This is a genomic window from Salinivibrio sp. EAGSL, from assembly GCF_013366455.1.
GTDB lineage: Bacteria > Pseudomonadota > Gammaproteobacteria > Enterobacterales > Vibrionaceae > Salinivibrio > Salinivibrio costicola.
Genome location: NZ_JABWMG010000005.1, coordinates 1 through 57671 on the forward strand (window position 1 = coordinate 1; position 57671 = coordinate 57671).

Consider the following 57671-nt stretch of genomic DNA (forward strand, 5'->3'; position numbering starts at 1 on the left):
AATCTGGTCAGCCATCCGGTCAACGTGTTCATAAACCATTCAAATTCACCGTCGCGCTAAATAAAGCCGTCCCGCTGCTTTATAACGCACTGTCTTCGGGCGAGAAAATGTCGACAGTAGAGCTGAAATGGTACCGTACCTCAATTGAAGGTAAGCAAGAAAACTTCTTTACCACCAAATTAGAAAGCGCCTCTATCGTGGATATCCATTGTGAAATGCCACACTGCCAAGATCCGGCGAAGTCAGACTTCACTCAGAACCTGACCGTGTCGATGTCTTATCGCAAAATTACCTGGGACCACGTCAACGCAGGTACTTCAGGCTCTGATGACTGGCGCAAGCCGGTTGAAGCTTAATTGCTATTGCTAGGTTGCGTCGGCTTTGTGCCGGCGCTTCACCATTTGTTTAGCAGCGTTCGTTTTCCAGAGAGCGTTGCTAGACAAGTGTTCACTGTTGCGGGAACAAGATTCGGGAGACATCATGGCGAAATTACGTTTTGAATTTAGCGTCGAAGGCCTAGAGCCAGACACGTTTGTGGTCAGAGAATATCAGGGCAACGAGTCCCTCTCTGCTGCGGCGTTCGACCAGCAAGCTTGCAACGGGTTTCGTTATTCGATTGCATTGGCAAGTCGCGATCATTCCCTAACCCCTGACCAATTAGTGGATTGCCAAGCCACGCTTGCTCTCTATCGCAACGGGCAATGTGAGCGTCGTATTCGCGGTATCATTCGTCAATTTTCCCAAGGGGATATTGGTCATCATCACACTTATTATGATGTTGAATTAGTGGCTGAAATTGAGCGTCTATCACTACGGCAAAATAGTCGTGTATTCCAACATCAGACGGTTCCCCAAGTTATTTCGATCTTGTTGCAAGAAATGCGTATTACGGATGTCGGTTTTGGGCTGACAAAAGAATATGCAGAGCGTGAATTTTGTGTTCAATACCGAGAAACGGATCTCACCTTTTTTCATCGTATTGCCGCAGAAGAGGGGTTGATGTATTGCTTTGTTTGGAAAGAGGACAAGCAGCTTTTATATATCACTGACTCGCCCTTTTCGCTTCCCGCCCTTAAACAGCCGATTGTGCATAACGCTCAGGCTGCAGGTGTCGTCGATGAGCCTTATATTCGTGCCATCGAAAAGCACACTCGGATAATCCCGTCATCACTGGAGATGAAGGATTATAGCTTTAAAAAGCCGAATTATAGCTTCTTACAGCAAGTGAATATGTCCGACATTGACCATCAGCGCCAAGACTACGATGTTTATGATTTTCCAGGTCGATATAAAGACGATACGCAAGGTAAACATTTAACCCAGATACGCCAAGAATTTCTGGCACGTGACAAAGTCACGGCGACTGGGGAAAGTAATCATTTTCTTGTGCAGGCGGGTCATGCATTTGAAATGCAAGATCATCTCGACCGTACCATGAATCAAAAGTGGCAAGTAGTGCGCGCTCAGCATTACGGCACCCAACCTCAAGCAGTTGAAGAAGAAGGCGGCACTGGCGCCACTACCTATCATAATCGGTTTACGGTGATCCCGGCCTCTATCCCTTGGCGGGCCACTCCACACCCTAAGCTACAGGTGGACGGCCCTTTAATAGGGGTTGTGGTTGGGCCTGAAGGCGAAGAAATTTTCTGTGACGAATATGGCCGAGTAAAAGTTCATTTCCCTTGGGATCGTTACTCGAGTGGAAACGATAAAAGTAGCTGCTGGATACGGGTGTCTCAAGGTTGGGCGGGGAGCCAATACGGCATGATGGCGATTCCACGTATTGGCCATGAGGTGATTGTGTCGTTTTTACATGGTGACCCCGACCAACCGATCATCACTGGCCGGACCTATCACGCGACCAATGTATCCCCTTATACATTGCCGGCCCATAAAACCAAGACGGTTTGGCGCAGTGAAAGCCACCAAGGCGAGGGCTACAACGAGCTCACGTTTGAAGATCAATCGGGCAGTGAGCAAGTGTATTTGCATGCTCAGCGTGATTGGCAATCAGGCGTGGAAAATGATGTCGTTACGCAGGTGCGGCATAATGAGCATCAAAAAGTGGACCATGATTCTTTGTCGGCTGTTATGAGTAACCAGCATGTGACGGTCGATAAGCAATCACGAACACGAGTGAAAAAAGATGCCACAATTGCCGTTTCTGGAGGGATACATGAAAAAATCGATAACCGCTTCGCCGCAACGGCGGGACGTGAGGTGCATCTAAAAGCAGGCGCAAATGTCGTGCTTGATGCAGGTACGGAGGTTACGGTAACCGCCGGTGGGAGCGTAATGAAGGTTGATGCGGCCGGGGTGCACCTTATTGGTCCAGCGATCAATTTAAACGCTGGCGGAAGTCCTGGTAGTGGCTCTGGGTACCAAGGACAGCCAGCGAAATCGCCACGCTCAGTGAACAAACCTTGATCGTTTAATGCAAACTAAGAAATTTGAGGAAAGATATGCCCAAAGCAGCACTTGTTGGCCATGTGGGAACCGCGCATGATGGATTTCCACCTACACCGATTGTGGCGGGGTCGTCAACAGTAAAAGTTGACGGGATACCCGTAGTTCGTAAAGGTGATCCTCTGGCACCGCATAGTAAACCGAAACACCCGCCTCATGGGCGAGCGGTAAATGCGGGTTCCGGTAGCGTTATGATTGATGGAAAACCAGCCGCTCGTATTGGTGATGCAGTGAGTTGTGGCGGTGTGATTGTAGGAGGTTCAAGTGTCAACATTGGTTAATACCCCGTCAATGCTTAAAGCAAGCGTGTATGCATGCCTAGTCATGCTAAGTGGACAAGTACATGCCGAACAAGTTGAAGTTGAAGCCACACCTTTTGTGCAACTAGAGCCGGTTGAAAAAATCGCGGATGACTATGATATCCAGGCGATGACGCCAGAGGCAATATTTGAGCATGGACGTTTGTCTCGCGCTCAGTTCCATTACCAACGAGCTGAAAAATATCTACGTGCAGCGGCGGATCAAGGTATTGTTCCTGCCGCTTATTTATACGCTGTGCTCGTCAGTGATGATGGTAATAAGCTCGATTATTCGCCGGTTGCGCAGCAGTATCTCACGCAGGCCGCAAAGGCGGATTATATTCCAGCCATGAAATTACTGGTTGAAAAAGGCCATTGGTTATCGGCAAATCATCGTACTATTTGGCGCTATAAGTATGAAGAAGCACTAGCAGCTTGGTATGAAAAAGCACCTAAAGACGCAGCATTCAGTCTGTATCAGTACATTTATCCAACAGACAAAAAGAAAGCTGAGCAGTATTTAGAAGAGGCGATTGCGGCGAATGATGTTGATGCCTTGTTACATAAAGCATCGCAAATAGAACTGGCTGAGCGCGGCTTTTATCTTTTCCCCAGCTCTCGCCTTGATGCGGCCGCTGAAGTAAAAAAACAGATTGCCAATGCGGGTGGGATCCCCGGTACTAAGAGTTTATATCGTGATTTTATCCGTCGAGGGGAAAGCCATAAAGCGGTGGCGTGGCGCGAAAAAGCGATTGAACAAGGGGATCTTATGTCTCTTGCTGCCCTGGGGCGTCTGTACACCACAAACTACATGCCTGAAGACGCTGAGTATACTGATGGGCTCGTTTATCTTTCTGCCTACTTGGATGTGGTTGGTCAAGGACGGTTCGTGACTTTGAGAGAGCAGGCAATGGAGCAGTTTGAGCTCGCGTCTTCGCGAGTATCAAATGACGTCATTGAAAAGGTAGAACAAAGAGCGGCTGAATTGCGTAGGACACACATGTTCTTTCATTATGATCGCTACTGGCAAAAAACGGCTTTAAAGAAAGAACCCGCAACTAAGCCAGTGAGTTAATTGCGAGCGAGCGTTGTTTCTACTTTCTGAGCGGCCACATCACCGAGGCATTGATACATCGGTTCGATGTTGGTCGTTTCTTTATACGTCTCTCAGTTGTACCTCTCAATTATACCGTTAGACTAAACATCTCTGCCATCGACATCGCAATATTGTTATCGTAATACGCCGCCTCGTTAATAAAGTGCGGATACGCAGTGTACTTTCCTTCCCAAGCGACTTCGCGACCGTCAAAGCACATGAATAAAGGATCGCCAGGTACTATCGGCTCAAAGTCTTTGTCTTGCACGTTTTGGTGCACCATACCGATGCGCTCTCCTTGTGCATTTTGGGGTAGATGTAAGGTTTCTTTATAGCGATAAGCCGTTACTTGCGCGGGTAGCTCTGGCACCTTGTCGATATTAAAGAGATGCACAAAATCGAGAATATGCGTCGTCATTTCTTGCATGGATTCCATTACATCATGGCGTAATACGGATTGCGGTTGAGGACCAACCTCAACAATGACGCCTTGCTTCGCCACTGAGCATAAAAAAGCGTGTTGAAGCGGCTCGAGATGATCTTCTACTAAAATAATGGCATCGGGCATACGCTCACTGATATAGGCAGCAAGCTGTTTATTGAATGTGTCTAATGCGAGCAAAATGAGCGTAGGCCCCATGTTGCTGGTGGTGTTGTGTAAATCGATGATGAAATCGACGCGAGGATCGCCTTTAGGACCTAGCTGTTGATTGAGGACTTTTGCGCGACTTTGCTCGTAGTTTGTTAAGGTGAGATCGGCGAGCCCTTGAGGATCGAATTGTCGATTTAAGTCACAATCGAGATAACGTTTGTTTGCATGATAAGCCGACGGATTCGCGAACACATGCTCCGTTGAAAAACTATCCCGAGTCGTAACAGATGTATTGGTTTGCCACTGTTTTAGTGCGTAAATCCCGCTAAACTCATTGCCATGGGTGCCACCGACGATGGCCACTTGACTGAAGCGACTCATGAGAACTCCTTGTGTTGAATGGAAAAACATCCGCTTATGTCGTGGTGCTAGCTTAGCATCGATACTTGTAGAGATTAATAGAATAATTTTTCTTTTATATTGGTTTTTTATTCAAAGGTTAAGAGAGGAAAAGTGTTCAGGCAATCTTTGCGTCAGTTCACACTTCAGCAGCATTGAACCGGTTAGGCTGAGATAAAAACAAAAGAGAGGTAAGGCATGAGTAATAAGTTTCCTGACAATTTCTTATGGGGTGGCGCGGTTGCCGCGCATCAGGTAGAGGGTGGATGGAACTGTGATGGTAAAGGCGTGAGTATCGTTGATGTGCTTACCAAAGGTGAGCACGGCGTGCCGCGTAAGATTACCGAGCAAGTCCAGGCTGAAGAAACGTATCCCAACCATCAAGCGGTTGATTTTTACCATCGTTACCGCGACGACATTGCGATGTTCGCAGAGATGGGATTTAAATGCTTTCGGACGTCGATTGCGTGGTCCCGTATTTTCCCAAATGGGGATGAAGCGACCCCTAACGAAGCGGGACTGGCGTTTTATGATGGATTGATTGATTGCTTGTTAGAGCATGATATCGAGCCTGTCATTACATTGTCGCACTTTGAGATGCCGCACCACCTTGTCAGTGAATATGGTGGCTGGGCAAATCGAGCGGTCGTGGATCACTTCGTTCGTTTTTGTGAAGCCGTATTAACGCGCTACCGTGACAAAGTCACCTATTGGATTACCTTCAACGAGATCAATAACCAGCTTAACTGGGATTATCCGTTATTTGGTTATTGTAATTCGGGGGTGGTGTTTACCGAGCACGACCACCCTGAGCAAACCTTGTATCAAGTGCTACATCACCAATTTGTGGCCAGTGCCAAAGTGGTCGCACTGGGGCATGTGATTAATCCTGAATTTAGCATTGGCAGCATGATCCACATGATGCCTTTGTATCCTGCGACGTGCCATCCGGATGACATGTTAGCATCACAGCAAGCGATGCGAGATAAATACCTGTGCAGTGATGTACAGATAAGGGGTCATTACCCTCACTACATTTGGCCTCAATGGGCAAGCAAAGGAATTAAGGTGGTGATGCACGATGATGATGCGCAGATCTTAAAAAATGGTCAGGCGGATTTTTTGGCAATCAGTTACTACATGACCAATATTGTCGATGCTAATCCGCCAGAACAAGATGAAAATGCCTTGTTCAGCGCTAGTCGATTGAATCCACATTTGCCGGCGTCGGATTGGGGCTGGCAGATCGATCCGAAAGGGCTACGTTATGCACTTTCAGAGTTGTACGAACGCTATGAATTGCCCATTTTTGTGGTTGAAAATGGTCTAGGGGCGGTGGATATTCCCGATCAAACCGGCGCAATCAACGATGATTATCGTATCGACTATTTGTCGCAACACATTGAAGCGCTTGAAGAGGCGATTTCACTCGATGGTGTGGATGTGATGGGATACACGCCTTGGGGATGTATTGATTGTGTATCTTTCACCACCGGAGAATACCGCAAGCGGTATGGGTTCATTTATGTTGATCGTCATGACGATGGCAGTGGTGACTTTTCTCGCTCCCGTAAAAAAAGCTTTGACTGGTATAAACAGGTCATTGCCAACAATGGCTTGGCGGGCTAGAGGATAGGCTAAAAGGGACGCGTTCGGCGTCCCTTTTGCTTTTATCGCTATACGACCGCTAGGATGAAGATGACGGTTTACACGTTAGGTTGATAATCAAATTCAATCACTTCGCCGTATTCAATGCCTTGTTCACGATAACCCACGATCGCCTCTATCACATTAAAATGTGCGACGACGGCAATGGTTGAATACTCGTGATACATGTCGAGCACAGCGCTCACGCGACGGTGCAAAGCTGTTGCGGATTCATAACCGGCGTTAGTAACCTCATTACCGTTGGCAAACAGCTCTCTATACTCAATCCAGCGACGATCGCGTTCAGAAAGAGGAATATAGCTCCCCTTTATATCCGCTTGCCATTCGCGTAAATCGTGCTCAACAAACAGATCTTTTTGCAGCTGTCGGTTGAGAATTTCTGCTGTTTGCAGGGCGCGCGTATAGGGCGACGACAATATAATATCCGCTTGTTGTAAGGCAGAGTGACTGGCCAAGGCCTGGATGTCTGGAATACACGCACGTTGTAGTGGCGCATAATCTTTTTCTAACTGACTCATCTGACGAGCATCTGCCAAAGCGTAATCGGTTTTTCCATGGCGGACAAAGACGACTTTCATCGGACTTCCTTCTCTAGCGTCGATCATGGCTATCAGCTTGCGGACATGTTTAGCAAGTGACATCCATTTGGACCAACGGTTGCTACAACCTCATTTGACATTGGGTTGTAGCATACCGTCATGATGCTGTCATGAAACGCCAGAAGGATAAAGGACATGACGTGAGCGAGCTCGCTATTTTTGATGATGGCGGTCAAGTATATTAATACGATTCCGTCCTTCCTCTTTCGCTTGATACAGACGTTGGTCTGCCATTTCTAGCAGATAAGAGTCAGTGGTTTCATCGGTCGGTTGCAAAATGATCCCGCCAATGCTCACTGTAATCGTCTTGCCATCTGGGTTTTTCGCATGGGTGAGGCCAAGTGCCGCAATGTCATCATGAATCGCATCAGCTAATGCATGAAGCTGAGAGGCGTAGTGGGTTGAAAGCGTGATAGCAAACTCTTCTCCTCCAAACCTTGCAACCGAGCCTTGAAAGGCTTGGGTTTGCTTGAGCAGTACCCGCGCAATCTTAGTGAGTACATCATCGCCTTTTAGATGCCCATACTCATCGTTGTACGCTTTGAAGTGATCGACATCGATCATCATTACCGCAACAGGTAAGTCATTCTCAATACCATGACGGATATGGCTCTTTAGCTCACGTTTAAAGGGGCGGCGTGTGCTCAGGCGAGTGAGGTCATCTGTCTCTGCCTGTACTTTCAGTTTTTCGTTGGCTGCGATCAGTTCTTCTTGCAACTGTTCCATAGCAAAGTGGTTGCGCTCTCGAATCATGACTTCACTAATCGCCGTCGCAAAGCGCTTCAATAGTAACGTTTTGTTGTTATCCCAGATAAACGGTAATTGACGATTCGCCACCGTGATCATCCCAAAGCTCTTGCGGCCGTCGGTTAGTGGAAAAGCGGCAAAAGAGAGAATATGTCGTTGACGCAACCACGATCGTTCATTCATGGCATCATCGCCCAGCTGGCCAACGTGAGGGACCACCAATGTATCGGTATCTGCAAGCCAGCGTTTGATCATGTGCATGTCACTTAAATCCACTGTTTTTGGTGCAAAGTCGGCCTCTCCTGGCCAATAACAGCGACGTTCAGCGCGGTTCGAATCAAAGGCATACCAGCCGATGGCCTCTACTCCTAATAGTGACGCCATTTGCGGGAAAATAAGCTCAACGTCCTCGGTGATATGTTGAGAGTCAGCGCGTAGAAATTGAATCGAGATATCAGCCAATAATGAGCTCGCATTCGACTGCCAATTCAGTGCTTTTGTGCGTTGTTCTACTTGTTCTTCGAGCAACGTTTGATGTTGGCGTAGCTCGCGTTCTGTGATGCGTTTTTGTAATAAATCGTCTTTGATTCGGGACTGGAGCGAATTGATTGAACGAGAAACTTTACCAATCTCATCATTACGTTGAATTAATTGAATCGGCACACTACTTTGGCTGATTCTATCGGCTTGGTAATAGTCTAAAGTCGTTGCAAGTTGCTTGAGTGGCCGAGAGCAAAGCCGATTTAGCACCCAGAGAATCAACAATGAAATCATCAATGTTTCGGTAAAATGAACGGCAGCAATAGGCACGGTACTACTCAATGCTTCACGCTTTACCTCGCTGTGATCAAGAACGATATTCAGAGTACCAATATTATTACCTTGAACACTCAGCAGTGCTTGGTGGTTGGCGTCACAATGACGACTGGTGTGATTAACTTCGGTAACCGTCGTGCCATCAAAACCTGTGACGTCGACCCGACAGACGGTGGGCGTCATCGCTAACCCTTTGACACTGCGGCGTACGAGTTCTAAATCAACAATCCATAATGCATGGCTAATGACCCGAGCTGAATTTTGGCTGCGGCTTTCCACCAGTTGCGTTGTGGTTGTTAGTGCTCGCTGATAGTTGATATACATTTGCGTCAGGGTCGTCCCAATAGCAAAGAGCAAACTAATGGCGAGCACGATAAAGGCGACGCGAGTTTGAAGACCACGTAAGTTAATAGCGCGTTTTGTCACTTAGTTATCCATATCCGTTGAATGAGGCGTACATCGGCTTTCGGTCCGTCGAGCCATTTTTAAAAATGGAATCTCGTGCCAAGCTTGTTTGCGCAACTGTGTAAAAAAGCGTGAATCGGGTGTAATTAAACGAAAAAGTGCATTATTGCATCTTTTTGGTGTTGGTAAGCCGCTATCGTGCGCATAAATATGGCTTAATGCAAGACCGGCTGCGGTGAAATGCCCACCTCCCAGTGCTGAAATAGTACCAGCCTCACGTAAAGCGAGCACCTTTTCTGATGTGTTGACTGTGGCAAAGAAGATATCCTCGCCTGGTGTCTTTCCTGCTTGCTTCGCGGCTTTCATTGCGCCAAATGCCATGTGGTCATTGGCCGTCCACACGTAACGTACATCCGGGTAGCGTTGCAACAAGGTGTGCATCTGCTCTTGGCTAATGGACTCATCCCATTGACCATGGACAATCTGACGCAAAGTAATATTTGGTTGTTCATCAAAAAAACGTTGACCCCCCGCTTCGCGTTGAACGGAGGCTGGCGTGGTGAGATCGCCCGAAATCATGACAGCGTCGCCAGACTCATTGTTACCTGCGTTTACCATTGCCTTCGCGATCGTATGACCAATGGCCTCGTTATCCGGAATGATGCTAGCTAGGAGATATTCTTGCCAATGCGTATCTTTTTCTATGGACATTTTTGTCTGTTCATCTATATCGTTTAAGATGACCTGAACGTAAATGGGATAATCGCGTAACATCGGTAGCAGATCATCCGCGGCTAATTTCTCATTAACGATGATGACATAATCGGGACGAGTCGGTTTATTTAAAGTGGCAGAGAGAATTTGGCGCATTGCAAAGTGATTACGATCTGCATGTCGAATGGTAAGGTCAAGATTCAACGCCTTGGCAGCAGCCTTGGCGTAATCGTCTACATCCTGCCAAAAGCTCTCATTGGCAAAGCCTGGATTGATAAAAAGTACTCTCGCCTGTTGTTGCGTCGTCGCGTAGGCAAGCGTATTGAAGAGCATGGCCACAGACGCAATCATCCATACCAACAGTGTGTTTTTCATTCTTATTACCAATCCTCGTATGTTTTTTCCCTTTTAGATATGATAGCGCATCTGTATAGGATTGATTGCGATGAAATCTTACAACAATAAAAAGACGTTTAGGCGCCATTTCCCAATGGATTTTTATGGCGACGGTGAAGGATGGCGTTTTGCTGTGCGTGCCGAATCTCCTGGCCAAGTTTTAGCGGCTAAATGCTGGGTTGCTTGTTTGAGTGTTCGCCGTCGAGCCTTTCGTATTGTTGATTTAGCTGTCGATAGCTTTAATTATGTGGATGGTGTGTTTGACGCGGCAGGATTGACTGGTATTGAGTTGGGGACAAACATGCGTATTCGGCGTCAGGGGCAAGTGGTTACGGTCGATGCATTGAACAACCGGTATGGTGCTTTGTGGACCCACCGCGAGGCGTCTATCCCATCGGTATGTATCAAGCCTGCTAACAAGATCGCAATCTCTTAGTCTCCCGCTGCTCGATAAGGCTATTCAGTGTCATACTGAAAAGAAAAGGCGGCAGCGTATGGTTTTTCTCGTCATAACAGCACTTACCGTTTTAGGTGGCGTGCTGGCAGGTGAACACTTTCATTCCTATCTTTTAGGCTTTGGCGTCGCTAGTACTGCCGTGGGAGTTTGTTATTGGATCACCTTTCGTAGCACGCATTATCCGCAGTTTGCTTTATTTTTGTTGTTGCTCGGTGTGGCGGCCAAAATGACAGTGACTGCGGCGGGTGTACTCCTCGGGTTAAAGCACTCGCTTATGACCTCTCCGTTTGTGTTTTCTTTGTCTTATCTTTTCTTTTTGTTTGCGTCGACCTATTGCTACTTTCGTTACCGCGAATATTGGTTAACACGTTTTCGACATAAAGATTTACAATGATTGACTCTAGTGCCGCTATCAAGCAAATAAATCATAGAGTTGGGGGGATGTGTGGATAAACTGGCGGATGATCTTCATCAAAAGCTATTTAACGAGGAAGACGCGCGGGCGTGTAAAGACATTGATGGCAGTGCGTGTCGCGAAGTACCGGGGAATTTTTTTCGTATTATCCTCAGCCAAGGGCTAACTAAAATCGGCGACGCGGTATCTAACCCAAAAATCGTATTACCAGCGCTGTTAACCGCTGTGGGTGCCCCCTTGGCCTTGGTTGGGCTGCTTGTGCCGATTCGAGAGGCGGGGTCGTTAGTGCCTCAGTTAGGTATTGCCGGTTATGTCCGCCAATTTGCGGTACGTAAGTGGGCATGGGTGGCCGGCTCTGTTATTCAAGGGGCTTGTATCCTGGCAATGGCCATCGCAGCGTTGCTTTTAACTGGTCAAGTGGCTGGCTGGAGCATTGTTGGCTTGCTGGTGATCTTTAGTTTGGCGCGAGGCCTGTGCTCGGTGGCATCGAAAGATGTTTTGGGTAAAACCATTCCTAAACCCCAGCGGGGACGCTTGAATGGCTGGTCGTCAAGCTTGGCGGGTGCGGTCACGATTGCAGCGGGTGTGGGTTTATTTAGTGTTTCTGATCAGCAACATGTTTGGGTGTACTGTGCGCTACTAGCATTCGGTGCTGCGCTCTGGTGGGTGGCAGCGGCGCTCTACAGCCAGGTGGATGAATACGAAGGGGCCACTGAAGGCGGTGCCAATGCGCTGACGCATGCGCTTTCTAAACTACGCTTACTGGTGGATGATAGACGGCTGCGCCATTTTGTGATCACGCGCTCCCTGTTACTGTGTTCGGCCTTATCCGCGCCCTATTATGTGTTGTTAGCCAGTCAGCATAGCCAAGCGTTGGCGATCACCACCGCAAGTTTTGTCGCAATTAGCGGCGTTGCGAGCCTCATTTCTGCACCTTTTTGGGGACTTTTTGCCGATCATTCTAGCCGCCAAGTGATGATGATCGCCGCCGTGGTCACGGCGGTACTGGGGCTGGTGGTGGTCAGTATTAGTCAGTGGTACCCCACGCTTTTCTCATTGGCGTGGGTGTTGCCTGGCGTCTATTTTGTCCTGACCATTGCTCACGAGGGCGTGCGTCTTGGGCGTAAAACCTACATTGTGAATATGGCCGAAGGTAATCGGCGCACTGATTATGTTTCAGTCAGCAATACACTCATTGGTCTCGTTTTGTTATTGATGGGCGCGGCTACTGCGTGGCTTAGTCAATGGGGGATCATGGTCGTCATTTCGGTATTGTCCGTTTTTGGTTTACTCGGCGCATTAATGGCGCGCGCGCTGCCTGAAGTAGAACGCTAAGCCGACGGCGGAACAGAAAAAAGGCGCTGAATCCGTCAGCGCCTTTTTTGATTGGCTCTAATCCTTAGACTTTAAATTGGCTAATTAGGCGTTTGAGCTCGTCACCGGAGTGGTTCAAGTCTGATGCTGTGTGCGCAGAGTCATTGCTGGCACTGAGTAATTGGCTCACAATATCTCGGATAGAAATCAAATTGCGGTGGATATCCTCGGTGACTGTGGTTTGCTCCGCGGCCGCAGACGCAATATGGGTGGTCATGTCATTGATTTGGGTGATCGCATTGCTCACCGAATCAATGCCGCTGCCAATTTCGTTGGATGCCTCTGAGGTTTGCTGGCAGGTGTCATTGCTTTGTTTCATGCCCTCGACGGCCTGATTCACATAAGACTGCAGCTCGTCTAACATCTCTCGAATTTCGTGAGTGCTTTTTTGCGTGCGACTCGCGAGGGTTCTCACCTCATCGGCTACCACTGCGAAGCCTCGTCCTTGTTCACCGGCCCGTGCCGCTTCAATCGCCGCATTCAAGGCCAATAGATTGGTTTGTTCGGCAATATCGCCAATCACAGACAGCACGCCGGTGATTTTATGCGACTGCTCGTTGAGCGAATCAACGTTGTTACTCGATGTATTCATTTGCTCCACCAGTGTTTTCATGGAGTTAATGGAAAACTCGACTTTGTCTTGTGCCTGACGTGCATCACCGGTGGCGGCACTGGTGGCATCTGCAACTTGTGTGGCACTTTGAGAGACCTCTTGTGCGGCAGAGCTCATTTCGGTCACCGCCGTGACCACTTGCTCGGTCTCGTTATCGTGCGTTTGTAATTGGCTAGCAAACTGTGCGGCTTGGCTGTCTATATCACGAGCGGACTGGCTGACTTTTTCCGTGACTTCGACGACGCTGCGGATGGTGGTTTGCAGCTTGTCGATAAAGCGATTAAATGCATTGCCCAGCAAAGCTATCTCGTCGTGCCCTTTAACCGTTAGACGTTGGGTCAGGTCGCCATCGCCGTCGGCAATATCATTGAGGTTGTCCAGCATGTCTTTCACTGGCGTTGACATCCGTTGGGCAACAAACGCAACCGCAACAAAGGTAACAATCAGAATAATAATCCCGGCAATGACCATTCGTGCAGTTTGTGCCGCTAATGCTTCCTCTGCGTTTTCACGGAACTCGGCAACGCGTGCCTCAATGTCGTCAATATACGCCCCTGTGCCCAACATCCATTGGCCGTTATTGACCATATTGGCATAGCCAATCTTTTCAATCAGTTCATCGGTGCCCGGTTTTTGATAGAGGTAGGTGAAGGTGCCATCGCCACTTTGCGCTGCTTCGAGTAGACCCACAATAATTTTGTTGCCTTTGGGATCAGTAAGATTGATCAAGGACCGGCCTTCTAGCTCTGGCTTTAAGGCATGGAATACGTTGTTGCCTTGTTTATCGTAGATGTAAAAGTAGCCAGCCTTACCAAAGGTCACTTCGCGCAGTGCGTCTTTGACATTTTGTGTAGCATCGCCGCCCGCTTGCTGTGCGTTTTTTACCACAGTCGCGGCAATTTCGGTGGCTTCGCGAAGTTGCATTTTTCGCTCATCAATCAGCTTGGTTCGAAAAGTGATAATGTTCTCTTCGACCAGCTCACGCTCGTAATAAGTAGTGATAAACAATGTGATGAGAATGGATAATACCAAAGGTACAATGGCAAGCACTAAAAGCTTCCCGCGCAGCATTAACTTCAACATACCAGATACCTTGTGTTATTTGTGATTTCGAGTTTGCTAAAGTATGGAAGACATTTTGCCCGTTTGCCGCGCAAAAAGCCCTTTATTTGATATGGGTTGGCAAATGTCTTGTAATGCTTAATGGCTGTCTAACTTATTGCTCAAGCTTATTTTCACTAACCATATGAATTGAAAAAAAATTTATACTATAAAAACCGTAAGGTAGAGCAAAGTCAGTGAAATCGAGGGAATGATGAAACTAAACGCAGACATGGGTGAGAGCTTTGGTGCGTGGACGATGGGAATGGATAGCGCGCTGATGCCATGGATTGATATGGCCAATATCGCGTGTGGCTTTCATGCCTCTGATCCTGATGTAATGGCGGCCACGGTCGCACTCGCAGTAAAGCACAATGTGAGTATTGGTGCTCATCCCGGCTACGCCGATAAGCAGGGCTTTGGCCGTCGTCATATTGATCATACCCCAGCACAACTTAGTCACCTCGTTCGCTATCAAATCGGCGCATTACAAGGGATCTGTGCACGCTTTAATGCGAGCCTTGATTATGTGAAGCCCCATGGTGCGCTGTATAACACCATGATGGTGGACAATGGTTGCTTTGAGGCGGTATTGGCTGCGGTGGCTGATACGCTGCCTAATACACCTTTAATGGTGCTGGCACTGCCAGATAACCGTCGGCATCGCCAGCTTGCCCAACAAGCCGGTGTGCCGCTGATTTTTGAGGCCTTTGCCGATAGAGCCTATCTGGCGTCAGGGCAATTGGCGCCGCGCGATTTACCGGGCGCTGTGTTAGATGACGCCAACGCGATGATTGCGCAGGTGTTGCAGTTATCTCAACATGGCACGGTGACAACCCTTGAGGGACAAACGCTCTCTCTGTCGCCGGATACGGTGTGTGTGCATGGAGATAATCCACAATCGGTCGAGGCGATAAAACAACTCAGAAAGGCCTTAACACCATGACACTCAAGGTTGAGCAGGTCAGTGAAACCACGGTGATGATCCGGTTGGGTAATGAGATCGATCTTGCCTTAGTCCCACAGTTATCTACGCTGTGTGAGCGAATCCAGCAACACTTTGGCCGTGGTGTGGTTGAGTTAATTCCCGCCTACACCAGCGTTCTGGTGGAAGTGAATGTTCGCTTACTCTCGCCAGAAACGTTGAAAACGTGGGTGATGAATCAAGGCGATTCACTGCGAGTCACCCGTGACTCAGGGAGTGGAAAACACGTGACGTTGCCGGTGTATTATCATCCCTCGGTTGGGCCCGATCTGGCTGCGGTCGCCGAGTTTGCTGGCGTGAGTGAGCAAGAGGTGATTGCGCGACACAGCCAACAAACTTACACCGTCTGTGCGATTGGTTTCGCGCCCGGCTTTGCCTTTCTTGCGTCGGTGGATGAGACAATAGCCATGCCCCGTCATACCACGCCTCGTCATCAGATCCCCGCTGGCAGTGTGGGCATTGCACAACAGCAAACTGCGGTGTATCCGGCTACATCTCCTGCTGGTTGGCAAATTATTGGCAATTGTCCCAAGGTATTATTCAATCCCCGTCAATCGCCCATGATGCCGTTTGATGTAGGTGATACCGTCCGTTTTGAGCCAATGTCAGAGTGTGATTACCGCGCGGCAGGAGGTCAATGGTGGCAGGATTAACGGTGATCGACCCCGGGGTATTGAGCTTGGTGCAAGACACAGGGCGTTATGGGGTGGGCCAGCTTGGCTTAAGCCAAGGCGGGCCGGTCGATTGCCACGCATTTGCTTGGGCGAATTATTTACTCGATAACCCCGCAAAGACGCCGCTTGTCGAGATAACCATGGGTCAAGCACGTTTTCGTGCTGACCACGCGATGTCGATTGCCATCACCGGCGCAGACATGCAACCTTGTATTAATGGTCAGCGCGTGGGTATGTGGCAGACGTTAACGCTAAATACGGGTGATGAACTGCGTTTACGCTACGCGCGCCGCGGCTTGCGCGCCTATCTCTCGGTGCGTGGCGGGTGGGCGGTAGATGGCGCATTTGGCAGCGCAGCGACGGTGATGCGCAATCAACTCGGCGGCCTTCATTCCGGATTAGGTGAACAGGCGGGAGGGATGGCGCTCGCGAAAGGGGATGTGTTGCCTTGTCGACCGCATGCGCTGTTGCCAAAGGTGCGCGGTGTGCCGACACGTTTTATTCCTGACTACAATGCCCTGACCCCACTGGCGCTTGTGCCGGGGTATCAATTTGATAGCTTCAGCGCCGAGGCGCTAACGGCATTTTTTGATGGCGAATATACGGTCGATCAGCACAGTGATCGTATGGGCGTGCGGCTCAATGGACCAAGCGTCGTGAGCAAGCAACCGGGTATTGTTTCCGAAGGCATTGCGCTCGGGGCCGTGCAAGTGCCCCCTGACGGTCAGCCGATTGTACTACTTAACGACCGGCAAACACTCGGTGGTTATCCTAAGCTTGGCTGTTTAACCCGTGCCAGCTTAAGCATGTTGGCGCAAACGCGACCCGGCCAGACCGTGTGTTTTTATCCGGCGCGGCTGGCGGATGCATCGGCGCAATGGCAGACGTTTGTGCAGTTTTTTGACTGGCTGTATTCCGAAGAAAAACGGAAAGATGAGCCTCTCGAAAACAGAGGCTCGTGAAGGGGAGTCACGCGCAAACAACGGACTAGCGGAAACGGCTAATTTGCTCGAGGGCTTTTTCCATTTGCGCAAAGTCAGGTGACGCGTTTTCTATAGGTCGGTTGGTGTTATCCATGTATTGATATTGCCCCCCCGCACCCACTTCTAAAATGGTGTCGTCGGTGACCAACGCATAGCCGCTGTAGTTTGACGATAACACCCAATCTTGACCGGGGTTTGGTGCAAGTAAGTCATGACCAATCGCGTAGCTGGCCGGATCGGACGTTACGCCTAAATAATGCTTCATCAGGGTGGGCGCAACATCTTGGTGGCTGGTTAGCTGCTTGCCGGTATCGATCTGCTTTGCATCGATGCCGGGGCCGACCATCGCGAAAGGCACATGAATTTGTGGGTCAGTAAAGTTACTGTTATGTCCCCAAAAATTCAGTTGATTGTCATTCATTTCTTGGCCGTGATCGCCAGTGAGCACAATCAAGGTATTATCGAACTCCCCGCTTTGTTTTAGCTCCTCAATGACCTTGGCCACCAAGCTATCAACGTAGCGCACGCTGGTCTTGTAGCGATTGAAAAACGGTGTCGGATCGGTCTCGTTATTTAGCTTGAGATAGTTAATTTCGTCCAACATCGGTTGATATTTGGGGGTAAAGTCTGCAGGGAAATCATAGCCATGTGGCGCATCGTAAAATAAAAACGAGAAGGTGGGACGGTTGGCCTCACGCTGCTGGTGCCAACGGATCCAATCTTGAGTGAGATCTGCGTCTAGCTCGGCGGGAGAATCGCCCTCAGAGCCATTACGTAAATCGGACACCTTGGTAAACACGGTTTGGTTGAATTCCGGTTTTTCCAATTGCGCGGCGGTAAATATACCCAGTTGATAATCGAGACCCTGCAGGCGGTCCATCAGTACCGGTGATTGTTGATTGGCAAGAAAGCTGTGCCAATAGGTGCCGGGCATGCCATAAAACAGACCAAAAATGCCGGTACGGGTGGCGTTCCCCGTCGCAAGGTGATGTGAATAGGTACGGCCATTTTGTGCCAACGCCCAAAGGTTAGGGGTGTTGTCAGCATTGAAGGTATCCGCACGCCATGAGTCAACCACCAAAAACATGATATTCACCGGCTGCGCAACCTCAGTCGTACTTAGCGGCGAAAGGGGATAGTTAAGGTCGGCTTCGCGATCCACATCCATCGCCTTTTGGCGCGCTAGAGCTTGTTCATCAATCCAGCCATTTTTACGCATCATACTGTTAGCGGTGGCCGGATAAAAAAGCGGCAAATAACGTTTCACCGTTGTCACGGGCTGATACGCATAGGCTGCGGCCCAAATATGAATCCCGTGGGTGGCGAGCAAGGTAAGAAACGTGAGCAGCGCAAATTTTTTGCCGATTTTCTGTTGGGAAGAAAAACGTGTCCGTGACAATGCAGCCAGTAGCCACCATTGCGCAGCGACACAGGCAAGCACGCCACCTACTACCATCAGCCAAGTAATCAACGGGAAGCTGACAATCTGTCCGGCGAGGATCAGATCCAGCACCATGGCATTGATATGGAATCGGTACTGGGCAAAGACGATGGTATCAATGAAAAGGGTGATCACACCCACTGAGGCTATCAAGGCAAGCAATGGTTGGCGCACCTTGGTTGGCAGCAGTAACAGCGGGAGTGTTACCAAGCCAACAATGGCGGCAAGTAAGGCCATCTGGCTAAAGGTACTGACCACGATAAAAGTGATGCCAAGTGGGTCAGTAGGAAAGCTAGGTAGAAACGCAAAGTAGCGGCTGGCTATTGCCATCAATACAAGGGCGTTAATGGCAATAAACCAGCTATGGGTTTGAAGTCGCGATTTAAAAGACATGGTTTCTTATCACAGTTGAGTTAATCAATTGGCAACGTAACGGGCGCGTTGCCAGGTTGTATGACGACGTGTTTTATCGAATAAGTGGGACACCAAAGTGATGCCATAAAATGGTAAGCCAGACCACACCTGCTAAAAGTAAACTGACAAACACCGCCGCAGAGCCGATGTCCTTGGCTCTACCACTGAGTTCATGGCGCTCTACACCCACTCTGTCGACCACGGCTTCAATGGCGGAGTTAAGTAGTTCGACGATAATCACTAACACAATGACGCTGAACATCATCAAGGATTCCGTCAGTGGTAATTGCAGCCAGAGCAATACGACTAGCGCCGCAGCCAATAATACAACTTCTTGACGGATCGCGGCTTCATGGTGATATGCCGCTTTTAATCCAGCCCAAGAATAGCCAGTGGCTTTAATGATACGTATCAGTCCTCGTGGCTTTTCTGAGGGGGATGTATTAGCGCCCATAAATACATTCTCGTAACAATTTGATCGATAGACTGGCATTTTACATTTAACCGAACCAACTGCATAATCGGCGCGATAACTTAATTGGAATTTGTTATGCCTCTGTTTACTCACGCCCCACGCTCCCTGTGTTTTTTACGCCTCTCTGCGATTGGCGATGTTTGTCATGCGGTCGCGGCGATTCAAGCCGTGCAGCGCCATTGGCCGCAGACGCAGATCACTTGGGTGGTTGGTAAAGTTGAAGCACAGCTTTTAGCTGGGCTTGATGGGGTGGAGCTGGTGGTGTTTGATAAAAAAGCGGGATTAGCAGGCATGCGTCACGTCTGGCGGCAGCTGAAAGGGCGCCGGTTTGATGCGTTAGTGCATATGCAGCTTGCTTTACGCGCGAGCTTATTGACTGTGGGGATCGCCGCGCGCCACCGCGTGGGGTTTCATCGTCATCGAGCGAAAGAGGGACAGTGGCTGTTTACCAATAAACGGATCCCCGACACCCAATCTTGCCATGTGTTAGATAGCTTTTTCGCCTTCACTCAATATTTGGGCGTGCCGGTTATGCCGCCGCAGTGGCAACTACCACTTTTTGAAGACGATCATGCCTTTGCTAAAGCGCAACTGGGTGACAAGCCTACTGTCGTGATCAGTCCAGCCGCGAGTAAAGATGAGCGCAACTGGCTACCAGAGCGCTACGCTGAATTTGCCGACTACGCAGTCGGTAAAGGGTATCAGGTGGCACTTTGTGGTTCGCCGGCGGCGCGTGAAAAAACGCTGGCCGCCTGCATTATCGCTGCTGCTAACGCACCACTGGTTAACTTGGTGGGACAAACAAGCCTTAAGCAATTAGCTGCTGTGCTCGCACGCGCCGATGCGGTGCTGGCTCCCGATTCTGGCCCCGCACACATGGCAACCACACAAGGCACGCCTGTCTTAGGCCTTTATGGCCATAGCAACCCGAAGCGGACCGGCCCTTATAACAATCTCGCGGATGTGGTCAGTGTTTATGAAACCTTTGCTGAACAGCAACATGGCAAGTCCGTTGATCAATTGGCATGGAGCACGCGGGTGAAAGGCGATCACGTGATGGCTGCCATTGATACACAGCAGGTGATCGACGCATTTGAAACCATGATGGCGAAGCAATAGAAAAAGGCCCCGTAGGGCCTTTTGTGTATCGATGCCAGTATTAGCTGGCGAGCTGGCGGAGCACGTAGTGAAGAATGCCGCCATGGCGGTAGTAATCCCACTCAACCGCGGTATCGATGCGGACATTGACGTTAAACTCAATGGTTTTATCATCCCGCATGGCACGCACTTTGAGGGTGGACGGTTCGCCGCTAACCTCGTCAAAGTCGAATGCTTCCGTGCCATTTAAGCCAAGCGATTCAACGGAGTCACCGTCTTTAAACTGCAACGGAAGCACACCAAAGCCAACCAAGTTAGAACGGTGAATACGTTCAAAACTTTCAGCAATGACGGCTTTAATGCCTAATAGGTTAGTGCCTTTTGCAGCCCAGTCACGACTTGATCCCGTGCCGTACTCTTTACCCGCAAGCACTACAAGTGGTGTCCCCTCGGCTTGATAGCGCTGAGCCGCTTCATAGATACTCATTTGCTCATTGGTGGGCAAATAGGTAGTCATACCGCCTTCGGTGCCCGGCGCCATTTGGTTTTTTAAACGTACGTTGGCAAAGGTACCGCGCACCATGACTTCGTGGTTACCGCGGCGCGAGCCATAGCTGTTGAAATCCTTCGGCTCTACACCTTTAGATTTCAAGTATTCGCCCGCGGGGCTATCTGGCTTAATTGCGCCGGCGGGTGAGATATGGTCAGTAGTAATAGAGTCACCGACTTTGACCACACAGCGCGCCCCCTTGATAGGTTTTATCTCAGGAAGTGCCATGGTCATGCCGTCAAAGTACGTTGGCTTTTTAACGTAGGTTGAATCGGGCCATGAATAGATCTCATCTTGTGGCACTGGTAATTGTTGCCATGCCTCGGTCCCTGCAAACACATCTGCGTATTTGTTTTTATAAAGCCCGTCGGTCATTGCTGCTTGAATGGTGTCTGCCACTTCTTTTGGCGTTGGCCATATATCATTAAGGTAGACGGGCTTGCCTTGTTGATCGTTTCCTAGCGGCTCTTTGAGAACATCAATATTCATATTGCCCGCCAGTGCGTAGGCAACGACTAGTGGTGGTGAGGCTAGATAGTTAGCTTTCACATCTTGATGAATACGGCCTTCGAAATTCCGGTTGCCCGATAGCACGCTAGTGGCTAGTAAATCCGCGGAACGAATGGCTTCTGCAATTGGTTCAGGCAATGGTCCTGAGTTACCAATGCAGGTGGTACAGCCAAAGCCAACGATATTAAAGCCAAGCGCGGCAAGCGGCTCGAGCAGGCCGACGTTTTCTAAATAAGCCGGCACTACTTGTGAGCCCGGGGCGAATGATGTCTTAACCCAAGGCTTAGTATTTAAGCCTAAATCTCGCGCTTTTTGTGCCACTAATCCGGCTGCCACCAGAACGGCAGGGTTCGAGGTGTTGGTGCAAGAGGTGATCGCAGCAATCACAACCGCGCCGTGCTCAAGGTTGAATGTTTCTCCTTTGTATTCGACCTCCACTTTGCCCTGTTCGCGTAGGCTTGGGTTGTCCACGGCTGTTTGCCCGCCTTCGCTGGCAAAGCTTGCAATCACATTATTCGCCGCTGCTTGCTCTTTTTCTAACAGCTGATCAAACTGACTTTTTGCCTCGGTTAAGGCGATGCGATCTTGTGGCCGTTTCGGACCGGCAAGACTTGGCACCACATCGCCAAGGTCAAGTTGCAAGGTATCGCTGTAATCTGCCACCGGTGCATCATCATCGCGCCACAAGCCCTGTGCTTTGGCATAGGTTTCGACCAGGGTAATTTGATCCTCGGTACGGCCTGTCAGGCGCATATAACTGAGCGTTTCTTCATCAATCGGGAAAATGCCGCATGTTGCGCCATACTCTGGTGCCATATTGGCAATGGTCGCGCGGTCAGCCAACGGCAGCTTCGCAAGGCCCGGGCCATAAAATTCAACAAACTTACCCACCACACCACGTTCACGCAGCATTTGGGTGACGGTGAGTACTAGGTCAGTGGCAGTAGCTGACGCGGGCAATTCGCCTTTTAGTTCAAAGCCGACCACTTCAGGGATCAACATAGTAATAGGCTGCCCAAGCATTGCGGCTTCGGCCTCAATACCGCCAACCCCCCAGCCAAGCACACCGAGCCCGTTAATCATGGTGGTGTGAGAATCTGTACCAACCAGTGTGTCTGGCATGGCTAACTTGTTGCCACCTTTTTCTTCGACGAGTACGCCGGGAGCGAGATATTCGAGATTGACTTGGTGCACGATCCCAGTACCTGGAGGCACGACACGGAAGTTAGAGAATGCTTGTTGGCCCCAACGTAAAAATTGGTAACGCTCGCCGTTACGCTGGAACTCAATCTCGGTATTTTTCTGGAGAGAATCAACATGGCCGTAGTCGTCCACCATAACGGAGTGGTCAATGACCAGGTCAACCGCGCCGAGTGGGTTGATTTTGGCCGGATCACCGTTTAAGTCGCGCATGGCAGCACGCATAGCGGCTAAGTCAACCACGGCAGGCACGCCGGTGAAATCTTGAAGGACAACGCGCGCCGGAGTGAAATTGACCTGATCTTGTCCGGCGTGGTCGGCTTGCCACTGACAAAGCGTACGAATGTCATCCGCAGAGACATTCTTACCGTCTTCTTTACGTAGTAAGTTTTCTAACAGCACTTTTAAACAGTAGGGTAAGCGACTGATATCGAATGGCTCGGGCAATGCATCAAGTCGATAATAATCATAGCTCTCACCGTTGACGTGTAGGGTACGCCGGGTGTTGAAGCTGTCTTGGCTTTTGGAATCAGGTGTATTGCTCACGGGTGCCTCCCCTGGTCGGTTATTGTGAGTAAAAGAAACGGTCATCATGCGTTGCAGGCAACAGTCTCTCTTGGGGATTGCTTATTTTACCTTCATTATTGTAAATGGGGTTTTGTTGAAGTTAAAGGTTCGTTATCACGATACGGTCGATGGTTCTCATTGATCAATCCTTTTGTTTCACAACGTGCGCAAATAGCGCACTCAATGAGAGTATAGAAGGCTCTGCATCAGCGGGCGCTTCCGCTAAAAAGGGCTTATTTGGTATCAATGAACCATACTGATTTATTCTAAATGGCAACTTTTCGTGACAGTAATTAGTCATTCTGCCTATGGAAAATATCGCTATTTTCATCTTTGTTAGCCATTAATGCTAATGTTTTGGAAATGTTAATCATGCATCTGGAGCGTTTCAATCGCTTAACGTTTTTAACTAGTCTAAAATGCTATTTAGGGCTTTTTTGGTCGATAAATCTAGGGGTAAAACTGGAAATAGTAGGGGATTTAATTGATTATTCCATGTAGCGCATTTGTTAAATTTTTTGTCTGACAATTGCATTGCATCACTGTGTGCTTCGGCATGACAAAAGGAGACAGCCATGAATACCTCAACCCTACTCATGCAGCTTAATCAGTTAGATGATCATCATATCAAGCAACTGCAACCTTCATTTAACCGGTTACCTGGCACTTCGCATGCGGATGGTGGATTTCGCCTGCGTCGTTACTCGATCGTTCATGTCTTTGACGGCGGGGTTGAAAAGCTGCCGCCACGACCATTTATGCAAACTTCTGATATCAATGAATTCCAAGGTGATGTGGCACGGACGTTTGAAGATATCGAGCCCGAGACAGTACAAACGCCAGGGTTTCATGCGATGTGCCGAACCTTTCGCGACCTCTATCAACTTAGTGATGATAATGATATCGAAATCCACCAGATTCGTATTCAGGCGGATAATCAATCTGTGCAGGTCGCCCCAGAAGGCGTTCACCAAGACGGCTTTGATCATATCGCCATTGTGAGCATTGGCCGCGATAATATTGATGGCGGTGATTTTCAGGTGTTTCGTCACAAAACTAGCGCACCACTCTTTAGTCTCCCATTGATGCCGGGTGAAATGGCGGCCCTCGATGATCGTGCCCTTTGGCATTATGCTGAACCGATTACTCCCGTTAATCATGCGCAATCAGGCACGATGGATGTATTTGTACTCACAGCAACAAGGAAGTAACGATGATACCGGCAGTTTTTTCTCCCCATGCAGTACGAGGCTATTTTCCTGCATTGACGCAAACTATTGACGGCCAATCCGTTGCTTTTTTTGATGGGCCAGGGGGGGCGCAAGTACCGCAATCTGTACTGGATGCCATGGTGACTTATCTGGGGCACTATAATGCGAACTTGGGGGGACAATTTTTTTCTGGGCATCACACCACCGCAATGATGCAACAGGCACGTGATAGCGCCGCTGCTTTTGTCAATGCGCCATCATCGGACTGTATGGTCTTTGGCCCGAATATGACAACGTTGACGTTTTCGTTAAGTCGCGCAATCAGCCGTGATTGGCAAGCTGGTGATGAGGTGATTGTCTCGGCACTCGATCATTATTCTAATGTCTCTAGCTGGCAGCAGGCCGCACACGATAAAGGGGCGACTGTTAAGCAGGTGCGAGTGGATGAATCCAATTATTCGATCGATATGACGCACCTTGTCAGTCTTATTACGGACAAAACCAAACTGATTGCGGTGACGCTGGCCTCAAATACCACTGGTAGTTTGGTGGATGTAGCAAACGTGGTAGAGATGGCAAGAAAGGTTGGTGCCAAAGTCTATGTCGATGCTGTCCATTACGCTCCGCATTATTTGGTCGATGTACAAGCATTAGGCTGTGACTTTCTTGCCTGTTCGGCGTACAAGTTTTTTGGCCCACATCTGGGTTTTGTATATGTGGCGCCTGAGTGGGTACAGACGTTGAAACCTTACAAAGTCGAGCCAGCCACAAACCAAGGTCCCGGTCGATTTGAAACAGGTACTCAGAGTTTTGAGGCGATTGCCGGATTTATTGCGGTGGTGGAATATCTCGCGCAGTGGGGCGATCCTGATTGTTCACTAAGAGAAAGATTGGCACAAAGCTATCGCCAGTATCAGGCGCATGAACAGCAGTTATCCGCCCATTTTATTGACCTGATGCAGGCCTATCCCAATGTTCACATTTATGGGATCACGGATGATGACCAGTTGGCTTATAGAACCCCAACCTTTGCGATCCGGATTGAAGGCGTCACGCCCGCGGATGTGGCGCAAGCGCTAGGGAAGCAACATTTTTGCGTGTGGAATGGCCACTTTTATGCCCAAGGTTTGTGCGAACAGCTTGATATTTTAGACAAAGGCGGTGTGATCCGTATCGGTATGATGCATTACAACACCGTTGATGAAATTGACCGGCTACACCAAGCCTTATTGCCATTTATTAGCGATTAAGGTTAATCAACCTCTCAAGCGGCCAAAAGAGCCGCTTTTTTTAGTTAAAATTGGCCTCGATTGAAATTTAAGTGTGAATTTATTCACAATGCAACCTTGAAACGTTAGCTCGCTCATAGGCGAATGCCTATCCGTACGTTATGATCACCACTGTTAGCACTGCCCAAGAAGCTGTTCAGAAAGAAATCATTTAAAAAGAAACCAATAATAATTAAGGCGAGACCCATGACTGAAGAACAAAACGCCTTTTGGCATCAATATCTTGCGACTCTTCCCTCTGACCAACGGCCAGCCGATGATCAAGTAGTGGTGGACACCTTAAGTCATCACACGGTGAGAGCGAATGAAGTCGCGACATTAGTGAGCCTAAACAAAAAGAAAGCGCATTGCCGGTTGCGCAGCTCTTTGGAAGAGAAAAATGCGGTGATCCCTCAAAAAGGACATTATAAGATCGTCCTTAATGGTCACCAGCGACCCGTGTGTATCGTCAAAACCACACAGGTGAGTTATTGCCCGTTTAACCAAGTTAACGCCGAATTTGCGGCACGTGAAGGCGAGGGAGATGGCTCTTACCAATGTTGGCACGAAGCGCATTGGGGTTACTTCTCCCAGTACGCCAAAACACACGGCCTGCATTTTGATGAGCACTCGGATGTGGTGCTTGAAGAGTTTGAGAAAGTCTATCCACTCTAAAAATCAAAGCCGCGTAGAGCGGCTTTTTTAATGGTGATTCATCTTCATGTAAGTCCGAGGTGACTCTCCCAGCATGGTTCTGAAAAATGTGATAAACGCACTGTCACTGGCAAAGTGTAATCGATGGGCGATATCACCTTGCTTTTTTCCCGCGGCGAGTAGCTCTATCGCTTTAATGATCCGCCATTGTTGTCGCCATTGCTGATAGCTCATCCCCGTTTCTTTCTTAAACAAACGCGTGATCGTTTTTTCAGAGGCGCCGCATCGTGTTGCTGCTTCTTTTAACGGTGGGAGTACATCCATTTCGAGGAGCGGCGATAAACGATAATCCGCCGGCAAAGGCAACGTCATTGTTTCTTCTTTAGCGCTTGTCAGCTCATCGATACATACAGCGAGAAGGTTGGCTGGTGCGCCACATTGCCAATCCGTCGTAAACGAAGAAAGAGCAATACGCTCCAGAACTTCTGTTAGTAATGGTGTTGTCGTCAGGATCATTAACTGAGTAGGTAATTGGGTGATTACCCTTTGGTCAAAATAGATCGAGCGGTAGCCTACCGTGTGTTGCATCTCAACCCTATGCTTGCATTGGCCCGGAATCCAGGCAACTCGAGTGGGAGGCAAGATACTGACTGAGTTCGCGAGGGTTATCCGCATACAGCCATGCTGACTAAAGAGTAATTGGCCTTTTTGGTGATAGTGAAAGCCTGAGTCGTGCGAGGTTAAGTCAGCACCAATCCCCAGCACCGAATTATCGAGCATATCAGGATCAAAGTTATCGTCGCTGTTGAGCCATGCCATTACAAATTGTCTTATTTTATAAACTTATTGTCTTTTATATTATAATAGACAAGGTGCTGATGTTGGTAGTCTAAGACCTCATTGTTTTCTTCAGAGGTCATTATGCAAACACGGACTTTTAGCCTGACTTTAGCTATGGCTTTAATGATGTTTCCGCAAATTGCAGAAACGATTTACAGCCCGGCGCTCCCCGAACTTGCTTTACACTTTTCGGTTACTCCCGATATCGCTTCGCAAACCTTATCTAGCTACTTTGTTGCTTTTGCATTTGGCGTTGTTTTTTGGGGGAGAGCTTGTGATGTTATAGGTCGTCGGCTGAGTATGCTCGCTGGTTTGGGGGTCTATGCGATGGCATGCTTGCTTGCCGTGTTTAGTTCTGATTTTAGCCTTGTTTTGATAGCCAGAGTCATGGCGGCTTTTGGTGCCGCGGTTGGGTCAGTTGGTACGCAAACGATGATTAGAGATTGCTATAGTCGTACCCAATTGGCGCGAATGTTCGCAGTGATGGGGATTGCCATTGCACTGAGCCCTGCGATTGGCGTGTTGGCTGGAGCGTTATTGGTAGGTTTTCTTGGTTATCAAGGGGTATTTATTGGGCTGGCTATTACGTCTGTAGGGCTTTTCCTCTACGCCTATCAGTGTTTACCTGAGACCCTAAGGGCTGATAACTCTCTTCCTCCGATGGCGCCGGTTTTACGACGCTTAATGATGGATGGTGATGTCTGGTTCAGTGCTGTCTTGGTGGCTGCATTTAACATTAATTTATTTGCTTACTATCAGCTTGCGCCTTTCTATTTTAGCACTTTGCGCATCCCGCCCTCATGGTATGGCTACTCAGGTTGCATCTTAGCACTAGGGATTGGTATTGGGGCCATTGTGAATAAGAAGCTTTTAGCAAGAGGCTGGGTGTATAAGCCGTTACTTTTATTGTCTGGCCTCGTCTCTACCCTAGGAAGTATTGCGGTTTGGAGGCTAGAAACCAGTCCTTGGTTTGTGATGCCTATGATATTCGTTGTGATGGCGTATGGGATTGCGATCCCTAACATCCTCGCATACGCGCTTCGCCACTATGCTGATTGTGTCGGTACGGCTGGTGCCCTATTCGGTATGCTCTATTACGGGTTAATTGGTATTGGATTAGCAAGCGTAGGAGCAGAGCAAGCTCTGGGGATAAGCTTGACTGTCAGTAGTATAGTCGCGATGTGCATTGGGTGGTGGCAGACAAAATCGGTCTGAACTGCGTTTTTAGGCGGGCACTGTCGCGACTAAGCCGACTAAGGTTTACTCACCGATATCCAAATTAATCTCATCGGCCCATGGCATGTCCGGCAAGGTGTCTAAGTTGGCTTCGTAACGTGATAGTGTGAACTGCCCGTTATTTTGACTAACGTCGTAAATCTCAACCATCAATGCGCACGCGATATATTCAATAGCTTCTTCGCGGGAATAGCCGGTCATACGTAGACGCATAACTGTCTCGGCGACTTTTTTAGGCTCTTGGTCAGTAATTTGATTCTCGACGACCGTAATCAGATCTTCGATACGCGTACTGGCTTCTTCTTGCATGGTTTTACTCGTTGTTTTTAATCGTGGCGCCATCTTAGGACATCAAACAAGCCCTAGCACGACATTTTTGCAATGCGTAAGGCGTATACGTTTCAATAACCGTGGCTAATATGTTAATGATAACTATTATCGGAAAAGTATAGTGAAACAAAAGGATATGACCATGACAAAAACTCGTATCGAAAAAGACAGTATGGGCGATGTTGAGGTGCCGGCGGATGCCTTGTATCAAGCGCAGACCCAACGAGCGGTAAACAATTTCTCGGTCAGCGAACTGACCATGCCAGCGGATTTTATTCGCGCATTAGCCATGGTGAAACATGCAGCGGCAACGGCTAACGAAGAACTAGGCTTACTGGATGGCAACATCGCCCACGCGATTCGCCAAAGTGCCGAAGCCATCATGGATGGTGAGCATTTAGCGCAGTTTCCGGTGGATGTATTTCAGACCGGCTCAGGCACTAGCTCAAACATGAATATGAATGAAGTGCTGGCAACCTTGGCCTCTGAAAAATGTGGTGAAACGGTCAGCCCCAACGATCATGTCAATATGAGCCAAAGCAGTAACGACTCTATTCCTACGGCTATTCAGATCAGTGCTACTTTGGGCTGTGAAAAAGCCTTACTTCCCGCGTTAGTGCATTTACGTGACGCGTTACAGGAAAAGAAAAGCAAAGTCGGCCATATCGTGAAAACGGGTCGTACCCATTTGATGGATGCGATGCCTGTGACGCTTGGACAGGAGCTGGAGGCTTGGTCGCAGCAAATAGAACATGCGATGGTACAAATTACCCAAAGCCTATCATCGGTACGCGCACTGGCACAGGGTGGCACGGCAGTAGGGACGGGAATCAATGCTCATCCATTATTTGCCGAGCGTTTTGCCAAAGCAATCTGTGCGTGTAGCCACTCCTCATTCACGGCGAGCGAGAATCCCTTTTTCGCCATTGGTAGTCAGGATGCGCTGGTGGCACTGCATGGTCAGTTAAAGACCACCGCAGTGGCAACCATGAAACTGAGTAACGATTTACGTTGGATGAACTCGGGCCCACTTGCCGGGTTAGGAGAAATTGAGCTAGAGGGGTTACAGCCGGGATCGTCTATTATGCCGGGGAAAGTGAATCCTGTTATTCCAGAATCCGCTGCTATGGTCGCGGCACAAGTCATGGGCAACGACACCACTGTCACTGTAGCCGGTCAGTCGGGTAATTTTGAATTGAATGTGATGTTACCTGTGATTGCCTCAAACTTACTGCAAAGTATTCATTTACTCGCAGGCTCTAGCCGACTGCTGGCAGATAAAGCCATTCGTAGTTTTAAGGTCAGAGAGGACAATTTGCAAGCTGCACTGTCTCGCAATCCGATTTTAGTGACGGCGCTTAATCCTGTGGTTGGATACTTGAAAGCGGCTGACATCGCGAAAAAAGCGTATCAACAAGGCCGCCCTATTTTGGATGTTGCCGAAGAAGAAACTGACCTAGGCCGAGAAAAGCTGGCTGAGTTGCTTGATCCAACCAAACTGACACAAGGCGGTATTGCTGAGTAAAATACGGGGCGAGGCAGACTCGCCCTTTAAAGCATTAATCCATTTTTTTAAGTGCAATGGCATTCATACAAAAACGTAAGCCAGATGGCTCGGGACCATCTGGGAAGACGTGACCCAGGTGAGCATCACAGCTGGCACAGGTGGTTTCAATACGCGTCATGCCATGGGTTGTATCTTTGTGATAGGCAATGGCATTGTCTTGCGCTGGCTGGGTAAACGAGGGCCAACCTGTGCCTGAATCGAACTTTTCGCCGGCATCAAACAGCAAGGTGCCGCAGCACACGCAGCCGTAGAGGCCTGGCTCAAATAGGGTACACATGCCCGAGCTAAACGCGCGTTCTGTGCCCTTTTGGCGTGTCACTCGGAAAGCGTCATCACTGAGTTGTGCTTGCCACTCTTGTTCGGTTTTTTCGACTCGCGACAGCGGTGTGAGATTGCCGTTTTCACTTCGAGCGACGATGTCTTGCCATGTCAGCATGATGTTATTCCTCTTGTTGACCGGACAGGAGTCCGTGCTACAGGCGTCTAGTGTTATGAATCCTGGTGATCGATGCAAGTAGTACGGTTGCTTTTTACTGCTGGGATCAACTTGATAGGGTGCCAATCCCCCATTTTATTTCATCATCGAGATCATCTTTCACTTGATCGCGATAATCTTCCATATGTTGCTCAATCAAGTCATCGGGCTGTGAGAAGAACGCAATATGGAAAATCGCATCCCCTTCATTCACTACAGGGAGGGTATGCTGACCAATGACGATACCACTTTGCTGGGCTTTGATTTCGGTTTCTGTTGTGCCTGCAGGATCACTGATAATGCCAATGACTTGATCGCGGTTGACACTTTGTCCGAGCGCCACGTGACTTCTCAATAAACCATCAGCTTCTGCACGCACCCATTTTGTTGATCGGGCTGTGACGGGCTGATAAGGCGTTTTTCGACGTGTTTGGCGTAACATGCCAAGGTAGCGCATCACACGAATCACCCCTCGTACACCGGCATTAATTGCATAAGGCTCAAAACGAAGCGCCTCACCGGCTTCATAGGTGATCACGGGAATATCAATACGCTCAGCTTCGGCGCGTAGCGATCCTTCACGCAATGCGGCATCGACCACCACAGGCGCGCCAAATGCGGTTGCCATCGCCGCCGCCTCTTGATTCTCCAGATTGGCTCTAATCTGAGGCAGGTTGGTGCGATGAATGGCCGCGGTATGTAAATCGATAACATGGCTACATTGGCGAATCACTTGCTCAAAGAGCTGATACGCCATTCTTCCCGCTATTGATCCTCGCTCTGAGCCGGGGAATGAGCGATTTAAATCTCGGCGGTCAGGGAGATACCGTGATTTGTGAATAAACCCAAACACATTCACAACAGGAATCGCGATTAAGGTGCCATGTAACTTTTTCGGATCGATTTTGGCCATGACTTGACGAACCACTTCAATGCCGTTGAGCTCATCTCCGTGGATGGCGGCACAAACAAGCAGCACAGGGCCATTTAACTTACCATGCAGTACTTCAACACTGACGTTAAGCGGTGAATGTGTATACAAACGGGCAATTTCAAGTTCGAGACTTGCTCGCTGACCGGCTTGAATATGTTGTCCACCGATCTCGATGGCGTCGCTTTGTTTAGCCCTTCCCACGTGTGCGTGTCCTCTGAGGTTTGGCATTTTTTTCTATATAATCAATCACTAGTCCGGCAACATCTTTTCCTGTTGCGCGCTCGATGCCTTCTAAACCTGGTGATGAATTGACTTCCATGACCAACGGGCCACGTTCTGAACGTAACAGATCGACGCCCGCGACATTCAGTCCCATGGCTTTGGCTGCCGCCACTGCGGTTCTGCGCTCTGTAGGTGTGATCCGAACGAGGGTCGCGGTCCCGCCACGATGAAGATTCGATCGAAACTCGCCAGGTTGTGCTTGGCGTTTCATCGACGCAATCACCTTATCGCCGATAACAAAGCAGCGAATATCAGCACCGCTTGATTCTCGAATATATTCTTGCACTAAGATATCGGCTTTAAGGCCCATAAATGCTTCGATCACACTTTCTGCGGCTTTTTTGGTCTCGGCGAGCACAACGCCAATACCTTGGGTTCCCTCAAGCAGTTTCACCACCACTGGCGTGCCTCCGACCATCGTCAGCAAATCGGCAATATCACCCGGTTTACTGGCAAAACCAGTGTGCGGCATACCGATGCCTTTGCGTGATAGCAGCTGCATAGAACGCAGCTTATCCCGCGAACGTGTGATGGCGACAGACTCGTTCATCGGAAAGACACCCATCATTTCAAACTGGCGTAAGACAGCACAGCCATAGTAGGTAACGGACGCGCCAATCCGTGGAATAATCGCATCGAACCCACCGAGATCTTCCCCTGCCAAATGAATAGACGGTTGGGTTGAGTTGATACTCATATAGCAGCGTAATGCGTCGATGATCTTGTAATCATGGCCACGTTGTTCGCAGGCTTCGATGAGGCGGCGCGTAGAGTAAAGATTTTTGTTACGCGAAAGAATACCGATTTTCATTGCGCTTGGGGCTCCTTATTTACCGAGGAGGAATGAAGACATGGGATCGACAATGATCTTACCTGCCATTGCGGTGCGTCCCAGTAACATACGAAATCGCATGTTATCGCGTGCGGTGAGTGTCATTTCGATGGGATAACACAAGGTTCTCGCTTTTATCGTTGTTTGTATCACATATCGTAGTTGCTCGTGTCCTCCGGAATCACGTACGAGGCGTCGTGCGAGAACCGGTGCTTCGGCTTGAACGGCGGTTTCGTCATCGCCTTGGTTTGGATGGACCCAGAATCTTACCCACGCCTGGCCGCTTTTCTCGAACTCTTCAATTTTAAACGTGTGTAAACAGGAGGTGCGTGCACCCGTATCGATTTTCGCTTTGATGCGGGCTATATCGAGCTCAGGAAGGCTCACCCATTCGCGCCAACCGACACAGACTTTATCGTTCGATTTTACAGGCATTGTCATCATTACTCGTTGTTATTTAGCCCTTGTCTCACCATAGAAGCGATAATGATTATGCGTGGTAAGAATCAGAAAAATCAGCGATGATATGTGATAACCATCGCATACCAATTGCGGCGATGTCATGGCATTTTGTGGGCGACGGATGATCCTCATCGGGCCTAGCCAATGCGTTTTCCGCCCATGGTTTCGTTATGAAGGAAATACCATGCAAACCAGTGAGAGACAAGAAGTGATTGATGATCTGCTGTCAAAAGTCGATCAAGGTTCGCTTGATGTCGTGCAAGATATTGAGCAGGCACATAGTTTAGATAGCCTTGCGTTATTGTTAGAAGCCTTACCGTTGACCGATCGTGTGGGGTTCTGGGAACAACTGTCATCGTCATTGCAGCTGCCTGTGCTGGCTGAAATGCGAGATGATGCCAGTGAAGCGATTATCCGTGCGGTGGATGATGATCAGTTGCATGCACTATTCGCCGACTTGGATGCTGATACCTTACTTGAGCTGCAAGATGTGCTGACCGAGCCATTACTGGAAGAAGCGCTAGGTCGGATGGATTCAGAGCAAAAGCAACGTTATGCCTCCGCCCAGCAGTATGCAGATAATCAGGTTGGGCATTGGTGTGATCATCAGCCTTTGGTCGTTCCTGCAAAAACGAAAATTAACGTGGTATTACGATGGTTGCGGCGTGTCATGCCAAAGTATTGTGATCACGTATTTGTGGTCGATAGTCGAGGCTTTTGGGTGGGTGCGGTGCCAATCCACCAGTTATTTGGCGCGGATGGACGATTAAAAATTAGCGAGCTGGTTCGAGACCAATTTCCCAGCTTGAATGCGCGCGATGACATCTACGCCAGTGCTGACAAAGTGGCAAACAGTGAAGAGATTGCCTTACCCGTACTCGACGAGGGTGGGCTCTTGATTGGTCGTTTCGATTTGGGCACCGCCTATGAGATGCAGGCCGAGCGTGCCGAAGCGCAAATTATGGCCTCTGCGGGTCTAGATGAAGACGAGGACTTATTCTCGCCGGTGATGAAAAGTGCTCGAAATCGCGCACTATGGCTGGGTATCAACTTAATGACGGCCTTTCTCGCCTCCTGGTTTATCGGTTTGTTTGAAGCTACGCTACAACAAGTGGTGGCGCTCGCGGTATTAATGCCGGTTGTTGCATCCATGGGAGGAATTGCCGGCAGCCAAACGCTCACCTTGATCGTACGTGGTTTAGCACTTGGACAAATTTCTAAGTCCAACTTAAAACCCCTGCTTACGAAAGAGTTTAAAGTCGGCTTATTTAATGGGATTTTATGGGCTGTGGTGATTGGTGTTATTGCAGGATATTGGTTTGATAGTTGGGGCTTAGGTGCGGTGATTGGGAGTGCAATAGTCGCTAATATTATCAGTGCCGCCTTGGCAGGAATATTTATTCCAGTGCTATTAAATAAACTGAAAATTGACCCAGCACTCTCCGGCTCAGTGATCTTAACCACTGTGACGGACATTGTCGGCTTTGTCGCCTTTTTGGGTTTAGGGACACTGTTTCTGCTATAATTTTTTTCGACGATAATTTGCTTTTTTCGACCCCAAAATCTTTCGAAAAAAGTGCTTTCGATCAAAAAAGCGCTCATGAGGGGAATGAGCGCTTCTAGTTGTTACGCGTTGGCCAACGGCACAGAGGTATCTGTTGTCTGTGGCTCTTCCGCTTCCAGTTGTTTACCGTCTGCGATGGGAAGCAGCTTCTCGCAATATAATGTCATAATATCTTCACGGATCAGCTGCTCCAGTTCCGCTGCGCGCTCTGTTGGGCAAAAGAGTCGAACGTGAACAAGCTGTTCGCCTGTTTCGGTGTGCGATAAATATAAATGTGGCTCAGGGCCGGGTAAATCGACGCCCGCATGACGCTCTATCACATGATTGTATCGCCGAGCGATATCCATAAAATCTTCACTATGATCGTCAATACGTGCCAATAACGCGGGAATATGCGGATATAAATTAATATCGCCGCGGATCACCAGATGAAAATGGTGATACACATACCGCTTCATAAAGTTAAGATTTTTCACCGTGGTGGCAAAGAACAAGCTATTTGGGAGGGTCGCGGTTTTTCCGGTATAGCAATAATGGCCATTATGGGTATCAATTTCTTGAATTTTCGTCGCCATTAAATTGTGTTCGATCACTTCACCGCGTGTATTACCGACTTCAATCCAATCGCCAATACGAAACGAGCGAGAGCTCGCGCGTTGAATTGAACCGGTGAAACATAAAATGATCTCTTTTGAGGCGACGACAACAGCAACGGCGATGGCGGTCAATGATAACGCAAATTCATTGATTTCGGTGTTCCAAAACAGGAATAGAAAGAGTAACAGGGTAGTAAACGCCCCGTTTTTCGTGCGAGACATCCATTTACGCTGATCTTCGCTAAGAAAATTACTGTCACCACGAATGTGGCGTAGGATCAGTCGGCGAACGAGACTGACTGCGACAACCACTCCGACGGTGGTTAATAACTTGTTTTCTAACAGTAGTTGGACAATATTGCTTAACTCAGACAACAAATCTATCTCCATGGTTTCCGTTAACGCCTACCCGAGTGATGGCGCTATTCTGCCCCCAAGTGAACAAAAATAAAACGCATACTTTGCAAATAGTGTTCATTCCGATATCCGTCACCAAGATATAAGCTTATGGATCGTGCGTGTTTGAGCGTCGGGTGTGGTGGTTTGAAGGACATATAAAAGCCCTCATAAAAACAAGGGCTTTGACGGCAATTCGTGAGTTAAACGGCTTAACTGCCAATGACTCCGCCGTCTTCTTTGGTGATCATGATGACCGAAGAGCGCGGTATAGCGTTACCACCAGCAGGAAAGTGAGCACCAGGGTGTTGGACGCCGACAAGCATAGTGCGTGAATCAGGGGTAAACGTCAGCCCTGTGATCTCACATGAGGTAGGCCCCGTGAGGAAGCGACGAATTTCGCCTGTTTGAGTATCCGCGCATAACATTTGGTTATTGCCCATGCCGGCAAAATCGCCTTCGTTGGAATAATTGCCGTCGGTTTGGATCCAAAGACGTCCGGCGCGATCAAAGCCGATGCCATCCGGGCTGTTAAACATATTGTCTTTGTTGATGTTGTCTGTGCCTGCCATTAAGCCAGATTGCTTTTCAGGATGGCCTGCCATCACAAAAATATCCCACTCAAAGGTGTCACGGGTATGATCGCCTTGGGTAGGAGCCCAACGAATAATATGGCCATAAGGATTTTCTGTGCGGGGGTTAGCGGCATTGAGGGGTTGATTGTCTTTGACGCCGCGGTACTTATTATTGGTTAACGTGCAGAAAACGTGTTTTTTGTCGGCATGCACGGCCACCCATTCTGGGCGGTCCATGGTAGTGGCCCCCACTTGTGTTGCTGCTTCTCGGGCAAAAATGAGCACGCTGGCCTCATCAGGAAAGCCGTTTTCTGGCGTGAGACCGTTTTTGCCAAAGGTCAGCGCTAACCATTCACCTTGGCCGTTTAGCTCGTCGTCGCTGCCAGTAAATTTGGCGACATACAAGGTGCCATTTTCGAGCAAATCACGATTAGCGCTACCTTTACTCGGATCGTATTTTCCCTCAGAGACAAACTTATAAAGGTGTTCGCCACGCTCGTCGTCACCCATGTAAACCACAACATGACCATCGTCATTAACAGTGAGTGCGGCATTCTCGTGTTTAAAGCGCCCTAGTGCACTGCGCTTTTTCGGCGTTGAGTTCGGATCCATAGGATCAATTTCAACCACCCAACCAAAGCGATGTGGCTCGTTGGGATGTTTAGCCACATCGAAGCGTTCGTCATGTTTGTACCAATCATAGCCCCAATCAGAATCGCTGATACCGTAGCGCTGATACGTTTTGCCCAAGGTAACGTTTTTTGCGCTGGCAAAATAGCCGTTAAAGTTCTCTTCGCAAGTCAGGTACGTGCCCCAGGGTGTTTCGCCATTAGCGCAATTGTTAAAGGTGCCCAGGATCTTTTTTCCTGAAGGATCGGCGGCGGTTTTGAGTAACGAATGCCCGGCTGCGGGGCCCGTCATGGCCATTTCAGTGTAGGCCGTAATACGACGATTCAAGCGGCCCTCTTGGTTGACGTGCCAGCGGCCATCCATTTTTTTCAACTCAACCAAAGAGACGCCATGCGCCGCTTGTGACTTACGTGCATCATCGGCCGAAATATTTTTACCGCCGTGCTCAAATAAATATTCATCATTGATGTATTCATTATTTACCGCTAATAAAGCACGATCACTGGCTAGAGGAAAAAACGTCATGCCATCATTATTATCACCAAATTGGAGTGCTTGGGCATCGGCGCCATTTTGTTGGGAAAAAGCAGGTGCGTTAGCGAAAAGAGGATCGCCCCAAGAGACCAGTACGTCAGCTTTATATCCTGAAGGTACGTTCACTGTATCAGTTGTTGATGTTGGGATCGCCTCAAAGCCGAGCAGTTCACTTTGGCTCATTGTATCTGCTACTGCTTTCGCAACTGGATTGGCAGCAAAAAAAGCGACAGCACTGGCCGCTCCGGTGCCTTGTAAAAAACGGCGACGACTTAATGCTGCATCAATAAAGCGGTTGAAGTCAGGCTCTGTATCTAATGGACGTTGATCAATATGCTTGCTCACGGCATGGTTCCTTTCTGATCGTGATTAAATAGTTATACTGACCCATCATAAATTGTGGGCGCGTCTGCGAGCATGGTGAGCCACTGTTAAAACCTCATGAATCATTGGTTAACTTCTCGAGTCAGCCGGGATCCGTGCGCACAGGATCACGCTTCAACATAGTTTACACTTCACCGCCTGACTGATGTGAGGGCTAGTGCTGGTCAAAGTAATCCTTGCGCCGGATATATTTATCCATGTAATGGTAGGCAATCGGGCGCGTTAACCAACTATAGAGGACGCGCAAGATTCGGAATAAAGAGGGTGTATTGGTATAAATTTTATTCTCGTGTAACCAAAGTAATCGTCCTACATGCCAGTACACGAAGGGAATGGCAGGTAAGAATGTGACCATATCGACATCACAACAGATACGATAGGTACGTGTTGAGAAAGGGTATAATTGCTTAAAACGCCACATTCCGGCAGCCGGCTGTCCAAACGTCACGATGCGCTTGATTGCCCCGCCAAATTGATGATTTAGCTTTGCTGCAGCGATAATCGCCATGGCGCCCCCTGAAGAATGGCCGATAAAAGAAATATGTTTACCTGCGTGTAAAAAAGGGGTTAACGCAGAGATTAATTTAGTGAGTACTGTCTCTCCTTCAAGCACGGTGTGATCGGCCGCTTGGGCAATATCCGCAAATTGGCTGTCTGTCATGTGTCGGTATTGGCGTTTGTGCGGTTGCCATGACAAACTTTTTTGTGTGAGAAGATAGTGAAACCCCCAATGGACGTGACACTTCTTACCATCGATAGTGATCGTTTTAGGCGTGCACGCACAGTTGACCAACCAATCCCAGGCGGTTTGCGAACCACGAAAGACCACGACCGCGTCATCGTTTTCCCGCCACAGCACCCGGATAATACATCGTCCCCATCGGTCATAAATATCACGCCGGCCATGGAGACTGAATCCATACTGGGTGTGATCAAAATAGGTAGGGTAAGAGGCACGACAGAGTATGGCGTATCGCTCATATTGATAGCGTTTTAATCGCTTCATACAAGAGCCTATTTCATGAGTATTGGACTCAGGCTACCGAAAAAACATGACGAAACAGCGAAACGGTCAATGAATAGCGCGCTCAATCACCGCGCTAATAATTGTTTAGGAAGGGTTCTAAATGCGTATCATAAGTGAGCGCTTGAATCGGGCCGCGGTGGGTGATTAAAAAGGCAGCATTCGTGCAATTACCAATCCCAATAATAACTTGTACCAACAGCCGTAAATCTCTTAACCAACGTTGCGTCTGCTCTTGACTCCAGTCTTCACGATATAGCCCCATATGATACTCAACCCACCAATAGGCGCCGCGAATAAATGCCTTCATTACCGACTCTGCCGCTAGGATCTGTTCAGCGGTACCAGAAAAGTCAAAATCGGGTGAGATAGGTTTGCCTTGCGTAAACGCGACATAGTTTCGACAGTGGCGAAAGAGCGCGAGCTGAAGTCCGGCTGCAGAATCATAGTGAGGGAGAGACAAGGTCGTGACAGGGAGATGTTTGATCGAGCGACGAAACAATGCCGCCGTGCGCTTACCGGGCATCAGATGCTCTATCGCGTAAAATAAATCCAAACTGATAAGCTGATTATTCAAGAGTACTCTTCACTATATTGGCACAACACACTTATCCTGCCTGAATGGGCGGCTCGAGTATACAATATCGTATACTGAATTAAAGCATTAACTGATTCGCTCCCTCAAAGGAAGGCGTTGACAGCGTTGCTCTGATAATTCTCACTTACTCTATGCCATAGCGCGCTTTTAGTGCAGATATCGCCTCTTGCTTATCGGATAGAAACTGATTGAATTCGTCGATGAGCTTGGGATGATGGATGGTGGAAAGCCGTCGAGTCCCTTTTTCATGGGGCAAGGTATCATCAAAGCGTACCGATCCTTTTTTAAAGCCCATTTGGTCAAGATAAAACTGTGCAACAGCGATATTGGCATAGCCGCCATCAATACGACCGCTGACAAGCTTCATCATCAAAGAATCATATTTGTAGCTCTCATTTAAGCGTGTTTGGCCCGAACGGATACGTGATTGATAAAGTTCAGGGGTAAAGCCTACGACGGTTCCTAGTCGCTGTAATTGGTCAATAGGTTGGCCATAGTTTTGGTCGATAACCATGACGCCGTCGATATAATCAACCACAGGCTCACTATAAATGACATTGACGCCTTTTTTGATGTCGCGATCCCAATCGGGACTATCTGGATATTTAAGATCAACGACACCATCGACAAAACGGGAAGGAAGGCTTGTGAGTGGTAAAGCTTTGTACACAAATCGATAGTGATGCGTGTTGGCGAACATATCGAGTAACTCGCGATTAAACCCTGAATAACTGCGATTAGAATATGCTGAAAAGGGATAATACTGAGAAAAGCTCTGTACGCCTACTACATAAGTCGTTTTGGCATTCACGGATACCGAGACACTCATAATCAGTAATAAAGCCCATAATCTTTTCATCGTTCCTATCCGACTTTCGTTGATTTTCCTCTTGTTATTGTAGACACAGAGACCGCACCTGTCTTTGCGTGCTCGGCTGTTATTTTACAACATCGACTTTCACTTATCCTTTTTTGGCACGCATAGCTGTCGATAAATCATTCGGTTATCGGTCACATTTTGCGCGTAAATATTTGAATGAACATTCGGTATGTTTTATTTTTTCACTTGGACTTTCAAATTTGATCAAATAACGATGAATAAGCATGAAATTGCGTCGCGGGCGATGCGGCAACATATTCTTTCAACCACATTGGAAATCGTTGGTAATGAAGGGCTTGCGGCACTCACAGCAACAAAGTTGGGTAAAAAAGCGGGGATCAGCAAAGGCGCGCTCTATCATCACTTTGATAATCTTGATGCAGTAAAGTATGCGGCTGTGGATGAGCTCATTTCGATGTTTTTAGCCGTGGCTGAGCCGGCTAATTTCGAAGACTTTGAAAGTTATTTAGCGGTGACAGGCGATACCTTATACCTGACCATGCAATGCGAGCCTTATGCGATGAAGGCGATGTATAGCTTCACGACTCAAGCATTATTTGATGGGCAATTTCGTGCGGCAATACAACGTTTTTCTCAGCACGGCTTAACCGAATATACCCGAGCAATTGAGTACTTTTATCAAGGGAAGATTCCGCAGTATCAGATAGATACGGCAATTCGGGTAGTGGACGCTTTCTTTCTCGGGGCGGGCTTACAAAGCTATTTATCGCAAGGCGAGGATCGGTTTCGTCAGAGTTGGGCGTTGTTCTCACAAATGTTATTAACCCAACTTGATGAAAAGTAGAGCGCCATCTCTGAGGTGAGGCGCTCTAGTGTGTCAAGCTCGGAACTATACTAGCTCAGCGTTGTGATAGACGTTTTGTACGTCGTCGCAATCATTAAGCATGTCGAGGAACTTTTCAAAACGTTCAACATCATCGCCACTGACCTCAGTATCGATTTGAGGGACAAAGGTGATCTCCTCAAGATCAATCGGCGTGTCGCCAAGAAAGTCGCTCAGCGCATTTTTCACTTTGAAAAACTCTGTATGAGGCGCGAAAACCGTAATCATCCCTTCGTCTGCTTCGATGTCGGAGACATCCACATCAGCCATGACCAGGGCTTCCAGCGTGCCTTCTTCATCTGTACCTTGAAATTGAAACACCGCTTGATGTTCAAACATATGAGACACCGCGCCCGGTGTACCAATTTTCGCATCATTTTTGACAAAGCATTGGCGAACATCCATGTAGGTACGGCTGTTGTTGTCGGTTAAACAATCAACAATCACCGCACAGCTACCAGGGCCGAATCCTTCGTACCGAGCCACTTCATAGTTCTCACCACCAGAGCCATTAGCTTTATCAAGTGCCTTGTCAATGACATGCCCAGGCACTTGATCCTTTTTGGCTTTTTCCATCAAGCGGCGCAGTGATAGATTACTCTCTGGATCTGAGCCACCATTTTTAGCACATACGTAAATCTCTTTACCGTATTTTGAGTAAACCTTAATTTTTGCGCCTTGGGTTTTGGCCATTGACGCTTTACGAACTTCAAAACTTCGTCCCATTGGGAATCTCTCTTAATAACGCTTTCGCAGATACGGGGTGATTCTATCAAGAGAGTGTTCCTTTGCACCAGTAAATGCACTGACCTTGGACAAAGTCAGTGCGATAGACACGAATCACACTCTCTTGGCGTCTAAATGGCCCTTGCCTGAGTCACCGGGCTTTGGCTTATTCTTGGCTTAAATGACTGGCATAGAGCTTAGGCCTGCGGTGCTTCAAGTTGGTGACTGAGCCTCGTTCATGCAGCATTTTGAGCTTATCAAGGTCAACATCCGCGAAGATCATCATCTCCGTGTTTGCGTTCGCCTCTGCGAGTGTCGCATCGTGAGGGAAATACACATCAGACGGTGAAAAGACCGCCGACTGGGCATATTGAATATCAACGTTATCGACACGGGGCAAGTTGCCGACACTACCACCAATAGCAACATAACATTCGTTTTCAATTGCGCGAGCTTGAGCGCACAAACGGACTCGAAGATAACCATTTTTGGTATCTGTCCAGAAAGGAACAAATAAAATCTGTACCCCTTGCTCGGCAAGGATCCGCCCTAACTCTGGGAATTCCGCATCATAACAAGTAAGAATGCCAACGCGGCCTGCGTCGGTTTCGATAACTTTTACTGTATCACCGCCATCGATCACCCAGTCTCGTTGCTCATGTGGCGTGATATGGATTTTGTACTGTTCGTCAATGCTGCCGTCTCGATGCATCAGGTAAGACACATTGTAGAGCTTGCCATCTTCGAGGACTGGCATACTCCCTGCGATAATATTGATGTTGTAAGTCACCGCAAGCTGAGAAAAGCGTTGTTTAATGGCTTGGGTAAACTCACTAAGAAAACGTATCGCCTCCACCGAGCGTTTATCTGGTGCAAGCCCCATTAACGGTGCACAGAAAAATTCCGGGAATAGGGCAAAGTCCGATTGATAATTGGCTAAAGAAGAAACAAAAAACTCGGCTTGGTTGAGCAGGTCGTCAACGGATAACACGTGGCGCATCTGCCATTGCACAACCCCGAGGCGCACAATGGTTTTATCAATATCGTGCACCGATGATGCGTCTTCCTCATAAAAGAAGTTATCCCACTCCAATAATGTTGCGTAACCTGCGGATTTATCATCTTCGGGCAAATAACGATTCATTAGCCGTTTGACGTCAAAGTCATTAGACAGCTGAAACGAGAGGATAGGATCGTGAATCTCTTTACGTCTTACCTTGTTAATGTAGTCAGTCACTGACACATCGGTATGTTTGTGATAACCAGGAATGCGCCCACCCGCTAGAATTGCCTTTAGATTTAATGCTTGGCAAAGATCTTTGCGCGCCTCATAGAGACGACGTCCCAAGCGGTGCCCGCGGTAGTCCGGATGCACGAACACATCTAACCCGTAAAGCGCATCACCTTTGGCATCATGAAACACTACGCCGTCGTCAGTAATGATATCGCTATAAGTATGAGGGAGAGAAAAACGGTTGTAAGAGACTTTGAGTGTGAGGGCAGCGGCGACGATTTTACCGTTATCTTCAATGCATATCTGGCCATCAGGGAAGGCCGTTACCAGTTGCATGATCGTGCTTTTTGGCCAAGCACCGCCGACATCTGGAAAGACGAGGTCCATCAACTCTGCTAAGGGTTGATAATCGCTAACTTCTATAACACGCAAGTTAAGTAGCGTGGCGGTGTTTTCATCCATTACACGTTCTCCTATTGATAGCTGAGCGACCATTATGACAAAGTTTGATGTCTAAGTTCACGTTTGTTGATTGCTGGATTTTCATCTTTGCAGGCTTACCGCTTCGCTGCGGAGCTCGCTATACAGATAACTGCTGAGTAAAAAGCCAAATAGCCAATAATGCAAAGACGATGGCCATAATTTTGTGTTGATAGCTTTGAATGTGGGTGTTGGTTAGCATCTGCTTGCCAAGTTTACCTACGATCGCGACCAGTATGATATTAAACGCAAGGCCGAGTGCATTAAGTAGAAGGCCGAGCGTTAATAGCTGAGTGCTCGATGATGCTTGTATCTGCTGTGAGATAAACTGCGGCAAGAATAAAACAAAAAAGAGTAACGCTTTAGGGTTGAGCAGGTTCGTCATCACGGCACGCTTATAGAGATAGCGCCCCATTTTTTGTTGATACTGTACCGCTTCGCTTTCAGCAGGTGATGCTCTCCACGTATCAATACTCATTTTGAGTAGATACGCTGCACCAACATACTGGAGAACCGTTAACGCAATCGGGGACATTGCAATCACGGCTGAAACGCCAGTGGCTGCTAATACGGTAAGAATCAGTCCAGAGGTAGCGTTGCCTAAACTCGCGGCAACACCGACCCGTCGACCATAGCTAAGACTCGCGCTAATAATTAATAACATATCTGGCCCGGGGACGAATAACAACGCGGCAACGGCTGTTAAGTAAACAGGAAGCAAATTAGGGTCGATCATAAACGAAGAACACTTAACCAAATAAAGTGCGGCATTTTACCTTCTATCTAGGCATTATCAATGATGATTAAACATTAGGCTGGTGGTTTATAAGGATAAGCTTGGTCAACTACGCGAAAAATACGCATAAAAATGCCCCCAGGTTGGAGGCATTTTCAAACTCACAATGTGTTGCTGCTAGGTTATGCAGCACGCACTGTCGGTTTTGGTGCGGGCTTTTCAATAAAGCAAGCGTGTAATGCACAGATAGCGGCATGGTAATACTTATCAAGGACAACGTATTGCACATCCACATCGCGCATTGAAGAGTGAGCCGCTTTAGGGTTGATCTCCGCATCAAGTAGCGCAAGCATCCCTTTACTCATTGTTTGGTTTGAGTCGATACGGCTGCCGATAACAGAAATCAGTGCGACCATTTCACCGGTAATCTTCGCTTTTGGATATAGCTTTTCAACCCGATTGATGACCTTATCTTGGCTCGCGGTCTTACCATCTAAGTAGTAAGTAATGGAGTTAGCGTTCATCTCTTTACTGATTAGCTGAACGTTCTCTTCACGAATGATTTCCATCACGTCGTAACTGACTTGATCACAATGTCCGACCATTGATTGGTCAAAAATGTGTAGCGCAAGCACTTTGTCACGGCCAGCAATGATTTCGATCTCATTGTCCTTTGGACGGTATTTGTGAGAGATCACCGTACCAGCATGCTCAGGTTCAAAGGTATTTTTAACGATCAACTCAATGCCTACAGCGCGCATGCCAGAGGCTGCGTTAGGATGAATCGCTTCCATACCAAGGTTTGCCAGTTGGTCAGCCACATCGTAGTTGCTGAGGCCCATTGGCTGTACACGTTCTGGACCGACAATGCGGGGGTCTGCACTGCTCAAATGGTATTCTTTATGAATCACGGCACTGCTTGCCTTGGTCAGCACTGCAATTCGGCTAAAGGTCATTTCACTGTAGCCGCGGTCGTAGGTCTTCATCAGACCTTCATCACAGTAGACGTAGCCGGTAACGATGGGCAGCTCATTGCTGAAATCAATGTCGTCCATCGCATTGGCGATGACTGTATTGAGATCTCCTTTACCTTCATCCGGATTGTCCCAGCCAGACAGGTCGACAAATCGTGAGTTGATGCCAACACTTTCAAGGAGCAGCGTCGAGTTGTGTGCACTATGTGCTTCACCAATTGACGACAGGAACTCACGGACTTGCGGCAAATAGCTTTCCAGAGAAAACTGCCCATAGTTACAGGTTTCGAGTATGCCTTCGATACAGCTATGCGCTTTTTCCATTCGCTGGCGAATAAAATTATCGGCGCGCTCACGAAAAACAGGGTCAGGGAACATGTTACTATTAATCAATAACATACGCTGTTCTAGCTCATCCATCGCATCACGCCATTTTGGATTGTTCGCGGCGAGTAAGCGATAAATGCCTGGTTTACCCGAACGCTTACACTCCAGCAATGCATCCGTGATGCCAGCGTAAGCAGAAACAACAAAAATTCGGTTATATGGGTTTGACGGGTACAAAAAGATGTTATCCATGACAGCGTCATAGGCTGACATCGACGTACCGCCGATCTTTTCAACGGTATGATTCATGTGAGCTCCTTGTGGGCTTTATGAACAAAAAGGTCGATTGGGTTTACAGGGGCAGCATCCCGCTGCCCCTTGACGGTTAATCGACTAATGGATAAACACCGTTTTCATCGTGTGTCTCTTTCCCTGTGATGGGCGGGTTGAACACACAGGCCATGACCATATCAACACCTTTATTTGCGCGTAGCTGGTGCTCGTCATGTTTATCTAGAATATACAGCGTGCCGGGCTTGATTGGATAAACCTTGCCATCGTCAGTCGTTTCAATCTCACCCTCACCAGACATGCAATAGACTGATTCTAGATGATTTTGATAATGGATATGCGTGTCTGTGTTCGCATAAATGGTGGTGATATGGAATGAAAATCCCATGTTATCATCACGTAGCAACATGCGTACGCTTTCCCAATTTTCTGCGACCACGCGGCGATCACTGTTTTGACATTCTTCTAATGTGCGGACAATCATGATTGTTCCTTATTATTTGTCTATTCGTTATGTCTTTATGATGCTTTTTTGAGCTTCTCTTTCTTGTACTGCTCAACGGACTTAACGAAAATTTGTAAGCCTTTCTCCATTTCAGCTTCACTGACGGTCAGCGGAGAGAAGAATTTAATCACTTCGTCTTCTGGGCCGGCTGTTTCGATGATCATGCCATTATCAAAGCACAAGCTGGTAATGTCGTCGGCAATATCACCGTTCTTACAGGCAATACCCTGCATCAATCCTCGTCCTTTGATGATCTCAAATAAGTCGCTATTTTTAGCAAGCATATCTTGCAGGACTTTGTTGAGCTGATCCGCACGCGCTTGAATATGGGTTTGGAACTGATCATCTAGCCAATAGGTTTCGATGGCTTCGGCAGCGGTCACAAAGGCATGGTTGTTACCACGGAATGTACCGTTATGCTCACCCGGTGCCCATTGATCTAGCTCAGGTTTGAGTAGAACGACTGCCATAGGTAAGCCGTAACCACCAATGGATTTGGACAAGGTCACAATATCAGGGTTGATGCCTGAAGGCTCAAAGCTAAAGAAAGTCCCCGTACGCCCACAACCTGCTTGAATATCATCGACAATCACCAGGATATCGTGTGCTTTACAGATAGTTTGTAAGCGTTGTAACCATTCATTAGATGCGGCATTTAAGCCACCTTCACCTTGAACGACCTCAAGTAATACAGCGGCAGGTTTATCACCACCGGTTAAACCGCTTGAAGCGTCATTAAGCATCGTCTCAAACAAGGTGAGACCATCAACGTTCGCATAGCCGTCATACGGAATACGCGTAACTGAATTATTGACTGGAATACCGCCGCCACCACGATGGTGATGGTTACCTGTCACCGCGAGTGCACCATAAGTACAACCGTGGAAACCATTAGTAAAAGAAACAATGTTTGAGCGCCCAGTCACTTTGCGAGCTAGCTTCATTGCCGCTTCCACAGCGTTGGTACCAGTAGGGCCTGTGAATTGGAACTTGTAGTCCAAACCACGTGGGGCCAAGATGTGATTTTTAAATACTTCGAGAAAGCGTGCTTTCGCCTCTGTATACATGTCTAGGCCGTGTGTAATGCCGTCTTTCTCGATATACTCGATCAGCGCTTTTTTCAGCGTCGGATTATTGTGTCCATAGTTCAGTGAACCAGCGCCGGCTAGAAAATCAAGGTAGCGCTTACCGTCTACGTCAGTCATCCAACAGCCTTTTGCGCTCTCAAATACAACGGGAAAGTTGTTGGCATAACATTGAACATTTGATTCCTGCGACTTAAAGATATCCATAACTCATCCTGTTATTTTTTGAGTGGAATTCGGAAAAGGTATTCGGTGTCGTGCTCACCGTTGAAATGCTCTTGTTCATCAAGGAACACCGAGCGTTGACCACCAGAGCCATAGAGGCGGTCTACCTTTTTAAACAGCGCCCAAGAACCGGCGTTGTCTTCTGTGATTGTGGTTTCGATGAAGTGAACGTTTTGCGCGACTTTGCGAGCCAGTAGCGCCTCAATCATCGATAGGGCAAGCCCCTCACCACGTGCTTTTGGCGACACCGCAACTTGCCAGACGAAAAAGGTGTCTGGCTGCTCAGGGCGGATATAACCGGAGATGAAGCCCTGCACATCGCCTTCTCGCTCTGCAACAACACACGTTTCTTTAAAATGCGTCGCCTGTAAAAAATTACAGTAAGCGGAGTTCACGTCCAGCGGCGGGCATTGCGTGATTAGTCGATAAATGTTGCCACCATCGCTGATGGCAGGCTTACGAAACACGAACTGCGTGTTAGATTTTGTCTGTTTACGGTCGAGTACTTCAGAATCCAGCACTGCCGTATCTGTCGTTTTTGATCGCCACATAATGTTTTGTGCTCTAACGAATTCGTTTTATATAATAGGCGATTGATTTGGTTTATCAACCCCGATTTTTTGTGTTTGGCCTGCCAATAATAATTAAGATGCTGATTTATAATAATATTTATATTGTTAAATTTTTTATTAAAGTAAGTGTTTCGAGGCGTAACATTTACTGGCCTAAAGGTGTGGGCAGGTTCCCAATCGATACGATGGCATGCTAAACAGACTGCTTTGGCTGTCTAGTGGATGGTAAGTTGCGGAAGTAGGGCAGACTCACAGCGCTGAGCAAGGCTGTGAGTCGGGATGAAAGTATTAAAGACCTTGTACCAGGAAGTCGCGATATTTCGTGTCTTCGTGAACCACGTGATGAATCCACCAATAGCGTAGAAATTTAAAAAACTCGGAGCGATAAAGCGTGGGATCGGCCTGGCACTGAAGCAGTACATATTGAGCCTGTCGCGCTAGGCGTTGATGGATGGCTGCATGCTCTTTGTATTTGGGGTAGGCGCGTGCTTCAAGAATGTCTTCTTCTAGCAGAAAATGCGCAGCAATATAGTCACGGAAACGTTGAGCTAAGGCATCGAAGTCAGCTTTGTCATCATCATCGTGATGGTAAGCAATGGCCTCGTAGGTATCGTTGATAATAGCCAACAATTGCTTATTGCTGTTATCCAATTCTTGATGACCGACTGTGTACTTCTCTTGCCAACGTATAAATTTACGATCTTTGGGCTCACTAGAGGGTTGCGGTGATGCCTTTACATCTCCTAGTGTATCGGGCGCTATCGGCGTCTCTTCTACAGGTTCGGTGATGCATTCGATTTGCTGTTGTTCTTCTTCCGTAAACACAACCGCACCATTGTGCTCGAACTCTGTCGATTTGGCCGGGTCAGACTGGTACATCTCGAAATAGAACTGTGGGGGTTTTTTCGCCTTGGTATGTTTGGACAGTTGCTTGACACGATTTTCAAGGTCTTGCTTTTTAACAGGTTTTATCATGAACGCGTCAACATCAAAGCGGATACACTCGCTGATCACGGCTTTAGAAGCGTTTGCGGTCAGAATAATGATGGGTGTGTCGTGGCGTAGATGATAGCGGCCACTTCGCATGAGACGTAACATTTCTAAACCATCGATAGGATCCATTTGTAAATCGGTAATGATAAGGCTCGGCTCGTCATGATAGGCGCGAGATATCGCCTCGGCGCCGTCTGCTGCGGTGATCACTGATTTAATACCGAGTGCCTGTGCCATTAATCCAATCGTGTCTCGGATCATCTCATGATCGTCGACAATCAAGCACGGAGATAGCATACGTCCTCCTGACAATATGATGTACTCACAGCCTAGTGGATAGCAACAAGAGCGTCTACTCGCATAGGGGCTGAATGCGATATCAATGTGGCTTAGTGTCATAACTTTAAATGACAGGTATAAAAAAAGGCGCTCTGATGAGCGCCTTTCTTCTTAAATTTGGTTTGGCTTACAGGCGAACGACGTTCGCAGCCTGTGGGCCTTTTTGACCTTGCTCGATATCGAACTCAACCTGCTGGCCTTCTGCTAGTGTGCGGAAGCCTTCACCAACGATAGCACGGAAGTGAACGAATACGTCTGGACCGTTCTCTTGCTGGATAAAACCGAAACCTTTTTCTTCGTTAAACCACTTAACGGAACCATTAGCTTTGGACATGGTGTCTCCTGAATATATTAACTAGGTGTTGCAGTGACGCGAGTGCCGTTAATCGACTCTATGGGCAAATGTAGCGAATATCTTCAGGACAACTAACTTTCCAGCCTAACGGTGGGGTGTTTCGATGTATCTATATTCAATTGCTGCATAAATTTCCGATTATTAAAGCTTAAAAACAGCTTCAACAGGACTACGCGTTGTTTGCGCGTTAGTTTGCTCATTTTCTGACACTCTATGTCAAGGTGTCAACGGTAATGAGCACCGCCAACCAACACGGTTGAACAGGTCTAAGAGTACACCCAAAAAAAGATAAGGTAAAATCCTTTTTCCAATGATATGGCCATCGTTGCGACAGGCTTTTACAAAAGTGGGATCACGCTCAGAGAGTCATGTCGTTCAATCGAGATAAAAAGAGGGGAAAAAGCGATCTGAGTGAGACGAGTGTCAAATTTACCATCGTTATCTGTCTTTCTACACTGACATTGGCGTATGCTTAAACTTCAGGCATGCAAGCGTTGTCGTCATGTCTGAGTCATTGTCACCCTCTATCAGCGTCGTGTTAGCGACAGTCATAGGATCCCTTAATGGATAACGTTTTTTTTGAAATATCGAGTTTTATTGGCGTGTGGATAGTACTGGCGATCTTAGTGATTGTCGTATTGCGCAGTGCCATTACGTTTGTGCCACAAAATACTGCCTATGTGGTTGAAAGGTTTGGTAAGTACTATAAAACGATGGAAGCTGGGCTCAACGTCATTGTTCCCTTTATCGACCGTGTGGCGTATACACGGACTTTGAAAGAACAAGCGTATGATGTGCCTAGTCAGTCTGCGATTACGCGTGACAACATTTCGTTGGGTGTGGACGGTGTACTTTATATCAAAGTGCTTGATCCCTTTAAAGCCTGCTATGGCGTGAATGATTATGTCTATTCCGTCACGCAACTTGCGCAAACCACCATGCGTAGTGAAGTAGGTAAAATGGAGCTGGATAAAACGTTTGAAGAACGTGAAAGCTTGAACATTGCCATTGTCTCGGCCATCAACGAAGCGGCTCAGCCTTGGGGTGTACAAGTGCTTCGTTACGAGATAAAAGATATTGATCCTCCACGGTCGGTGCTCGAAGCAATGGAGCGTCAGATGAAGGCCGAACGTGAGAAACGTGCCGTGATCCTTGAGTCTGAAGGGGCTCGTCAATCAGATATTAACGTGGCAGAGGGTCAGAAGCAGTCACGGGTTTTAGCGGCAGAAGCGGAAAAAGCGGAACAAATTCTGAATGCGGAGGGTGAAGCGCAAGCCATTCTAGCCGTCGCTCAAGCTCAAGCCGAAGCGCTTGAAATTGTCGGGACACGAGCTATCACCGAAGAAGGTCAAAAAGCGATTCAGCTTGATTTAGCAGAGAAAGCAATTCGCGCGAAACAGGCAATTGCCAAAGAATCGTCGGTCGTCTTGTTGCCTGATTCGGGCACGGGAGCTGCGAACGTGGTTGCAGAAGCGATGACCATCATTGAATCGCTTAACAAAACAAAAAGTAGTTAGGGTAAATACGTGAGTCACTATCTTGCAGAGTTAACTATTATCATTGGTTTACTGTTGTTAGCCGCTGAAGTTTGGCTGCTCGGTTTGTCAACGATTGTATTATTAGCTACCGGTTGTGCTGCGGTTTTAGTTGGGTTACTGGCCATGATCGGGGTCTTGCCCGAAACCGTGACCGCATTGTTTAGTGGTACTGGCATCGGCGCAGGATTACTTACCTTAGCGCTGTGGCGACCGCTTAAACGGTTACAGCATAAAGAACGTAGTCCGGACAATCGTCATAGCGACTTTATTGGACTGACCTTCGTCCTGACTTCACCATTAAGTCGCGAACAACTGTCGTCGGCCAAGTACTCTGGAGTGACATGGCAATTGCAACTTAGTGCTAACGCAGGGGATATTGTCCTGCAGCCTGGTGAGCAAGTGAAAGTGATCGGTGTGGATGTGGGCCGGTTTACTGTTGAGCCCGTTTTATCATCAACTGAGGGTGAAGCAGAAAATTGAGGATTAAAATCGGACGCGCTGAAACGTAAGCGCAGCGTCAATAAAGCGTGACCATAACAAACAAAAAGCTCGGGAAATCCCCCGAGCTTTTTTATGCTTATTGCTTAACTAAACGTGGCTTAGGCTTGCTTTAGTTGCTTTTTCAATTTTTTCAGCTTGCCTTCTTGTTTCGCAACTTTTGCTTTGGTTTTCTTGATCGATTTTTTCAGATCTTTCTTTGATACTTTCGCCATGATTTTCTCTCCTTAAGTATAGATTGCCGAAGCGTTTGCCACTGCAATACAGCTTCAATGCTGTGGTCGGGTGCCGGCAAGTTGCACCGTAAACTGGATGTTATGATTCTTTTTTTGTTTCGTGGTCTTTTAAAAATTGTTTAATAAACCGTCTGACTTCTCGAGCCGCTGAGGTATCAAGCTCGTCACATGTTTGCAGAAACGCATCACGTTGCTCACTATTGATTCGTATCAGTAATTGGCTGTCTTTTTTAACTTTTTCTTTTTTTGCCATGTCTTTTAGCCTATCGATTAGATATACAATGTATATACACTTATCTTGTATTTCCAGTCAAATAGATAAAAATGTGATCTGTTTAGTGTTCGAACCAAAATGCGGAGAGGGTAGTCATCAACCTAAACACGCTTCGCTAACCGCGCTGGCTTAGCGTTTAGCGCGATGGCATATCGTTGAATCGATAGGTAGAAAATTACAGTATGGACGTCTAAATGTCTTTACTGCTTGCGGCGAAACGCTTAGGCTAGAGATGTGGGTAACATAGGATGAGTGAGCCATGGAAAAGAAACAGAATCGTACGCAGCTAATCCATGCTGGACGCCAAAAAGGCTATACCTTAGGCGGGGTTAATCCAGTCGTACAGCGCGCTTCTTCAATCATTTTTGATTCATTAGCAGAAAAGAAACACGCGGTTGCAAATCGTCACCAACAAACGCTGTTTTATGGCCGACGAGGTACGACTACTCACTTCTCGCTGCAAGACGCAATGACAGAGCTTGAGCAGGGAACAGGTTGTGCGTTATTTCCGTGTGGCGCGGCGGCGATTGCTAACAGTATTCTCGCATTTGTTAAAACGGGCGATCACATACTGGTATCGGGTTCGGCGTATGAGCCTACTCAGGACTTTTGTGAGAAAATACTGGCCGACATGCAGATCGAGACCGAGTATTTTGACCCACTTGAAGGTGACGAGATTAGTCATCGTATCAAGCCGAATACACGTATCGTGTTCTTAGAGTCACCCGGATCGTACACCATGGAAGTGCACGATACGCCAGCCATTGTGCGAGCGGTTCGCAATCGCGCCCCAGATGCTGTGATCATGATGGATAATACGTGGGCGGCAGGTCGCTTATACCAGCCGTTAACACAGGGTGTCGATATTTCTATTCAGTCTGGCACCAAGTACATTATTGGTCATTCAGATAATATGCTAGGCACCGCCGTCGCCAATGCGCGCTGTTGGCCAACGCTGAGAGAGCGTGCCTACTTGATGGGACAAACCGTTGATCCTGACACTGCCTACCAGGCGGCGCGAGGACTGAGAACGCTCGATGTACGGCTAGCGCAACATCAAGAAAATGCGTTACATGTTGCCAACTGGCTGAATGAGCAGGCTGAAGTGGCGAAAGTGCTTCATCCCGCATTCACTGATTGTCCGGGGCATCGCTATTTTGCCCGTGATTTTAATGGCAGTAACGGACTGTTCTCATTCGTTTTTAAGGAACGTTTGTCCGATACGCAATTAGAAGCATTCTGCGACTCTATGAAGTATTTTAGCATGGCTTATTCATGGGGAGGTTACGAGTCTTTGTTACTTGCCAATCAACCCGAACAGCTTAATCGGATCCGGCCCGTGGCTAAAGTAAGTTTCAGTGGGACACTCGTTAGACTGCATATTGGTCTCGAACAGGTGGAGGATTTAATCGCTGATCTTGCCGCTGGTTTTGAACGAGTGAATAAGACGTAATCATATCTATTTTCGAAACACCTAGCTCCCGGACAACAGGGCGCTAGGTGATCACGATTCGCTATTTCGCCGTCACGTCTGAAACTGATCGGTCAGCTGGGTTAATGCGCTCGATTGATGGCTAAGCTGACCGCTTACATCACTGGTTGTATCGATAGCATCGGTCAGTGACTGACTGCCATGTTTGAGAGCGCGACGTTGCTCAGTAAGGTGTGCAATTTCTTTGTGTTGAGAATCGAGGGCTGCTTCAACTTCAGCGCTGAGTTGCTCCAGCCCTTGGAAAGTAGTGTGCATTTCACCAAGATAACTTTGTAGTCGGATGCTTGCTTGCTGGTTATCTGCACTGGCCGATTGTGTTTCTGATAATAGATGACTGGCGGTATCGACTTGACCAAGTAAGTCATTGATCCATTCTCGAATATCCCCTGTCGATTGTGCTGTGCGCTGAGATAGATTTCTCACTTCATCCGCGACAACCGCAAATCCACGGCCATGCTCCCCTGCACGTGCCGCTTCTATGGCAGCGTTGAGCGCGAGAAGGTTAGTTTGCTCTGCTATACCTTCAATCACATCCATAACACCGGCAATTTGGTTGCTCGTTTGTTTTAGCGTTGCCATGGTATTTGATACATTTTCAACCACCTTGACGCTGTGCGTTATTGAGGCTTCAGTAGCACGCATTTGGGTCTGAATCTCATCGTTGTCTTGGGATACTTTGCCGATATACTCGCGGGTATCATGAATAGCACTCGCGATTTCCGTGGTTGCGCTTTCCATAACGGTAAGCGATTGCGCGACATCGTTAACGTTTTGCCGTGTTTGCTGATTAATCGTCGCCACTTGCGTGCTTTGTTGGTCTAAGGTATCTGACTGTTGATCAAGCGCTGATGTTCGCGATTGTATATCGGTAACAAAGTGACTGAACTTATCGAGCAAGTTATTTGATGCGCGAGCGACGGCACTGACTTCGTCGTGATACTTGTCAGACAGACGTATTGAAAGATCGGAGCGATTATCAATATCCGTCAGCGAGGTCGCGATATCGTCCAAGCGTACAATGACGGTTTTGCGAAGCCAGGTCATTAAAATAAGTGCAAGGATCAAAGTGGCACCGCTACCGGCATACACAAAATTGGACTGCTGATGCAAGAAGAGGATCAATCCTGAAGCAGATGCCTTAGCATTATCCTGACGCTCTATTAGTTTTTCGCTAATCACTGATAGCATAGGATCAACGGCTGGGTAGAGATCGAAATCCACAAGGCGGCCTGCGTCATAAAAACTTTTACTTTCGACCGTTTTAGCGAGCTTATTAAGGTATTGATCAAACTTCTTTTTTTTATCTTTTTGTTCAGAACGCCAGTTTGAGAGAGAAGGATACTGGGACAACGCCTGCCAGCTTTGCTGATAGCGTTTATGGAGCTTTTCAAACTCAGGCGTAATTTCATTCCAAAACAACACTTGGGCTTTGATCTTTTGTGACAGATTCACTAAGTCTCGGTGATCACGCTCAAGCGCGAGTAATGCCCAGACTTCGGGGAGTTGTTGATTCACATATTCGGCTGAAGCATCCGCTGAGCGAGATGATATCCAAAGCGCGAGACTACCTAATCCTAAGGTCGACGCGATGAAGAGGGTAAAGGCGATCAATAATCGCTGACGTACACTCATATAACTTCCTACCAACTGCGAGTCCTGATATGCGCAGCAGGTTAGGGAGAAAGTGTTTCAATAAAATGACACTTGTCTCACTGTTATGATGACGAGAAGAGATACCTTTTCATTGGAGTGAAAATAATGCGCCCCAATAGGTAGGGCGCATTGATATAATTAGCTCGCTTTTTGGGGCGGGTTTGTGGATAACGTTTCGGTCGCGCTTTTTCCTGTTTCGCTGAGAATGTTGGCAACAGTCTGTCGTGAGAGATGCCCGATAAGCTCCCCATGATCGTCGAAGACGGGCAGTGGCCATTTCGACTCCAAGGTGTCTGGAATCACACTCTCGAGCAAAGAATCTTGATCAATCGCGGGAACATCCTCAAGTAAGCTAGCCTCGATATGGCCACTTGGATCTTTGTCACTCAGCGCTTTTTGGCTCAAGGTACCTTGGTAACCCTCCTCGGTAATGTAGTAGCCATAATTAACTTTTTGGTGGCGCATCTGCTGAATGGCATCACCAATTGTGGTCGCACTGATACGACAGATTTGCGGCTGCATCACGGTTTCAACGGTTAGGGCTCGAGCACGGTTGACGTCTTTAACAAATGCTTCGACATAGTCGTCTGCTGGTTGAAGTAGAATATCAACCGGCTCACCCACTTGTACCAGCTTACCGTCCCGTAAAATGGCAATACGATCACCAAGACGTAACGCTTCGTCGAGATCATGGGTAATAAAGATAATCGTTTTATGCAGCTTTTCTTGTAGCTCAATGAGTTGGTCTTGCATCTCACTGCGAATGAGCGGATCCAGTGCAGAAAACGCTTCGTCCATCAATAGGATCTCCGCATCCGTACACAAGGCCCGTGCTAAACCGACGCGTTGCTGTTGCCCACCGGATAACTGGGCAGGGTATTGGTCAGCATAGCCCTCTAAGCCAACCGTAGAGAGCCACTGTTGAGCCTTTTCATCTCGCAGTGCTTTGGCTTCTCCTTGAATGCGAAGACCAAAACCGACGTTTTCTTTGACAGTACGGTGAGGAAGCAAGCCGAATCGCTGGAAAACCATCGACATTTTATGACGACGAAATTGCTGCAACTCTTTTTGTGAGTACTGCATTATATCCGTGCCATCAATGCGAATTTCACCTTCTGTCGGATCGATCAAACGATTGAAATGGCGAATCAGTGTTGATTTTCCTGAGCCAGATAAGCCCATGATGACGAACACTTCACCGCGCCGAATAGACAGATTGATGTCACTAAGTCCGATAGTATGTCCTGTTTCTTGTAGCAATGCGTCTTTGCTTTTACCTGCTTTAACATCGGGCATGAGCTTACGCGGATGGTTGCCAAACACTTTGTAAAGACCGTGAATTTCGATCAAGGTGTTCGGCTCAGAATCAGTCATGATCACCTCCCTTTAAGTGCTGCTGTGATCGCTTGGCATAGCTTTGCGAGACGCGATCGAAAATAATAGCAATCACGACGATCGCGAGGCCATTGAGCAGGCCCAAGGTGAAATATTGGTTAGTGATCGATTTAAGAACGGGTTGACCCAAGCCAGATACACCGATCATCGAGGCGATCACGACCATGGCGAGTGCCATCATAATCGTTTGATTAATGCCGGCCATAATAGTGGGCATTGCCAGTGGTAGCTGAATCTGAAAAAGACGCTGAACGCCATTGGCGCCATACGCAGTCGCTGCTTCAAGCACATCTTTATCGACCAGCCTAATCCCAAGGTTCGTTAAGCGGATGACCGGTGGAATGGCGTAAATCACGACGGCAATGACCCCCGGAATTTTACCAATGCCCAGTAACATCACGACAGGAATTAAATAGACGAAAGCGGGCATGGTCTGCATGATATCAAGGAGTGGCGTAACCACCGCTTGGGTCCGATTGGACTTCGCCATCGCAATCCCGATAGGTACACCGACACCTATCGCGACAAGCGTACAGACCAAAATGATACTCATGGTGCTCATGGTATCTTCCC

At 48.0% G+C, this 57671-nt stretch carries 54 protein-coding genes (1 of these 54 running past the window's edge); 22 read left to right on the top strand and 32 right to left on the bottom strand.

Features of this window, described 5'->3' with window-relative positions:
• The 4 genes from tssD to HLG76_RS04095 all read left to right on the top strand — a co-directional run.
• Positions 1 to 356: type VI secretion system tube protein TssD (tssD, locus tag HLG76_RS04080; RefSeq protein WP_175993113.1), on the top strand; the 356-nt coding region annotated here is incomplete at its 5' end.
• Positions 357 to 480: 124 nt separating this feature from the next.
• Complete coding sequence (tssI, locus tag HLG76_RS04085; RefSeq protein WP_175993114.1) at positions 481 to 2427, top strand: type VI secretion system tip protein TssI/VgrG; 1947 nt, start codon at positions 481 to 483, stop codon at positions 2425 to 2427.
• 35 nt (positions 2428 to 2462) lie between these two features.
• Entirely contained in the window at positions 2463 to 2747 is a 285-nt protein-coding gene (locus HLG76_RS04090) for a type VI secretion system PAAR protein (protein ID WP_021024293.1), read from the top strand.
• Entirely contained in the window at positions 2731 to 3840 is a 1110-nt protein-coding gene (locus HLG76_RS04095) for a sel1 repeat family protein (RefSeq protein ID WP_175993115.1), read from the top strand. Before HLG76_RS04090 ends, HLG76_RS04095 begins: the two co-directional genes overlap by 17 nt.
• A 109-nt stretch (positions 3841 to 3949) precedes the next feature.
• Here the strand turns inward: HLG76_RS04095 and HLG76_RS04100 are convergent, their stop codons facing one another.
• Complete coding sequence (locus HLG76_RS04100; RefSeq protein WP_077577327.1) at positions 3950 to 4834, bottom strand: aspartoacylase; 885 nt, start codon at positions 4832 to 4834, stop codon at positions 3950 to 3952.
• A gap of 216 nt (positions 4835 to 5050) precedes the next feature.
• On the opposite strand from HLG76_RS04100, the gene HLG76_RS04105 reads away from it, so the two are divergent.
• Positions 5051 to 6481, top strand: coding sequence for a 6-phospho-beta-glucosidase (locus HLG76_RS04105; RefSeq protein WP_175993116.1), 1431 nt, complete (start codon positions 5051 to 5053; stop codon positions 6479 to 6481).
• 77 nt (positions 6482 to 6558) lie between these two features.
• Here HLG76_RS04105 and HLG76_RS04110 read toward each other — a convergent pair whose 3' ends face one another.
• From HLG76_RS04110 to HLG76_RS04120, 3 genes are all read right to left on the bottom strand, one after another.
• Complete coding sequence (locus HLG76_RS04110) at positions 6559 to 7098, bottom strand: histidine phosphatase family protein (protein WP_077661435.1); 540 nt, start codon at positions 7096 to 7098, stop codon at positions 6559 to 6561.
• 174 nt (positions 7099 to 7272) lie between these two features.
• On the bottom strand, positions 7273 to 9108 hold the full coding sequence (locus tag HLG76_RS15160) for a GGDEF domain-containing protein (RefSeq protein ID WP_175993117.1): 1836 nt from the start codon (positions 9106 to 9108) through the stop codon (positions 7273 to 7275).
• Positions 9109 to 10176: an ABC transporter substrate-binding protein gene (locus HLG76_RS04120; protein ID WP_077576724.1), complete on the bottom strand. Its 1068-nt coding sequence runs from the start codon at positions 10174 to 10176 to the stop codon at positions 9109 to 9111.
• A gap of 70 nt (positions 10177 to 10246) precedes the next feature.
• Here HLG76_RS04120 and HLG76_RS04125 point away from each other — a divergent pair, with 70 nt between their 5' ends.
• From HLG76_RS04125 to HLG76_RS04135, 3 genes are read left to right on the top strand one after another with little or no spacing between them, the layout of a single operon-like run.
• On the top strand, positions 10247 to 10633 hold the full coding sequence (locus tag HLG76_RS04125) for a hypothetical protein (protein WP_131826342.1): 387 nt from the start codon (positions 10247 to 10249) through the stop codon (positions 10631 to 10633).
• 58 nt (positions 10634 to 10691) lie between these two features.
• Entirely contained in the window at positions 10692 to 11048 is a 357-nt protein-coding gene (locus tag HLG76_RS04130) for an NADH:ubiquinone oxidoreductase (RefSeq protein ID WP_175993118.1), read from the top strand.
• A gap of 51 nt (positions 11049 to 11099) precedes the next feature.
• Positions 11100 to 12404, top strand: a complete 1305-nt coding sequence (locus HLG76_RS04135; RefSeq protein ID WP_077679262.1) for an MFS transporter — start codon at positions 11100 to 11102, stop codon at positions 12402 to 12404.
• A gap of 64 nt (positions 12405 to 12468) precedes the next feature.
• On the opposite strand, the gene HLG76_RS04140 is transcribed toward HLG76_RS04135, so the two are convergent.
• Positions 12469 to 14139, bottom strand: coding sequence for a methyl-accepting chemotaxis protein (locus HLG76_RS04140; protein WP_175993119.1), 1671 nt, complete (start codon positions 14137 to 14139; stop codon positions 12469 to 12471).
• A 220-nt stretch (positions 14140 to 14359) separates the two neighbouring features.
• Here HLG76_RS04140 and HLG76_RS04145 point away from each other — a divergent pair, with 220 nt between their 5' ends.
• Genes HLG76_RS04145 through HLG76_RS04155 form a run of 3 tightly spaced genes read left to right on the top strand, consistent with a single transcriptional unit; the run spans position 14360 to position 16778 of the window.
• A complete protein-coding gene (locus HLG76_RS04145; protein ID WP_175993186.1) occupies positions 14360 to 15103 on the top strand; it encodes a 5-oxoprolinase subunit PxpA in 744 nt (247 codons plus the stop codon).
• Entirely contained in the window at positions 15100 to 15795 is a 696-nt protein-coding gene (pxpB, locus tag HLG76_RS04150) for a 5-oxoprolinase subunit PxpB (RefSeq protein WP_175993120.1), read from the top strand. Before HLG76_RS04145 ends, pxpB begins: the two co-directional genes overlap by 4 nt.
• Positions 15780 to 16778 carry a biotin-dependent carboxyltransferase family protein gene (locus HLG76_RS04155; RefSeq protein WP_175993121.1) on the top strand — a complete coding sequence of 333 codons (999 nt, stop codon included), beginning with the start codon at positions 15780 to 15782 and terminating at the stop codon, positions 16776 to 16778. The genes pxpB and HLG76_RS04155 overlap by 16 nt, the downstream gene beginning before the upstream one ends.
• A 25-nt stretch (positions 16779 to 16803) precedes the next feature.
• Here HLG76_RS04155 and HLG76_RS04160 read toward each other — a convergent pair whose 3' ends face one another.
• Together HLG76_RS04160 and HLG76_RS04165 are read right to left on the bottom strand one after the other, a co-directional pair.
• Entirely contained in the window at positions 16804 to 18633 is a 1830-nt protein-coding gene (locus HLG76_RS04160; protein WP_175993122.1) for a DUF3413 domain-containing protein, read from the bottom strand.
• Between the two features lie 73 nt (positions 18634 to 18706).
• Positions 18707 to 19108 carry a diacylglycerol kinase gene (locus HLG76_RS04165; RefSeq protein WP_077461428.1) on the bottom strand — a complete coding sequence of 134 codons (402 nt, stop codon included), beginning with the start codon at positions 19106 to 19108 and terminating at the stop codon, positions 18707 to 18709.
• 96 nt (positions 19109 to 19204) lie between these two features.
• Between HLG76_RS04165 and HLG76_RS04170 the strand changes: the two genes are divergently transcribed.
• Positions 19205 to 20248 (top strand): glycosyltransferase family 9 protein, encoded by a 1044-nt coding sequence (locus HLG76_RS04170; protein ID WP_175993123.1) that lies wholly within the window; start codon positions 19205 to 19207, stop codon positions 20246 to 20248.
• 40 nt (positions 20249 to 20288) lie between these two features.
• Here the strand turns inward: HLG76_RS04170 and acnA are convergent, their stop codons facing one another.
• Positions 20289 to 23033 carry an aconitate hydratase AcnA gene (gene acnA / locus HLG76_RS04175; protein ID WP_368656342.1) on the bottom strand — a complete coding sequence of 915 codons (2745 nt, stop codon included), beginning with the start codon at positions 23031 to 23033 and terminating at the stop codon, positions 20289 to 20291.
• A 596-nt stretch (positions 23034 to 23629) separates the two neighbouring features.
• Here acnA and HLG76_RS04180 point away from each other — a divergent pair.
• The 3 genes from HLG76_RS04180 (at position 23630) to HLG76_RS04190 (ending at position 26208) form a co-directional block, all read left to right on the top strand.
• Positions 23630 to 24265 (top strand): 2OG-Fe dioxygenase family protein, encoded by a 636-nt coding sequence (locus HLG76_RS04180; RefSeq protein WP_021024275.1) that lies wholly within the window; start codon positions 23630 to 23632, stop codon positions 24263 to 24265.
• A 2-nt stretch (positions 24266 to 24267) separates the two neighbouring features.
• Positions 24268 to 25515 carry a cysteine desulfurase-like protein gene (locus HLG76_RS04185; protein WP_175993124.1) on the top strand — a complete coding sequence of 416 codons (1248 nt, stop codon included), beginning with the start codon at positions 24268 to 24270 and terminating at the stop codon, positions 25513 to 25515.
• 225 nt (positions 25516 to 25740) lie between these two features.
• The gene (locus HLG76_RS04190) at positions 25741 to 26208 is read left to right on the top strand and encodes an ASCH domain-containing protein (protein WP_077661422.1); all 468 of its coding nucleotides are present in this window, start codon (positions 25741 to 25743) and stop codon (positions 26206 to 26208) included.
• Between the two features lie 27 nt (positions 26209 to 26235).
• Here the strand turns inward: HLG76_RS04190 and HLG76_RS04195 are convergent, their stop codons facing one another.
• Positions 26236 to 27006 carry a helix-turn-helix domain-containing protein gene (locus tag HLG76_RS04195; protein ID WP_077661421.1) on the bottom strand — a complete coding sequence of 257 codons (771 nt, stop codon included), beginning with the start codon at positions 27004 to 27006 and terminating at the stop codon, positions 26236 to 26238.
• Positions 27007 to 27108: 102 nt separating this feature from the next.
• Here HLG76_RS04195 and HLG76_RS04200 point away from each other — a divergent pair, with 102 nt between their 5' ends.
• Positions 27109 to 28242, top strand: coding sequence for a multidrug effflux MFS transporter (locus HLG76_RS04200; protein ID WP_077661420.1), 1134 nt, complete (start codon positions 27109 to 27111; stop codon positions 28240 to 28242).
• A 45-nt stretch (positions 28243 to 28287) separates the two neighbouring features.
• Here the strand turns inward: HLG76_RS04200 and HLG76_RS04205 are convergent, their stop codons facing one another.
• Complete coding sequence (locus tag HLG76_RS04205) at positions 28288 to 28572, bottom strand: hypothetical protein (RefSeq protein ID WP_175993125.1); 285 nt, start codon at positions 28570 to 28572, stop codon at positions 28288 to 28290.
• 157 nt (positions 28573 to 28729) lie between these two features.
• Between HLG76_RS04205 and HLG76_RS04210 the strand changes: the two genes are divergently transcribed.
• Positions 28730 to 30118, top strand: a complete 1389-nt coding sequence (locus HLG76_RS04210; RefSeq protein ID WP_175993126.1) for a lyase family protein — start codon at positions 28730 to 28732, stop codon at positions 30116 to 30118.
• 34 nt (positions 30119 to 30152) lie between these two features.
• On the opposite strand, the gene msrB is transcribed toward HLG76_RS04210, so the two are convergent.
• The 4 genes from msrB to HLG76_RS04230 form a co-directional block, all read right to left on the bottom strand.
• Entirely contained in the window at positions 30153 to 30596 is a 444-nt protein-coding gene (gene msrB / locus HLG76_RS04215; RefSeq protein ID WP_175993127.1) for a peptide-methionine (R)-S-oxide reductase MsrB, read from the bottom strand.
• Between the two features lie 106 nt (positions 30597 to 30702).
• Positions 30703 to 31770, bottom strand: a complete 1068-nt coding sequence (locus tag HLG76_RS04220) for a succinylglutamate desuccinylase/aspartoacylase family protein (RefSeq protein WP_077576712.1) — start codon at positions 31768 to 31770, stop codon at positions 30703 to 30705.
• A complete protein-coding gene (rimK, locus tag HLG76_RS04225) occupies positions 31757 to 32662 on the bottom strand; it encodes a 30S ribosomal protein S6--L-glutamate ligase (protein ID WP_025744775.1) in 906 nt (301 codons plus the stop codon). The genes HLG76_RS04220 and rimK overlap by 14 nt, the downstream gene beginning before the upstream one ends.
• A 15-nt stretch (positions 32663 to 32677) precedes the next feature.
• On the bottom strand, positions 32678 to 33118 hold the full coding sequence (locus HLG76_RS04230) for an ATP-dependent zinc protease (protein ID WP_217706483.1): 441 nt from the start codon (positions 33116 to 33118) through the stop codon (positions 32678 to 32680).
• 211 nt (positions 33119 to 33329) lie between these two features.
• On the opposite strand from HLG76_RS04230, the gene HLG76_RS04235 reads away from it, so the two are divergent.
• Positions 33330 to 34670 (top strand): magnesium transporter, encoded by a 1341-nt coding sequence (locus HLG76_RS04235; protein WP_077576711.1) that lies wholly within the window; start codon positions 33330 to 33332, stop codon positions 34668 to 34670.
• Positions 34671 to 34771: 101 nt separating this feature from the next.
• Here HLG76_RS04235 and HLG76_RS04240 read toward each other — a convergent pair whose 3' ends face one another.
• From HLG76_RS04240 to HLG76_RS04260, 5 genes are all read right to left on the bottom strand, one after another.
• Complete coding sequence (locus tag HLG76_RS04240) at positions 34772 to 35695, bottom strand: mechanosensitive ion channel family protein (protein ID WP_175993129.1); 924 nt, start codon at positions 35693 to 35695, stop codon at positions 34772 to 34774.
• A 218-nt stretch (positions 35696 to 35913) separates the two neighbouring features.
• On the bottom strand, positions 35914 to 37785 hold the full coding sequence (locus HLG76_RS04245; RefSeq protein ID WP_175993130.1) for a PhoX family phosphatase: 1872 nt from the start codon (positions 37783 to 37785) through the stop codon (positions 35914 to 35916).
• A 193-nt stretch (positions 37786 to 37978) separates the two neighbouring features.
• Complete coding sequence (locus tag HLG76_RS04250; protein WP_175993131.1) at positions 37979 to 38830, bottom strand: lipase; 852 nt, start codon at positions 38828 to 38830, stop codon at positions 37979 to 37981.
• 94 nt (positions 38831 to 38924) lie between these two features.
• On the bottom strand, positions 38925 to 39425 hold the full coding sequence (locus HLG76_RS04255) for a hypothetical protein (protein ID WP_025744358.1): 501 nt from the start codon (positions 39423 to 39425) through the stop codon (positions 38925 to 38927).
• A 145-nt stretch (positions 39426 to 39570) separates the two neighbouring features.
• Complete coding sequence (locus HLG76_RS04260; protein ID WP_077461418.1) at positions 39571 to 40305, bottom strand: transporter substrate-binding domain-containing protein; 735 nt, start codon at positions 40303 to 40305, stop codon at positions 39571 to 39573.
• A 235-nt stretch (positions 40306 to 40540) separates the two neighbouring features.
• On the opposite strand from HLG76_RS04260, the gene HLG76_RS04265 reads away from it, so the two are divergent.
• The gene (locus tag HLG76_RS04265) at positions 40541 to 41131 is read left to right on the top strand and encodes a TetR/AcrR family transcriptional regulator (protein WP_158009973.1); all 591 of its coding nucleotides are present in this window, start codon (positions 40541 to 40543) and stop codon (positions 41129 to 41131) included.
• A gap of 45 nt (positions 41132 to 41176) precedes the next feature.
• On the opposite strand, the gene HLG76_RS04270 is transcribed toward HLG76_RS04265, so the two are convergent.
• The 9 genes from HLG76_RS04270 to HLG76_RS04310 form a co-directional block, all read right to left on the bottom strand.
• Positions 41177 to 41896 carry a YebC/PmpR family DNA-binding transcriptional regulator gene (locus tag HLG76_RS04270; protein ID WP_077661413.1) on the bottom strand — a complete coding sequence of 240 codons (720 nt, stop codon included), beginning with the start codon at positions 41894 to 41896 and terminating at the stop codon, positions 41177 to 41179.
• A 166-nt stretch (positions 41897 to 42062) separates the two neighbouring features.
• Positions 42063 to 43592, bottom strand: a complete 1530-nt coding sequence (locus HLG76_RS04275; protein WP_021024028.1) for a bifunctional GNAT family N-acetyltransferase/carbon-nitrogen hydrolase family protein — start codon at positions 43590 to 43592, stop codon at positions 42063 to 42065.
• A gap of 118 nt (positions 43593 to 43710) precedes the next feature.
• The gene (locus HLG76_RS04280) at positions 43711 to 44346 is read right to left on the bottom strand and encodes a LysE family translocator (protein WP_021024029.1); all 636 of its coding nucleotides are present in this window, start codon (positions 44344 to 44346) and stop codon (positions 43711 to 43713) included.
• Positions 44347 to 44528: 182 nt separating this feature from the next.
• Positions 44529 to 45956, bottom strand: a complete 1428-nt coding sequence (locus HLG76_RS04285; RefSeq protein ID WP_077576706.1) for an aspartate kinase — start codon at positions 45954 to 45956, stop codon at positions 44529 to 44531.
• Positions 45957 to 46032: 76 nt separating this feature from the next.
• Positions 46033 to 46422, bottom strand: coding sequence for an ectoine synthase (locus HLG76_RS04290; protein WP_021024031.1), 390 nt, complete (start codon positions 46420 to 46422; stop codon positions 46033 to 46035).
• A 35-nt stretch (positions 46423 to 46457) separates the two neighbouring features.
• A complete protein-coding gene (ectB, locus tag HLG76_RS04295) occupies positions 46458 to 47735 on the bottom strand; it encodes a diaminobutyrate--2-oxoglutarate transaminase (protein ID WP_021024032.1) in 1278 nt (425 codons plus the stop codon).
• Positions 47736 to 47746: 11 nt separating this feature from the next.
• A complete protein-coding gene (gene ectA / locus HLG76_RS04300; RefSeq protein ID WP_077461416.1) occupies positions 47747 to 48304 on the bottom strand; it encodes a diaminobutyrate acetyltransferase in 558 nt (185 codons plus the stop codon).
• Between the two features lie 309 nt (positions 48305 to 48613).
• Entirely contained in the window at positions 48614 to 49615 is a 1002-nt protein-coding gene (locus tag HLG76_RS04305; protein WP_077576704.1) for a response regulator, read from the bottom strand.
• A 169-nt stretch (positions 49616 to 49784) separates the two neighbouring features.
• On the bottom strand, positions 49785 to 49991 hold the full coding sequence (locus tag HLG76_RS04310) for a cold-shock protein (protein WP_025744354.1): 207 nt from the start codon (positions 49989 to 49991) through the stop codon (positions 49785 to 49787).
• A gap of 584 nt (positions 49992 to 50575) precedes the next feature.
• Between HLG76_RS04310 and HLG76_RS04315 the strand changes: the two genes are divergently transcribed.
• The gene (locus HLG76_RS04315) at positions 50576 to 51529 is read left to right on the top strand and encodes a slipin family protein (RefSeq protein WP_021024036.1); all 954 of its coding nucleotides are present in this window, start codon (positions 50576 to 50578) and stop codon (positions 51527 to 51529) included.
• A 9-nt stretch (positions 51530 to 51538) separates the two neighbouring features.
• Positions 51539 to 52030: an NfeD family protein gene (locus tag HLG76_RS04320; RefSeq protein WP_077461414.1), complete on the top strand. Its 492-nt coding sequence runs from the start codon at positions 51539 to 51541 to the stop codon at positions 52028 to 52030.
• A 333-nt stretch (positions 52031 to 52363) separates the two neighbouring features.
• Here HLG76_RS04320 and HLG76_RS04325 read toward each other — a convergent pair whose 3' ends face one another.
• Positions 52364 to 52537, bottom strand: a complete 174-nt coding sequence (locus tag HLG76_RS04325; protein ID WP_164837586.1) for a hypothetical protein — start codon at positions 52535 to 52537, stop codon at positions 52364 to 52366.
• 280 nt (positions 52538 to 52817) lie between these two features.
• On the opposite strand from HLG76_RS04325, the gene metC reads away from it, so the two are divergent.
• Positions 52818 to 54011 carry a cystathionine beta-lyase gene (metC, locus tag HLG76_RS04330; protein ID WP_175993132.1) on the top strand — a complete coding sequence of 398 codons (1194 nt, stop codon included), beginning with the start codon at positions 52818 to 52820 and terminating at the stop codon, positions 54009 to 54011.
• A gap of 72 nt (positions 54012 to 54083) precedes the next feature.
• On the opposite strand, the gene HLG76_RS04335 is transcribed toward metC, so the two are convergent.
• From HLG76_RS04335 to HLG76_RS04345, 3 genes are all read right to left on the bottom strand, one after another.
• A complete protein-coding gene (locus HLG76_RS04335) occupies positions 54084 to 55682 on the bottom strand; it encodes a methyl-accepting chemotaxis protein (protein WP_077576702.1) in 1599 nt (532 codons plus the stop codon).
• A 159-nt stretch (positions 55683 to 55841) separates the two neighbouring features.
• Positions 55842 to 57077, bottom strand: coding sequence for a glycine betaine/L-proline ABC transporter ATP-binding protein (locus tag HLG76_RS04340; protein ID WP_175993133.1), 1236 nt, complete (start codon positions 57075 to 57077; stop codon positions 55842 to 55844).
• Positions 57070 to 57671, bottom strand: partial view of a proline/glycine betaine ABC transporter permease gene (locus HLG76_RS04345; RefSeq protein ID WP_175993134.1) — the 3' portion only. Its footprint extends 295 nt past the window's final position; the window shows 602 of its 897 coding nt (coding positions 296-897); the start codon falls outside the window, past its right edge — the gene reads right to left on this strand; it ends in the stop codon at positions 57070 to 57072. Before HLG76_RS04345 ends, HLG76_RS04340 begins: the two co-directional genes overlap by 8 nt.

Bases quoted from the DNA above. Each gene is read 5' to 3' on its own strand.
- tssI (WP_175993114.1), top strand. From the start codon at position 481: ATGGCGAAATTACGTTTTGAATTTAGCGTCGAAGGCCTAGAGCCAGAC.
- HLG76_RS04090 (WP_021024293.1), top strand. From the start codon at position 2,463: ATGCCCAAAGCAGCACTTGTTGGCCATGTGGGAACCGCGCATGATGGA.
- HLG76_RS04100 (WP_077577327.1), bottom strand. From the start codon at position 4,834: ATGAGTCGCTTCAGTCAAGTGGCCATCGTCGGTGGCACCCATGGCAAT.
- HLG76_RS04105 (WP_175993116.1), top strand. From the start codon at position 5,051: ATGAGTAATAAGTTTCCTGACAATTTCTTATGGGGTGGCGCGGTTGCC.
- HLG76_RS04110 (WP_077661435.1), bottom strand. From the start codon at position 7,098: ATGAAAGTCGTCTTTGTCCGCCATGGAAAAACCGATTACGCTTTGGCA.
- HLG76_RS04120 (WP_077576724.1), bottom strand. From the start codon at position 10,176: ATGAAAAACACACTGTTGGTATGGATGATTGCGTCTGTGGCCATGCTC.
- HLG76_RS04125 (WP_131826342.1), top strand. From the start codon at position 10,247: ATGAAATCTTACAACAATAAAAAGACGTTTAGGCGCCATTTCCCAATG.
- HLG76_RS04130 (WP_175993118.1), top strand. From the start codon at position 10,692: ATGGTTTTTCTCGTCATAACAGCACTTACCGTTTTAGGTGGCGTGCTG.
- HLG76_RS04140 (WP_175993119.1), bottom strand. From the start codon at position 14,139: ATGTTGAAGTTAATGCTGCGCGGGAAGCTTTTAGTGCTTGCCATTGTA.
- pxpB (WP_175993120.1), top strand. From the start codon at position 15,100: ATGACACTCAAGGTTGAGCAGGTCAGTGAAACCACGGTGATGATCCGG.
- HLG76_RS04155 (WP_175993121.1), top strand. From the start codon at position 15,780: ATGGTGGCAGGATTAACGGTGATCGACCCCGGGGTATTGAGCTTGGTG.
- HLG76_RS04160 (WP_175993122.1), bottom strand. From the start codon at position 18,633: ATGTCTTTTAAATCGCGACTTCAAACCCATAGCTGGTTTATTGCCATT.
- HLG76_RS04165 (WP_077461428.1), bottom strand. From the start codon at position 19,108: ATGGGCGCTAATACATCCCCCTCAGAAAAGCCACGAGGACTGATACGT.
- HLG76_RS04170 (WP_175993123.1), top strand. From the start codon at position 19,205: ATGCCTCTGTTTACTCACGCCCCACGCTCCCTGTGTTTTTTACGCCTC.
- HLG76_RS04180 (WP_021024275.1), top strand. From the start codon at position 23,630: ATGAATACCTCAACCCTACTCATGCAGCTTAATCAGTTAGATGATCAT.
- HLG76_RS04185 (WP_175993124.1), top strand. From the start codon at position 24,268: ATGATACCGGCAGTTTTTTCTCCCCATGCAGTACGAGGCTATTTTCCT.
- HLG76_RS04190 (WP_077661422.1), top strand. From the start codon at position 25,741: ATGACTGAAGAACAAAACGCCTTTTGGCATCAATATCTTGCGACTCTT.
- HLG76_RS04195 (WP_077661421.1), bottom strand. From the start codon at position 27,006: ATGGCATGGCTCAACAGCGACGATAACTTTGATCCTGATATGCTCGAT.
- HLG76_RS04200 (WP_077661420.1), top strand. From the start codon at position 27,109: ATGCAAACACGGACTTTTAGCCTGACTTTAGCTATGGCTTTAATGATG.
- HLG76_RS04205 (WP_175993125.1), bottom strand. From the start codon at position 28,572: ATGCAAGAAGAAGCCAGTACGCGTATCGAAGATCTGATTACGGTCGTC.
- HLG76_RS04210 (WP_175993126.1), top strand. From the start codon at position 28,730: ATGACCATGACAAAAACTCGTATCGAAAAAGACAGTATGGGCGATGTT.
- msrB (WP_175993127.1), bottom strand. From the start codon at position 30,596: ATGCTGACATGGCAAGACATCGTCGCTCGAAGTGAAAACGGCAATCTC.
- rimK (WP_025744775.1), bottom strand. From the start codon at position 32,662: ATGAAAATCGGTATTCTTTCGCGTAACAAAAATCTTTACTCTACGCGC.
- HLG76_RS04230 (WP_217706483.1), bottom strand. From the start codon at position 33,118: ATGCCTGTAAAATCGAACGATAAAGTCTGTGTCGGTTGGCGCGAATGG.
- HLG76_RS04235 (WP_077576711.1), top strand. From the start codon at position 33,330: ATGCAAACCAGTGAGAGACAAGAAGTGATTGATGATCTGCTGTCAAAA.
- HLG76_RS04240 (WP_175993129.1), bottom strand. From the start codon at position 35,695: ATGGAGATAGATTTGTTGTCTGAGTTAAGCAATATTGTCCAACTACTG.
- HLG76_RS04250 (WP_175993131.1), bottom strand. From the start codon at position 38,830: ATGAAGCGATTAAAACGCTATCAATATGAGCGATACGCCATACTCTGT.
- HLG76_RS04260 (WP_077461418.1), bottom strand. From the start codon at position 40,305: ATGAAAAGATTATGGGCTTTATTACTGATTATGAGTGTCTCGGTATCC.
- HLG76_RS04265 (WP_158009973.1), top strand. From the start codon at position 40,541: ATGAATAAGCATGAAATTGCGTCGCGGGCGATGCGGCAACATATTCTT.
- HLG76_RS04270 (WP_077661413.1), bottom strand. From the start codon at position 41,896: ATGGGACGAAGTTTTGAAGTTCGTAAAGCGTCAATGGCCAAAACCCAA.
- HLG76_RS04275 (WP_021024028.1), bottom strand. From the start codon at position 43,592: ATGGATGAAAACACCGCCACGCTACTTAACTTGCGTGTTATAGAAGTT.
- HLG76_RS04280 (WP_021024029.1), bottom strand. From the start codon at position 44,346: ATGATCGACCCTAATTTGCTTCCTGTTTACTTAACAGCCGTTGCCGCG.
- HLG76_RS04285 (WP_077576706.1), bottom strand. From the start codon at position 45,956: ATGAATCATACCGTTGAAAAGATCGGCGGTACGTCGATGTCAGCCTAT.
- HLG76_RS04290 (WP_021024031.1), bottom strand. From the start codon at position 46,422: ATGATTGTCCGCACATTAGAAGAATGTCAAAACAGTGATCGCCGCGTG.
- ectB (WP_021024032.1), bottom strand. From the start codon at position 47,735: ATGGATATCTTTAAGTCGCAGGAATCAAATGTTCAATGTTATGCCAAC.
- ectA (WP_077461416.1), bottom strand. From the start codon at position 48,304: ATGTGGCGATCAAAAACGACAGATACGGCAGTGCTGGATTCTGAAGTA.
- HLG76_RS04305 (WP_077576704.1), bottom strand. From the start codon at position 49,615: ATGCTATCTCCGTGCTTGATTGTCGACGATCATGAGATGATCCGAGAC.
- HLG76_RS04310 (WP_025744354.1), bottom strand. From the start codon at position 49,991: ATGTCCAAAGCTAATGGTTCCGTTAAGTGGTTTAACGAAGAAAAAGGT.
- HLG76_RS04315 (WP_021024036.1), top strand. From the start codon at position 50,576: ATGGATAACGTTTTTTTTGAAATATCGAGTTTTATTGGCGTGTGGATA.
- HLG76_RS04325 (WP_164837586.1), bottom strand. From the start codon at position 52,537: ATGGCAAAAAAAGAAAAAGTTAAAAAAGACAGCCAATTACTGATACGA.
- metC (WP_175993132.1), top strand. From the start codon at position 52,818: ATGGAAAAGAAACAGAATCGTACGCAGCTAATCCATGCTGGACGCCAA.
- HLG76_RS04335 (WP_077576702.1), bottom strand. From the start codon at position 55,682: ATGAGTGTACGTCAGCGATTATTGATCGCCTTTACCCTCTTCATCGCG.
- HLG76_RS04340 (WP_175993133.1), bottom strand. From the start codon at position 57,077: ATGACTGATTCTGAGCCGAACACCTTGATCGAAATTCACGGTCTTTAC.